Origin of the sequence: Pseudobutyrivibrio ruminis, assembly GCF_015057245.1 — a bacterium.
Taxonomy (GTDB): Bacteria; Bacillota; Clostridia; order Lachnospirales; family Lachnospiraceae; genus Pseudobutyrivibrio; species Pseudobutyrivibrio ruminis_E.
The window spans coordinates 57,672-115,342 of record NZ_SVET01000006.1 but is presented as its reverse complement, the minus strand read 5'-3'; the positions used below and the strand labels follow the sequence as shown (position 1 = coordinate 115,342).

59 protein-coding genes and 2 tRNA genes (1 of these 61 only partly in view) are annotated in these 57,671 nt (G+C 38.7%); 16 read left to right on the top strand and 45 right to left on the bottom strand.

Annotation, left to right across the window (positions count from 1 at the left end; genetic code table 11):
- A protein-coding gene (locus E7274_RS07195; RefSeq protein ID WP_304174868.1) for a ribonucleoside triphosphate reductase crosses the window boundary here: on the bottom strand, window positions 1–957 show its start. The gene continues 1,425 nt to the left of window position 1, outside the view; 957 of the gene's 2,382 nt are visible here — the first part of the coding sequence; it begins with the start codon at window positions 955–957; the stop codon falls past the left edge of the window.
- A gap of 283 nt (window positions 958–1,240) precedes the next feature.
- On the bottom strand, window positions 1,241–2,194 hold the full coding sequence (locus tag E7274_RS07190) for a tetratricopeptide repeat protein (protein ID WP_304174867.1): 954 nt from the start codon (window positions 2,192–2,194) through the stop codon (window positions 1,241–1,243).
- Window positions 2,195–2,318: 124 nt separating this feature from the next.
- On the opposite strand from E7274_RS07190, the gene E7274_RS07185 reads away from it, so the two are divergent.
- Window positions 2,319–3,593, top strand: a complete 1,275-nt coding sequence (locus E7274_RS07185; RefSeq protein WP_304174865.1) for an HlyC/CorC family transporter — start codon at window positions 2,319–2,321, stop codon at window positions 3,591–3,593.
- On the opposite strand, the gene E7274_RS07180 is transcribed toward E7274_RS07185, so the two are convergent.
- The 3 genes from E7274_RS07180 to E7274_RS07170 all read right to left on the bottom strand — a co-directional run bounded on the left by E7274_RS07180 (window position 3,556) and on the right by E7274_RS07170 (window position 5,967).
- Window positions 3,556–4,203, bottom strand: coding sequence for a hypothetical protein (locus E7274_RS07180; protein ID WP_304174864.1), 648 nt, complete (start codon window positions 4,201–4,203; stop codon window positions 3,556–3,558). The two genes, E7274_RS07185 and E7274_RS07180, sit on opposite strands and share 38 nt — an antisense overlap.
- 199 nt (window positions 4,204–4,402) lie before the next feature.
- A complete protein-coding gene (locus E7274_RS07175; RefSeq protein ID WP_304174862.1) occupies window positions 4,403–4,924 on the bottom strand; it encodes a peptidylprolyl isomerase in 522 nt (173 codons plus the stop codon).
- 182 nt (window positions 4,925–5,106) lie between these two features.
- Complete coding sequence (locus E7274_RS07170) at window positions 5,107–5,967, bottom strand: Mrp/NBP35 family ATP-binding protein (RefSeq protein ID WP_304174861.1); 861 nt, start codon at window positions 5,965–5,967, stop codon at window positions 5,107–5,109.
- A gap of 402 nt (window positions 5,968–6,369) precedes the next feature.
- On the opposite strand from E7274_RS07170, the gene E7274_RS07165 reads away from it, so the two are divergent.
- Window positions 6,370–7,146 carry a threonine/serine ThrE exporter family protein gene (locus E7274_RS07165; protein WP_033151598.1) on the top strand — a complete coding sequence of 259 codons (777 nt, stop codon included), beginning with the start codon at window positions 6,370–6,372 and terminating at the stop codon, window positions 7,144–7,146.
- Entirely contained in the window at window positions 7,146–7,613 is a 468-nt protein-coding gene (locus tag E7274_RS07160) for a threonine/serine exporter family protein (protein WP_304174859.1), read from the top strand. The genes E7274_RS07165 and E7274_RS07160 overlap by 1 nt, the downstream gene beginning before the upstream one ends.
- On the opposite strand, the gene E7274_RS07155 is transcribed toward E7274_RS07160, so the two are convergent.
- The 13 genes from E7274_RS07155 to thyA all read right to left on the bottom strand — a co-directional run bounded on the left by E7274_RS07155 (window position 7,567) and on the right by thyA (window position 22,580).
- Window positions 7,567–9,321 carry a glycoside hydrolase family 2 protein gene (locus tag E7274_RS07155; RefSeq protein WP_304174858.1) on the bottom strand — a complete coding sequence of 585 codons (1,755 nt, stop codon included), beginning with the start codon at window positions 9,319–9,321 and terminating at the stop codon, window positions 7,567–7,569. The genes E7274_RS07160 and E7274_RS07155 overlap by 47 nt on opposite strands.
- A gap of 149 nt (window positions 9,322–9,470) precedes the next feature.
- On the bottom strand, window positions 9,471–10,904 hold the full coding sequence (locus E7274_RS07150) for an MATE family efflux transporter (RefSeq protein WP_304174856.1): 1,434 nt from the start codon (window positions 10,902–10,904) through the stop codon (window positions 9,471–9,473).
- 68 nt (window positions 10,905–10,972) lie between these two features.
- On the bottom strand, window positions 10,973–12,016 hold the full coding sequence (locus E7274_RS07145; RefSeq protein WP_304174854.1) for an electron transfer flavoprotein subunit alpha/FixB family protein: 1,044 nt from the start codon (window positions 12,014–12,016) through the stop codon (window positions 10,973–10,975).
- Window positions 12,017–12,034: 18 nt separating this feature from the next.
- A complete protein-coding gene (locus E7274_RS07140; protein ID WP_304174852.1) occupies window positions 12,035–12,817 on the bottom strand; it encodes an electron transfer flavoprotein subunit beta/FixA family protein in 783 nt (260 codons plus the stop codon).
- A 39-nt stretch (window positions 12,818–12,856) separates the two neighbouring features.
- Window positions 12,857–14,026, bottom strand: a complete 1,170-nt coding sequence (locus E7274_RS07135) for an acyl-CoA dehydrogenase (RefSeq protein WP_304174850.1) — start codon at window positions 14,024–14,026, stop codon at window positions 12,857–12,859.
- 203 nt (window positions 14,027–14,229) lie between these two features.
- Complete coding sequence (locus E7274_RS07130) at window positions 14,230–15,102, bottom strand: 3-hydroxyacyl-CoA dehydrogenase NAD-binding domain-containing protein (RefSeq protein WP_304174848.1); 873 nt, start codon at window positions 15,100–15,102, stop codon at window positions 14,230–14,232.
- A 225-nt stretch (window positions 15,103–15,327) separates the two neighbouring features.
- Window positions 15,328–16,530, bottom strand: coding sequence for an acetyl-CoA C-acetyltransferase (locus E7274_RS07125; protein WP_033151605.1), 1,203 nt, complete (start codon window positions 16,528–16,530; stop codon window positions 15,328–15,330).
- 459 nt (window positions 16,531–16,989) lie between these two features.
- Window positions 16,990–17,706 (bottom strand): purine-nucleoside phosphorylase, encoded by a 717-nt coding sequence (deoD, locus tag E7274_RS07120; protein ID WP_304174846.1) that lies wholly within the window; start codon window positions 17,704–17,706, stop codon window positions 16,990–16,992.
- Window positions 17,707–17,723: 17 nt separating this feature from the next.
- Window positions 17,724–18,947 carry a cell wall hydrolase gene (locus E7274_RS07115; protein ID WP_304174844.1) on the bottom strand — a complete coding sequence of 408 codons (1,224 nt, stop codon included), beginning with the start codon at window positions 18,945–18,947 and terminating at the stop codon, window positions 17,724–17,726.
- Between the two features lie 21 nt (window positions 18,948–18,968).
- On the bottom strand, window positions 18,969–19,478 hold the full coding sequence (ilvN, locus tag E7274_RS07110) for an acetolactate synthase small subunit (RefSeq protein ID WP_033151614.1): 510 nt from the start codon (window positions 19,476–19,478) through the stop codon (window positions 18,969–18,971).
- Window positions 19,479–19,497: 19 nt separating this feature from the next.
- Window positions 19,498–21,189, bottom strand: coding sequence for a biosynthetic-type acetolactate synthase large subunit (gene ilvB / locus E7274_RS07105; RefSeq protein WP_304174841.1), 1,692 nt, complete (start codon window positions 21,187–21,189; stop codon window positions 19,498–19,500).
- Between the two features lie 26 nt (window positions 21,190–21,215).
- A complete protein-coding gene (locus E7274_RS07100) occupies window positions 21,216–21,701 on the bottom strand; it encodes a dihydrofolate reductase (protein ID WP_304174839.1) in 486 nt (161 codons plus the stop codon).
- A gap of 27 nt (window positions 21,702–21,728) precedes the next feature.
- Window positions 21,729–22,580, bottom strand: a complete 852-nt coding sequence (gene thyA, locus E7274_RS07095; RefSeq protein ID WP_304174837.1) for a thymidylate synthase — start codon at window positions 22,578–22,580, stop codon at window positions 21,729–21,731.
- A 239-nt stretch (window positions 22,581–22,819) separates the two neighbouring features.
- Here thyA and E7274_RS07090 point away from each other — a divergent pair, with 239 nt between their 5' ends.
- A complete protein-coding gene (locus E7274_RS07090; protein WP_074790065.1) occupies window positions 22,820–23,065 on the top strand; it encodes a hypothetical protein in 246 nt (81 codons plus the stop codon).
- An 80-nt stretch (window positions 23,066–23,145) separates the two neighbouring features.
- Here the strand turns inward: E7274_RS07090 and E7274_RS07085 are convergent, their stop codons facing one another.
- From E7274_RS07085 to glmS, 6 genes are all read right to left on the bottom strand, one after another.
- Entirely contained in the window at window positions 23,146–23,379 is a 234-nt protein-coding gene (locus tag E7274_RS07085) for an HPr family phosphocarrier protein (protein WP_304174835.1), read from the bottom strand.
- Window positions 23,380–23,388: 9 nt separating this feature from the next.
- The gene (locus E7274_RS07080) at window positions 23,389–24,651 is read right to left on the bottom strand and encodes a zinc-binding dehydrogenase (RefSeq protein ID WP_074790061.1); all 1,263 of its coding nucleotides are present in this window, start codon (window positions 24,649–24,651) and stop codon (window positions 23,389–23,391) included.
- Window positions 24,652–24,681: 30 nt separating this feature from the next.
- The gene (locus E7274_RS07075; RefSeq protein WP_304174833.1) at window positions 24,682–25,101 is read right to left on the bottom strand and encodes a PTS sugar transporter subunit IIA; all 420 of its coding nucleotides are present in this window, start codon (window positions 25,099–25,101) and stop codon (window positions 24,682–24,684) included.
- A gap of 14 nt (window positions 25,102–25,115) precedes the next feature.
- Window positions 25,116–27,152 carry a BglG family transcription antiterminator gene (locus E7274_RS07070; RefSeq protein ID WP_304174831.1) on the bottom strand — a complete coding sequence of 679 codons (2,037 nt, stop codon included), beginning with the start codon at window positions 27,150–27,152 and terminating at the stop codon, window positions 25,116–25,118.
- A gap of 15 nt (window positions 27,153–27,167) precedes the next feature.
- A complete protein-coding gene (locus E7274_RS07065; RefSeq protein WP_304174830.1) occupies window positions 27,168–28,568 on the bottom strand; it encodes a PTS mannitol transporter subunit IICB in 1,401 nt (466 codons plus the stop codon).
- A gap of 223 nt (window positions 28,569–28,791) precedes the next feature.
- Entirely contained in the window at window positions 28,792–30,609 is a 1,818-nt protein-coding gene (gene glmS, locus E7274_RS07060) for a glutamine--fructose-6-phosphate transaminase (isomerizing) (protein WP_304174828.1), read from the bottom strand.
- A gap of 370 nt (window positions 30,610–30,979) precedes the next feature.
- Between glmS and E7274_RS07055 the strand changes: the two genes are divergently transcribed.
- The 3 genes from E7274_RS07055 to E7274_RS07045 all read left to right on the top strand — a co-directional run bounded on the left by E7274_RS07055 (window position 30,980) and on the right by E7274_RS07045 (window position 33,337).
- Window positions 30,980–31,402: a DUF4430 domain-containing protein gene (locus E7274_RS07055; protein ID WP_304174826.1), complete on the top strand. Its 423-nt coding sequence runs from the start codon at window positions 30,980–30,982 to the stop codon at window positions 31,400–31,402.
- A 1-nt stretch (window position 31,403) separates the two neighbouring features.
- Complete coding sequence (locus E7274_RS07050) at window positions 31,404–31,919, top strand: hypothetical protein (RefSeq protein WP_044935842.1); 516 nt, start codon at window positions 31,404–31,406, stop codon at window positions 31,917–31,919.
- 461 nt (window positions 31,920–32,380) lie between these two features.
- Window positions 32,381–33,337 (top strand): YARHG domain-containing protein, encoded by a 957-nt coding sequence (locus E7274_RS07045; protein ID WP_304174825.1) that lies wholly within the window; start codon window positions 32,381–32,383, stop codon window positions 33,335–33,337.
- Window positions 33,338–33,462: 125 nt separating this feature from the next.
- Here the strand turns inward: E7274_RS07045 and E7274_RS07040 are convergent, their stop codons facing one another.
- From E7274_RS07040 to E7274_RS07030, 3 genes are all read right to left on the bottom strand, one after another.
- Complete coding sequence (locus E7274_RS07040) at window positions 33,463–34,272, bottom strand: DUF6033 family protein (RefSeq protein ID WP_304174822.1); 810 nt, start codon at window positions 34,270–34,272, stop codon at window positions 33,463–33,465.
- Between the two features lie 695 nt (window positions 34,273–34,967).
- Window positions 34,968–35,040: transfer RNA gene (locus E7274_RS07035), tRNA-Gly, on the bottom strand.
- Window positions 35,041–35,249: 209 nt separating this feature from the next.
- Window positions 35,250–35,798, bottom strand: coding sequence for a phenolic acid decarboxylase (locus E7274_RS07030; RefSeq protein WP_304174820.1), 549 nt, complete (start codon window positions 35,796–35,798; stop codon window positions 35,250–35,252).
- A 157-nt stretch (window positions 35,799–35,955) separates the two neighbouring features.
- On the opposite strand from E7274_RS07030, the gene E7274_RS07025 reads away from it, so the two are divergent.
- From E7274_RS07025 to E7274_RS07005, 5 genes are all read left to right on the top strand, one after another.
- Window positions 35,956–36,495 carry a PadR family transcriptional regulator gene (locus tag E7274_RS07025; protein WP_304174818.1) on the top strand — a complete coding sequence of 180 codons (540 nt, stop codon included), beginning with the start codon at window positions 35,956–35,958 and terminating at the stop codon, window positions 36,493–36,495.
- Window positions 36,496–36,511: 16 nt separating this feature from the next.
- A complete protein-coding gene (gene pgeF, locus E7274_RS07020) occupies window positions 36,512–37,333 on the top strand; it encodes a peptidoglycan editing factor PgeF (protein ID WP_304174816.1) in 822 nt (273 codons plus the stop codon).
- A 91-nt stretch (window positions 37,334–37,424) separates the two neighbouring features.
- The gene (locus E7274_RS07015) at window positions 37,425–37,988 is read left to right on the top strand and encodes an RNA polymerase sigma factor (RefSeq protein ID WP_074790048.1); all 564 of its coding nucleotides are present in this window, start codon (window positions 37,425–37,427) and stop codon (window positions 37,986–37,988) included.
- A complete protein-coding gene (locus E7274_RS07010) occupies window positions 37,985–38,989 on the top strand; it encodes a DUF4179 domain-containing protein (protein WP_304174815.1) in 1,005 nt (334 codons plus the stop codon). The genes E7274_RS07015 and E7274_RS07010 overlap by 4 nt, the downstream gene beginning before the upstream one ends.
- Window positions 38,990–39,082: 93 nt before the next feature.
- Entirely contained in the window at window positions 39,083–39,625 is a 543-nt protein-coding gene (locus E7274_RS07005) for a nitroreductase family protein (protein WP_304174813.1), read from the top strand.
- A gap of 56 nt (window positions 39,626–39,681) precedes the next feature.
- Here E7274_RS07005 and E7274_RS07000 read toward each other — a convergent pair whose 3' ends face one another.
- The 6 genes from E7274_RS07000 to E7274_RS06975 all read right to left on the bottom strand — a co-directional run bounded on the left by E7274_RS07000 (window position 39,682) and on the right by E7274_RS06975 (window position 45,269).
- Window positions 39,682–40,974 carry a hypothetical protein gene (locus tag E7274_RS07000; RefSeq protein ID WP_304174811.1) on the bottom strand — a complete coding sequence of 431 codons (1,293 nt, stop codon included), beginning with the start codon at window positions 40,972–40,974 and terminating at the stop codon, window positions 39,682–39,684.
- Window positions 40,975–40,995: 21 nt separating this feature from the next.
- Window positions 40,996–41,166 (bottom strand): hypothetical protein, encoded by a 171-nt coding sequence (locus E7274_RS06995; RefSeq protein WP_304174809.1) that lies wholly within the window; start codon window positions 41,164–41,166, stop codon window positions 40,996–40,998.
- 546 nt (window positions 41,167–41,712) lie between these two features.
- Complete coding sequence (locus tag E7274_RS06990; RefSeq protein ID WP_304174807.1) at window positions 41,713–42,075, bottom strand: hypothetical protein; 363 nt, start codon at window positions 42,073–42,075, stop codon at window positions 41,713–41,715.
- 670 nt (window positions 42,076–42,745) lie between these two features.
- The gene (gene lepB, locus E7274_RS06985) at window positions 42,746–43,783 is read right to left on the bottom strand and encodes a signal peptidase I (RefSeq protein ID WP_304174805.1); all 1,038 of its coding nucleotides are present in this window, start codon (window positions 43,781–43,783) and stop codon (window positions 42,746–42,748) included.
- A gap of 135 nt (window positions 43,784–43,918) precedes the next feature.
- Window positions 43,919–44,902 carry a virulence RhuM family protein gene (locus E7274_RS06980; protein WP_304174803.1) on the bottom strand — a complete coding sequence of 328 codons (984 nt, stop codon included), beginning with the start codon at window positions 44,900–44,902 and terminating at the stop codon, window positions 43,919–43,921.
- Between the two features lie 294 nt (window positions 44,903–45,196).
- Window positions 45,197–45,269, bottom strand: a tRNA-Gly gene (locus E7274_RS06975).
- Between the two features lie 112 nt (window positions 45,270–45,381).
- Between E7274_RS06975 and E7274_RS06970 the strand changes: the two genes are divergently transcribed.
- A complete protein-coding gene (locus E7274_RS06970; protein WP_304174801.1) occupies window positions 45,382–46,062 on the top strand; it encodes a hypothetical protein in 681 nt (226 codons plus the stop codon).
- Here the strand turns inward: E7274_RS06970 and E7274_RS06965 are convergent.
- The 9 genes from E7274_RS06965 to acgA form a co-directional block, all read right to left on the bottom strand.
- The gene (locus E7274_RS06965; protein ID WP_304174799.1) at window positions 46,059–46,439 is read right to left on the bottom strand and encodes a macro domain-containing protein; all 381 of its coding nucleotides are present in this window, start codon (window positions 46,437–46,439) and stop codon (window positions 46,059–46,061) included. The genes E7274_RS06970 and E7274_RS06965 overlap by 4 nt on opposite strands.
- 14 nt (window positions 46,440–46,453) lie before the next feature.
- On the bottom strand, window positions 46,454–47,464 hold the full coding sequence (locus tag E7274_RS06960) for an SIR2 family NAD-dependent protein deacylase (RefSeq protein WP_304174797.1): 1,011 nt from the start codon (window positions 47,462–47,464) through the stop codon (window positions 46,454–46,456).
- Between the two features lie 160 nt (window positions 47,465–47,624).
- Window positions 47,625–47,942, bottom strand: coding sequence for a type II toxin-antitoxin system RelE/ParE family toxin (locus E7274_RS06955; protein ID WP_304174795.1), 318 nt, complete (start codon window positions 47,940–47,942; stop codon window positions 47,625–47,627).
- Window positions 47,929–48,222 carry a prevent-host-death protein gene (locus E7274_RS06950; RefSeq protein ID WP_304174793.1) on the bottom strand — a complete coding sequence of 98 codons (294 nt, stop codon included), beginning with the start codon at window positions 48,220–48,222 and terminating at the stop codon, window positions 47,929–47,931. The genes E7274_RS06955 and E7274_RS06950 overlap by 14 nt, the downstream gene beginning before the upstream one ends.
- Window positions 48,223–48,293: 71 nt before the next feature.
- The gene (locus tag E7274_RS06945; RefSeq protein ID WP_304174791.1) at window positions 48,294–49,526 is read right to left on the bottom strand and encodes a DNA polymerase Y family protein; all 1,233 of its coding nucleotides are present in this window, start codon (window positions 49,524–49,526) and stop codon (window positions 48,294–48,296) included.
- Between the two features lie 68 nt (window positions 49,527–49,594).
- On the bottom strand, window positions 49,595–49,984 hold the full coding sequence (locus E7274_RS06940; RefSeq protein WP_097076662.1) for a C-GCAxxG-C-C family protein: 390 nt from the start codon (window positions 49,982–49,984) through the stop codon (window positions 49,595–49,597).
- A gap of 145 nt (window positions 49,985–50,129) precedes the next feature.
- Entirely contained in the window at window positions 50,130–51,074 is a 945-nt protein-coding gene (locus tag E7274_RS06935; RefSeq protein ID WP_304174790.1) for an alcohol dehydrogenase catalytic domain-containing protein, read from the bottom strand.
- An 8-nt stretch (window positions 51,075–51,082) separates the two neighbouring features.
- Window positions 51,083–52,132 (bottom strand): radical SAM/SPASM domain protein, ACGX system, encoded by a 1,050-nt coding sequence (gene acgM, locus E7274_RS06930; RefSeq protein WP_304174788.1) that lies wholly within the window; start codon window positions 52,130–52,132, stop codon window positions 51,083–51,085.
- A 32-nt stretch (window positions 52,133–52,164) separates the two neighbouring features.
- Window positions 52,165–52,311, bottom strand: a complete 147-nt coding sequence (gene acgA / locus E7274_RS06925; protein WP_304174786.1) for an ACGX-repeat peptide — start codon at window positions 52,309–52,311, stop codon at window positions 52,165–52,167.
- A 224-nt stretch (window positions 52,312–52,535) separates the two neighbouring features.
- Here acgA and E7274_RS06920 point away from each other — a divergent pair, with 224 nt between their 5' ends.
- Entirely contained in the window at window positions 52,536–52,859 is a 324-nt protein-coding gene (locus tag E7274_RS06920; protein WP_304174784.1) for a winged helix-turn-helix transcriptional regulator, read from the top strand.
- Window positions 52,860–52,921: 62 nt separating this feature from the next.
- On the opposite strand, the gene E7274_RS06915 is transcribed toward E7274_RS06920, so the two are convergent.
- The 3 genes from E7274_RS06915 to E7274_RS06905 form a co-directional block, all read right to left on the bottom strand.
- Complete coding sequence (locus E7274_RS06915) at window positions 52,922–53,581, bottom strand: methionine ABC transporter permease (RefSeq protein ID WP_074790022.1); 660 nt, start codon at window positions 53,579–53,581, stop codon at window positions 52,922–52,924.
- Window positions 53,574–54,593 carry a methionine ABC transporter ATP-binding protein gene (locus E7274_RS06910; RefSeq protein WP_304174782.1) on the bottom strand — a complete coding sequence of 340 codons (1,020 nt, stop codon included), beginning with the start codon at window positions 54,591–54,593 and terminating at the stop codon, window positions 53,574–53,576. The genes E7274_RS06915 and E7274_RS06910 overlap by 8 nt, the downstream gene beginning before the upstream one ends.
- Window positions 54,594–54,693: 100 nt before the next feature.
- Window positions 54,694–55,584, bottom strand: a complete 891-nt coding sequence (locus E7274_RS06905) for a MetQ/NlpA family ABC transporter substrate-binding protein (protein ID WP_304174781.1) — start codon at window positions 55,582–55,584, stop codon at window positions 54,694–54,696.
- Window positions 55,585–55,819: 235 nt separating this feature from the next.
- On the opposite strand from E7274_RS06905, the gene E7274_RS06900 reads away from it, so the two are divergent.
- On the top strand, window positions 55,820–57,055 hold the full coding sequence (locus E7274_RS06900) for an immunoglobulin-like domain-containing protein (protein WP_304174779.1): 1,236 nt from the start codon (window positions 55,820–55,822) through the stop codon (window positions 57,053–57,055).
- A 35-nt stretch (window positions 57,056–57,090) separates the two neighbouring features.
- Window positions 57,091–57,624 carry a hypothetical protein gene (locus tag E7274_RS06895; protein WP_304174777.1) on the top strand — a complete coding sequence of 178 codons (534 nt, stop codon included), beginning with the start codon at window positions 57,091–57,093 and terminating at the stop codon, window positions 57,622–57,624.
- Window positions 57,625–57,671 lie beyond the last annotated feature (47 nt).

Sequence of the window (57,671 nt, the reverse complement as noted above, 5' to 3'; positions counted from 1 at the left end):
GATCATGATTTCAAGGAATGCCTTGTTAACCATGTCCATTTCCTTCTTGCAGTCCTTATACTTGAAATCCTGCTCTTTACCACCAACGATAGCTGGAAGCTCTGCCAAGTCGTTTGGTACTGTCCAATCAAGAGTGATATTTGAGAATGGTGCCTGTGTACCCCAACGTGATGGAGTGTTTACACCGTATATAAATGCCTCAAGGCACTTTTTAACTTCCTGATATGAAAGGTTATCAGCCTTAACAAATGGTGCAAGATATGTATCAAATGATGAGAATGCCTGAGCACCAGCCCACTCATTCTGCATGATACCAAGGAAGTTTACCATCTGGTTGCAAAGTACTGAAAGGTGCTTTGCTGGTGCAGATGTAATCTTTCCTGTGATTCCACCTAAGCCCTCCTGAATAAGCTGCTTAAGTGACCAACCTGCACAATAACCTGTAAGCATTGAAAGATCATGAATGTGGATATCTGCATTGCGGTGTGCCTGTGCAATTTCCTCATCATAAATCTCTGAAAGCCAGTAATTAGCTGTGATTGCACCAGAGTTCGAAAGAATAAGACCACCGACAGAATATGTAACTGTGGAATTCTCCTTAACTCTCCAGTCCTCAACCTTAACATAGCTATCTACAACGTTCTTGTAATCGAGAACTGTAGACTTCATGTTGCGCATCTTTTCGCGCTGTTTTCTGTAAAGAATATATGCCTTAGCAACATCTGTATATCCAGTCTGCTCAAGTACGTTTTCTACTGAGTCCTGAATATCCTCCACCGAGATCTTGCCTTCTTTAATTTTGTTCTGGAAATCAGCCGATACTCTAAGCGACAATAATCCGATAATATCGTCGTTGTATTCCTTTCCAGTAGCTTCAAAAGCCTTTGAAATCGCATTGTTAATTTTGCCTAAATTGAATTCTGCGACTTGTCCATCTCTTTTTACAACATCAAACAATTCTACTCACCAAATATTCCTTTCTCTAGTATCCTTATAATGTCAAAAAAAGGACTCCCCCTTCACCTTCTTTAAAGGCACTTTCGACTTGTTTATATGTTATCAAAATATAGGGTGATATTCAATTTAAAAAGACTAGATATTGTGTTTTTCGTCATAATTACCTAAATTGTTTCCAAGAATTTGATTATTTTCTAAGTAGAATCACGTTTCAACACACACAATATTTGGTATTTTAACACAAAATGGACACACCATATATAGTGTGCCCATTTTACCTATTTTATCTTGTCTCCAAGAATATTAACTCTTTTGATGCCGCTTCATCATTTGGATAGCTCTCAAGATATTGTGTCAACACATCCTTAGCTTCTGAGTATCTTTCCAGCTTTTCAAGTGCTGCAACCTGTCCCTTCATAAGTTCAGACATATTATCTATTGAATCCAGACTCAACCCTGCCTGATAGTATCCCAAGGCATTTTCATAATTGCCATTTGTCATCTCTATATCGCCTAGTGCCGCAAGTGCGCTGCTGGTAACCTCATCAGATGCAGCATACTCTTCCAGTAGAGTCTGTGCTGAATCATAGTCCCCAGCATCCTGATATAACTTTGCCAGATAAAGTTTTGCTTCTATTATATCTTTATCAACTGCTGCCTGTAGGTATTCCTGTGCCTCTGTGGTTTGGCCAAGCATATAGTATATTCTGCCCTTGTAGTATTTGCCATTGGCAGATTTATCAGATACATCCAAAGCGTTGTTTAAATAAACTAATCCCTGATCTGTGTAGCCTAAAGAATTAAGGTTTTCATAAATCTGTATATATAATAGGTAGTTCTTTTCATCGATTGCTACAGCAGCATCATAATCTGTGATAGCTTCTCCGATTTCACCCTCTGTAGCATAAATGCTTCCTCTGAGGAAATATGCTTCGTAATTATCTTCATCATATTTGATAAGGTAGGTATAAGTCTTTACTGCATCATCAAATGAACCTGCAGAAAACTGAGCCGCCGCTTTGTAATAGTTTATATCTATTTCCAAATCAGTAACCTTACCAATAGATTTAGCAAGAGCCTGGTCAAAAAGGGTGATGGCTTCTTCGTAGTTGCCTGCATCCATCTGTTCAATTCCCTGGTCTCTCAGGTCGATTTCAGACTGGCTATATTTACTACATCCTGCAAAGGATGCTGTCATTATTAAAGTTAGTAATACACATAGAATTTTTTTTCTCATAGCATTCATTTTAGCAAAGATGAACCCCTTTGGGTAGGTTATCCTTGCAACAACTTTTTACCAAATGTATAATTCTAGTTATTAACTGACGAAATAATATTTTGGGTAAAAGGAGCATACATTATTGGATACACACCTGTTAATTAGACTGATAATTCTCATATTGTTATTAGTCCTTTCCGCGTTCTTTTCATCGGCAGAAACGGCACTGACAACAGTAAATAAAATCAAACTGAAAACCATGGCAGACGATGGCAACAAAAAGGCTGCTAGAGTTTTAAATGTTGTAACCCGTCCTAAAAAAATGCTATCGGCAATATTAATAGGAAATAACATTGTGAACCTGTCAGCCTCTTCGATTGCAACAACCCTTGCAATAGACATATTTGGCAGCGTTGGAGCAGGAATCGCTACTGGTATTCTTACATTATTAATATTGATATTTGGAGAAATCACTCCAAAATCTATAGCAACCATCAATTCCACATCTCTAAGTCTTCTATTTGCACCTCTAATTAGTGGACTGATGTGGCTGCTCACACCAGTTATTATAATCATAAACTTCTTGGCCGGCCTCTGTATAAAACTTTTTGGAATCGATCCAGATTTCAAAGATGATACTATCACCGAGGATGAGCTCAGGATAATGGTAGATGCCAGCCATCAAAGCGGTGAAATTGAAGGTGATGAACGAACCATGATTCACAAGGTGTTCGACTTCTCCGATGCTTGCGCAAAGGAAGTTATGATTCCACGTATCGATATGACCATGGTTGATGCTGATATTTCTTACAATGATTTAATATCAGTATTCAAGGAAGACATGTTTACACGACTTCCCGTTTGCGAGCCAGACAGTGAAAAGATTATCGGCATAGTAAATATGAAGGATTTCCTTGGACTTGTGCCTGGTGAAGACTTCTCGGTAAGAAACTACCTTCGTGATGTTTACTTTACTTATGAAATGAAAAACGTATCTGATCTTTTTGATGAGATGCGAGAAGAATCTACAACAGTTTCCATAGTGTTGGATGAATACGGTGATTTATCCGGCATGATTACTATGGAAGATCTGTTGGAAGAAATTGTTGGCGAGATTCGTGATGAGTATGATGAGGACGAGGAAGACCCAATCGTACGCCTAAACGATAGAGAATACCAGGTTCTCGGTTCAATGAATCTGGAAGATTTATGCAATATAATTCCGCTTGGCTTTACAAGCGAGGACTATGATACCATCGGTGGATACATAGTTGGAGCCTTTGATCATTTTCCAAACGCCGGTGAAACCTACGTATCAGAAAATGGCACCATAGTACGTGTGCTTGCAGTTGATAAGAAGCGTATCACTAAGCTTAGAATCAAATTACCTTATCAAGATACTGCTCCACAAGCATAGTTACATTGATTATTAGACCCAGACTAGCTACAGTTTGAAAGATTACTTTCATTCTAAGTGCTGGTTTTAGGGTCTTTTTTTCTACGGCATCATTTCTTGCAAGTTTTCTGTCACGGAATTCCTCATCTACAACAACACATTCATAATCCAGAACAATGAACAAAACTACGCCAATTGTATTAACAACAATAAATATAAACAGGGTAATATTTAGTCTACTTCTGAAATATAACGCCAAATTTGCAATCATAAAAATTGTCTTTTCAATTATGTAGATAAGCCTGTTAGTATTTAAATGTTCTTGCAGTTTTTTTCTAGAAGTTATCCACAATTCCAATTGATCTCGAAAATACTCAATGGTATCTTTGGTGACTTTTCTCTCCTTGCTATGCGCCAAATACCCATTTAGACGTCTGATGGGTTCGCAATACAATGCTTTAGTCATAAATCTTAATCCGCTATTAGGATTCTGAAGGCTCATAGCCTTAAACAAGAGCCTTTGCAATGGTTTGCAGGACGTTGTATTCATGTAGCATTCTTGTAGCAAGCTCTCCCATGGCACCTTTCTTTCCATTAAATAAAGCATTCTATTGAAATACAACTGTTTCATACGAAAAGCCTTGTTGCTACTATGTTTATGGCAAATGGCTGCAAGTATAGAAATAGCCTCTACACCTATCCATAAGGCAAAACAAAGCCTTAAATTATTAAGTTCCATAAATATTATTGGGATATGAATGAAATAAATGAAAAAGCGACACGCAAAACGCGTGTCGCTATAATATCACGATTCTTTGAACAAATCAAGATTAATGTGTTTCCGGTTCTGGATACTCAACTCCGAAAGTCTCAACTGTAACCTTCTTCATCTTCTGCTCGTTAACAGGTCTGTCTGACCAGTCTGTCTCTGTCTCAGCGATTTTGTTAACAACATCCATGCCCTCGATAACCTTACCAAATGCAGCATAGTCGCCATCAAGATGTGGACTATTCTTGTGCATAATAAAGAACTGGCTGCCTGCTGAGTTTGGCATCATTGTACGAGCCATTGAAAGTACACCTGGCTCATGCTTTAAATCATTCTTAAAGCCATTGCTTGTAAATTCGCCATCGATAGAGTATCCTGGGCCACCCATACCTGTTCCGTCTGGATCTCCACCCTGAAGCATAAAGCCCTTGATGACTCTGTGGAAGATAACTCCATCGTAGAAGTTGTGGTTAATCAAGCTAATAAAGTTATTAACTGTGTTTGGAGCGATTTCAGGATAAAGCTCAGCCTTCATGATATCGCCATTTTCCATTTCAATTGTAACTACTGGATTCTGTGCCATAATTAATTCTCCTTTAAATAATGTAACTTCTTGCTGACAGAAAAATGAAATTGTCAGCAAGAATCCTGCTTTGCAGGACAAGAAAATAGATGAATCTATTTTCTTGGTATTTACGATTTCTGTTTTTCTGATGAAAAACAAAAATCTGTACTCCGCTAGTAACAAACTAGCTCATCTAAAATCTAGAGCTTCTCTAATACCTCTTGCGCCTTAACAAGGTAGTTATTCTGCATATCATAGATGCGTCCTGCATCTGCAGCTGTTGCGAAGGCTCTATCCAATGGCATCTTGCCAAGTACTGGAATATTAAGGCCTGCTGCCACTTCATCGATGTGGCTCTCACCGAAGATTTCGATTTTCTTTCCACAATCTGGGCAGGCAATATATGAATAGTTTTCAACAAGGCCAAGCACTGGAATGTGCATCATATCTGCCATGTTGTATGCCTTCTTAACAATCATCTGTACTAATTCCTGTGGACTTGTTACGATAACAATTCCGTCTACAGGAAGTGACTGGAAGCATGTAAGAGGAACATCACCTGTTCCAGGTGGCATATCTACGAATAAATAATCGATATCGCCCCACTGTGTGTCTGTCCAGAACTGCTTTACAACGCCTGCAATAACTGGACCTCTCCAGATAACTGGAGCTTCCTCATCCTCGAGCATAAGGTTGATAGACATGATTTTTGTTCCATCCTCTGCAACCTCTGGGAATGTACCATCATCGTTGGCCATTGCTGGGCCGTGTACACCAAACATCTTTGGAATAGATGGGCCTGTAATATCCGCATCAAGAATACCAACTTTGTAGCCTGCACGTGCCATTACTCCTGCAAGAGATGAAGTAACTAATGACTTACCAACTCCTCCCTTACCAGATACAACTCCGATAACATGCTTTATATTAGAATTCTTATTTTGTTGTTCTAAAAATGCTGTATTTCTAACACCCTTTTTTGCTGCCTCTGCAGAAGGACAGCCCTCACAAGAGCCTCTGCTACAAGAACTAGCTGAAGCACATGTTTCTTTCTCTGCCATTATTAGACCTCCTAATTTCTGTAATCCGTGAAACATTATATCATAAATACCTTAAATACCCTACAACTCATAGGTTTATTTAAGAAAACATTAATAAATATTCTCTCGTTGGTACGTGTACCAACTACCATCTTGACTTATCCACAATTTCCACAATCGATTTTTTTCAGTTGAGGATAACTTCTATTTTCCATGTTATTAACATATTTATCCACAAATTGCACTCAACTAAAATACCAACAAACGTTGATTTTATCAGCGATAACGTTTTAGTGATACACATTTCAACGAACAAAGTTTTCCCCAAAAGTTATCCACAATTGTAAATAACTACACATTTGGTTGAAAAACTTCTGTTAATAATGGATAATCATTGTAGAATTATTATTTTAGGGAGCAACAATGTCAGATACAAAGAAAGTATTATCCTTTGCTGTAGAACTAGGAGATATTCTTCTTAGAAATGGAGCAGAGGTCTATAGGGTCGAGGACAGTGTCCTCGCCATTTTAAATTCATACGATATAACAGACTGTGATGTGTATGTATTGAGCAACGGAATATTTGCAAGTGCAGATGAAGTTACCGAACACGCCAGCTCAATGATCAGACATGTGCCTATGTATCCAACTCACCTAGGACGTATCGCCGGGCTGAATGCATTATGCCGTGAAGTCTGTTCAAAAGAGATTACACTAGATGAAGCATGGGTTAAGCTGGAAGAATGTAAACGAATTCCATCTTACAATTTTCCAATGTTAATAATTGCCACTGCCATTGGATGCGGTGGATTTTCCTATTTATATGGAGGAACCGTTTTAGATGCTTTAATCGCATGCATAGTTGGTGCAGTCCTTAGATTATTCCTTTACTTCGAGGCTCGCATGGGTAATTCCAAAACAATTACCAACGTACTAGCAAGTATGGTTATATCCCTCACTGCTATTCTCTTTTATGCAGTAGGGCTTCCTGTTCACTACGACAAAATAATCATCGGTGCAATTATGCCATTAGTACCAGGTATTCCTCTTACTAACAGCATTCGTGATTTTATCAACAGTGACTACTTGTCCGGCTCTATTCGATTAATAGATGCCCTTCTTACAGCATTTTGCATAGCTGTAGGTGTTGGTGTTGTTATCACCTTTGCTCATTTTATAGGAGGAGGTGCTTACATCTAATGATAGCTGATTACATTATTCAATTTATAGTAGCTATGGTGGCCACCTTAGCCTTTGCAATGATTTTTTCCGCACCAAAGTCAGAGCTTGTGTACTGTGGAATTTCCGGTGCAATCGGATGGATTTCCTATTCACTAATATCATCCTTCCTTGGAGCACCAACACTTGGCAATATGGTGGGTTCCTTATTCCTAACATTGTTTTCACGTTCACTTGCTGTAAAAAGAAAAAATCCCGTCACCGTATACCTTATAGCGGGAATTTTCCCACTGGTACCTGGTGCCGGAATCTACTATACTTCTTATTATTTAATTATGAACAACATGGAAACCTTCGGTTCTTACGGGTTATCCACTATCAAAACTGCAGGCGCAATCGTAATGGGAATCATCTTTGGTATGGCCTTCCCTCAAAGCTGGTTTAATACAGTTTTTGCACCTTCCTGTCATAAGTCATCAAGCCATTAACCTCATCTTCGATGTCAGTAGCTTGAGTAAATACAGCAGCACTCAGTCCCTCTTCCTGGAGGGACTTTATTTTTGTCATAAGTTCATCGTAAGCATTCTGTAACTCATGTTGCTGTTGATATTTTTTGTATCCATAAACAGCGTCTCTCTTCACGTGGGTCCCTACTTTAAGAGAATATCCACCATATTCAGAGATAACATAAGGTCTTCTGTTTCGCTTTACCTTTAATTCTTCAAAATAAACATGCTCAGAGAACACATCTCCACAACCTTCATGGAACCAGCCGGAAGCTGCATCAATTGGCCTTGTATCATCGATTTCTTTGGCAAAATCAAGGCAACCTGCAGCATCAAACTGCCCCCATCCCTCATTAAATAGGCACCACTGGCCTAATGAAGGCACATTATAAAGCTGATGCATCATTTCCTTGCATTCTTTGAACCATACTTCCTTGGATTTTTCAGTGTTTCTGCCGGTAAATCTAAGGAAAAGTCTGTTTTTATCTTTGGCATTACCAAATGGTCGTACCACTGTAGGAATATTGCAAATCATATTCATATCGTATTTAGTTCCACCATTTACAATATCCTGCCAAACTATCATTCCTAGCCTGTCACAATGAAAATACCAGCGCATTGGTTCAATCTTGCAATGTTTACGAATCATGTTGAAGCCCAAAGATTTGATAGTCTCAATATCGTTTATCATGGCAGCATCTGAAGGAGGTGTCATGAGACTCTCAGGATAGTACCCCTGATCTAATACTCCATTCATAAAATATGGCTTATGATTCAATGTAAGACGAGGTATCCCCTTCTCATCCCTATCTACACCAAAGTGCCTCATTGCAAAGTATGTAGAAAAGCTATCTTTGCCATAGTTTATATTTAAAAAATACAGAACAGGTTCTTCTGGCGACCACAGTTGATAATGATTAAGGTCCACGGTAACATAAAGCTTATCATCCTTGATTTTATCAACCTTATATTCTTTTATTAAATCCTGATTTGATGATGTGATATCTAGGTGTCCCTTCATTTCAGACACCTTTATTATCATTTTAAGCTTGTTCCCATCAATATCAGGATTAAGCTTTAAATCTGTTACAAAGGCATCTGGGACCCATTCCATCCATACAGTCTGCCAAATACCACTTTGAGCCGTATACCACATGCCTGATGGCTCAATACATTGTTTTCCTCTGGCATATCCAATTCTGTCTGTATAGTCCCTAACCTTTACCTTAAGCTCGTTATTTCCCTCTACAACATAATCTGTGATATCAAAGGTAAAAGAAGTAAAGCCACCTTCATGAGAGCCTAAATTAATACCATTTAAAGATACATGGGCCACCTGATCAACTGCTCCAAAGTGAAGCAACAAATGCTTTGACCTTTTTACCTTGTCTATTTCAAATACCTTTGTGTATTCTAGAGTTTCTTCAGGTAGAAGCATGTGCATATCTGTTCCTGAAAGCTTGGTCTCTGGTGAAAAAGGGACAAGTATACTGCCTGAACTGCATACCTGTCCCTTTCCATTTATTATTCGATAGTCCCACTGACCATTTAAGTTAATATAAGATTTTCGCTGAAGCTGAGGGCGTGGATATTCTAACAAGCCCTCAAACTTGTAATCCGTGCTCAACTCATATGTCTTTGAATCTTTACTAGGCTTAGCAATAGCTCCAAGCATTTCCTTCCAATACATAACTAACCCCCATAATCCGCAAGTTACGCCTACAAGCCTTAGAGTTTCTCCGCTCGACAACACGTCTTGCTTGAGAAACCTAAGAGCTTGCAGTCTACTTGCTCGCTTAGTATTTAGCTTTTACCGCTTAACGTTTATTAATCAATGATTTAAATTCGTACTTCAGACGATTTGCGCTTTACCCAGGCGCGATATACCATTACGAGGCAGATGCTGTGGACGCTAAGAGTCAGCAGCCAGCTTCCTGGGTATGAGAAAAACAGTACTGATTGTGTATGATGAACATGGAAATATGTGGCAATCCAGATTAATCTGGTTACACATGCCCCCAACAACGACACTATCATAGGAACTGTAGAACGACCCAATCCTCTCAGTCCGCCTGTTAGTGTATCCATGACTCCACAAAGGAAGTATGGACAACAAACCCAGAAAAGACGCAGTGTTCCGGCCGCTATAGCATCTGCACTGTCTGTGTAGATACCAAGCAATGGTGTTGCAAAATGGTATGCTAAATTGCCCAGAGCAAGACCAACAACTATTACAATTCCAAGTGTCTCAAATATTACCTTCTTAACACGATGCTCATCTCCAGCTCCGTAGTTTTGACCAACGAATGTAACTGTCGTCTGTGAAACTGAGTTCATAGAAACATACACGAAACCTTCGATGCTGGCAGCCGCTGATGAACCAGCTATTACTGCAGTACCAAATGAATTGATTGCTGACTGGATAACAACATTAGATAAGGAGAACACAGTTCCCTGAATTCCAGCAGGTAATCCAATTCTTATAATACGATTTAATATTCTTTTATCTATTCTAATCTTTGAAAACTCAAGTCGTAATGCATCTTCTTGCTTCATAAAGAAACCAACTAGTAAGAAGCAAGAAATGTAACTTGATGTAGCAGTGGCAATTGCAACTCCAGCAACCCCCATATCAAAGCAAATAACCAAGATAAGGTTTAAAATGACATTTACAACGCCTGCAATAGTAAGGAACACAAGAGGATGAGTAGTGTCTCCTGCTGCCCTAAGAATTGCTGCCAAAAAGTTGTAAAGCATTATAGCTGGCATTGCAATGAAATATATACGAACATACAAAGCGGCCAACCCAATAACGTCTTCAGGCGATCCCATTATTTCAAGTATTGGTCTAGCAAAAAACAGGCCTATAAAGACAAGCAATACGCCGCAAATCAATGAGAATGCAGTACTGGTATGAACTGTCTTTTTAACGTCTTCGTGTTGATTTGCGCCGTAAAACTGGGCTGCACATACATTGGCACCAACGGACATACCAATAAATAGATTTGTCATTAAATTTATAAGGGAACCTGTAGAACCAACTGCAGCAAGGCTTGCTTCGCCGGCAAAACGACCCACTACTATTACATCAGCTGCATTAAAAAGAAGTTGCAAAACACCTGACAAAATAATAGGTATTGTAAAGATAATTAATTTGCCCAAGAGGGGGCCATGGATCATATCGATTTTTTTTGAATTATTCATAGGATGATTGTAGCACTTTACCTTGCAAAATAAAAGCTTGAGGGCAAGCCCATGTGGACTTGCCCTCATAAAATTAAAGAAAGAAATTATAGGAAAAATCTATACTTCTAAAAGAATAGATATTGCCCTTAAAGGAATTATTTTGAAGCAATCTCAGCCTTGAGTGCTTCTGTAAGAGCTGGAACGATCTTGTTAAGATCTCCAACGATACCATAATCAGCTACGTCAAAGATAGGAGCTGTCTCATCTTTGTTGATAGCGATGATGATATCTGACTCTTCCATACCTGCTGTATGCTGAATAGCACCAGAGATACCGATTGCGAAATAAACGTTAGGACGAACAGTCTTACCTGTCTGACCAACCTGAAGATCCTTTGGCTTCCATCCAGCATCTACTACTGCACGTGAGCAAGATACTGTACCACCAAGAACCTCTGCAAGATCATCAAGGAGCTTGAAGTTCTCTGGAGAACCAACTCCACGACCGCCAGATACAAGGATCTTTGCATCCATGATATCTACTGTTGTTGCAACGTTCTTTACTACGTTAAGAATCTCAACGAATCTATTGTTTTCCTTAAGCTCTGGCTTGAAGTTGATAACTTCTGCCTTGCGGCCTGCCTGCTTCTCAAGCTTCTGCATAACACCTGGACGAACTGTAGCCATCTGTGGACGGTTGTCTGGGCAAGCGATTGTAGCGATTGTGTTACCACCGAATGCTGGACGAGTCATAAGAAGCTGATTGTGCTTCTGCTCCTGACCTTCTCTAGCCTGAAGTGGGAAATCACCAATCTCAAGTGATGTACAGTCAGCTGTAAGACCTGTCTTAACTCTAGCTGAAACTGTAGGACCAAGATCACGACCGATAGCTGTTGCGCCAACGAGCATAATCTCTGGCTTGTACTCATTAATATAAGCTGTAAGAGCCTGTGCATATGGCTCTGTACGATATGTTTCAAGTGCTGGATCATCAATAACAACAACCTTGTCTGCACCGTACTCACCAAGCTCATCTGCAAGGTTAGCGATGTTGCTACCAAGTACTACTGCTGTTACATCTGTTCCTAAATCTGCTGCAAGCTCATGTGCCTTGCCGATAAGTTCGAAGGCAATTGAGCTAAGTTTATTATCAACCTGCTGAGCGAATATAGCTACGCCCTTGTATTCTTCTAATGACATTCTATTTGCCTCCTCTTATTAAATTACATGCTTTTCTTTAAGCTTGTTTACGATGTACTCTACTGATTCCTTAGGATCAAGAGCAACCTTCTCGCCTGCACCCTTACGTACCTTATCAGATGCCTTTGCAATCTTTGTTGGAGAACCAGCAAGACCGATGTTTGCATCATCAAGATCTGTAAGATCATCACGGCCCCATACTGTTACTTCCTTATCGAAAGCATCGAAGATTCCGCCTGGAGTCATATAACGTGGCTCGTTAAGCTCTGAAAGAGCTGTGATAAGACATGGCATCTGAGCCTTAATCTCATGATATCTGTCTTCATACTGACGCTTAACGATTACGCTGTTTCCTTCAACCTTAATATCCTCTGCATAAGAAATAACTGGAAGACCAAGGTGCTCAGCGATCTGTGGACCAACCTGAGCTGTATCACCATCGATAGCCTGACGACCTGTGATGATAAGATCATAATCAAGTTTCTTTACTGCAGCTGCAACTGTTGAAGATGTAGCCCAAGTATCAGCGCCACCAAGGCGTCTATCTGTAACAAGTACTGCTTCATCAGCGCCCATAGCAAGAGCTTCACGAAGCATATCATCTGCCTTAGGAAGTCCCATTGTAAGAACTGTAACCTTTGCGCCTGTCTCATCCTTGATACGAAGAGCAGCCTCAAGGCCTGCCTTGTCATCAGGATTCATAATTGCGAGCATAGCTGCTCTATCAAGAGTTCCATCTGGGTTGAACTTAACGCCGCCCTTTGTATCAGGAACCTGTTTAATACATACTACGATATTCATGTATTTAATCTCCTTTAACTTAAATGCTACTAATCAAAATTATTTGAGCATTGAGCCAGAGATAACCATTCTCTGAACCTCAGATGTTCCCTCATAAATTTCTGTAATCTTTGCATCACGCATCATGCGCTCAACATCGTACTCTCTTGTATAACCGTAACCACCGTGGAGCTGAACAGCCTTTGTAGTAACAGCCATAGCAGCCTCAGCAGCGAAAAGCTTAGCCTCAGCAGCTTCTACAGAGTAGCTTGTCTTGTGATCAATGGCATACTGATCCTTTGTGCAAGCAGCCTTGTAAACAAGATACTTAGCAGCATCCATACGAGCCTTCATATCAGCAAGCTGGAATGATGTATTCTGGAATGCAGCGATTGGACGACCAAACTGCTTTCTCTCCTTTACGAAATCAATTGTCGCGTCGATTGAGCCTTCACCAATACCAAGAGCCTGTGCAGCGATACCAATACGTCCACCATCAAGTGTGTGCATAGCGATACCAAATCCCTTACCTCTCTGTCCAAGGAGGTTCTCCTTTGGAATACGGCAATCCTGGAAAATAAGCTCGTATGTAGAAGAAGCACGGATACCCATCTTCTTCTCCTTTGTACCGAATGTAAATCCTGGTGTGTCCTTCTCTACGATGAATGCAGAGAACTTCTTAGACTTACGTCCCTTAGCATCTTCAACGATATCTGTAACTGCGATAACGATGTAGATGTCAGCTTCCTTACCGTTTGTGATGAAGCACTTAGATCCGTTAAGTACCCAAGAATCTCCATCTTCAACAGCCTTTGTCTGAGCACCCTGAGCATCTGTACCAGCGCCTGGCTCTGTAAGTGCGAATGCACCAAGCTTCTTACCACTTGCAAGTGGAACTAAGTACTTCTGCTTCTGCTCTTCTGTACCATATGTAAGAATAGGATCGCAGCAAAGTGATGTATGTGCAGAAACGATAACACCTGTTGTACCACAAACCTTTGAAAGCTCCTCTACGCACATGATGTATGTAAGAACATCACATCCCTGTCCGCCGTACTCCTTTGGTACTGGAATACCCATGAAGCCATACTTCATCATCTTCTCAACGTTCTCACGTGGGAAGCACTCTGTCTCATCAATTTCCTGAGCAACTGGCTTTACTTCATTCTGAGCGAAATCTCTGAATAACTGTCTAGCCATCTCATGCTTTTTATCTAATGTAAAATCCATGATCTGAATCTCCTTAATTTATTGTTAGAATTCATTACTTTAGTTATTCTCTCGCCTGTTACACTTACAAGCCTGATGAATTCTCCGCTTGACTAAATGTCTCGCTTGAGAATTATCAGAGCTTGTCAGCTACAGGCTATTTTTACTCTGTAGTAATGAATTCAATTTAATTTACATAAAGCCTTATCTGGCTTAATTACGAATTACTGAGCGTCTACAGCTGTCTTTGTACGGTCTGCGTTGTATACGTAGAATCCCTTACCAGACTTGCAGCCAAGGTTACCACCACGAACCATCTTACGAAGAAGAGGGCAAGCACGATACTTGCTGTCACCTGTTTCGTTGTAAAGAACGTCCATGATTGCAAGGCAAATATCAAGACCGATGAAATCACCAAGCTCAAGTGGTCCCATTGGATGGTTAGCACCAAGCTTCATAGCTGCATCGATACCAGCGATATCAGAAACACCTTCCATCTTGATGAAAGCAGCTTCGTTGATCATTGGGATAAGGATACGGTTTACTACGAAACCAGCAGCCTCGTTAACCTGTACAGGAGTCTTTCCGATTTCCTCAGCAATCTTCTTGATTGCATCAACTGTCTCAGCAGGTGTGTTAACACCAGCGATAACTTCTACAAGCTTCATTCTATCTGCAGGATTGAAGAAGTGCATACCGATCATTGGACGGTTAAGACCATTTCCGATTTCTGTGATAGAAAGTGATGATGTGTTAGAAGCGAAGATGCACTCAGGCTTAGCGATTTCGTCAAGCTCCTTGAATGTTGTCTTCTTAACTTCCATATTCTCGAAAGCAGCCTCTACGATGAGGTCGCAATCCTTGCAAAGGTCTTCCTTAACACCTGGAGTAATCTTAGCTAAGATAGCATCTACAGCTGCCTGCTCCATTTTGCCTTTTTCAACAAGTCTTGCATAACCCTTTGCAATCTTGTCCTTTCCGCCTTCTGCCCACTCCTGCTTAATATCGCAAAGAGCTACTTCATAACCATCAACCATAGCAAATGCCTTAGCAATGCCCTGGCCCATTGTACCTGCGCCAATTACGCCTACCTTCATTTTTAGTTCCTCCTGAATAATATAGTCCGTGACATATTTTAGTTTTTCTCTCGCCTGTTACAGCTACAAGCCTGATGATTTCTTCGCTCGACAACACGTCTCGCTTAAGAAATATCAGAGCTTGATGCTTACAGGCTGTTTAAACTTACATTATATGTCACTCACTTAATATTTATATTGTTATGAATAATAGAATATTCAAATGTAGTCTTATCGTCTTAACGATTAGCCTTCGTACTTCTCAACGATTGTTGCGCAACCCATACCGCCACCGATGCAAAGAGTAGCAAGACCCTTCTTGTACTCTGGGTTGTGAATCATATCGTAAAGTAATGTTACAAGAATACGAGCACCTGAAGCTCCTACTGGATGTCCAAGAGCGATAGCACCACCGTTTGGATTGAGCTTGTTAAGATCGAAGCCAAGCTCCTTACCAACTGCTACTGACTGTGCAGCGAATGCTTCGTTTGCTTCGTAAACATCGAGATCATCAATTGTAAGACCTGCCTTAGCAAGAGCCTTCTTTGTTGCTGGAACTGGACCAACACCCATGATTTCTGGAGCACATCCGCCGAGTGCACCAGCTACCCATGTAGCAAGTGGCTTAACGCCAAGTTCCTTAGCCTTCTCCTCAGACATAACTACGAGTGCAGCTGCACCATCGTTGATACCTGAAGCGTTACCAGCTGTAACAACACCGTTTGGATAAAGAGCCTTAAGCTTAGCAAGACCTTCCATTGTTGTACCAGGTCTTGGGCCTTCATCTGTATCGAAGATAACTGTTTCTTTCTTCTTCTTGATTTCTACAGGAACGATTTCGTCCTTGAATGCACCAGTTTCGATAGCCTTGCAAGCCTTGTTCTGAGAGTTAACTGCGAACTCATCAAGCTCTTCTCTTGTAAGCTTCCACTGCTCAGCTACGTTATCAGCTGTCTTGATCATGTGGTAATCATTGTATGCATCCCAAAGAGCATCCTTTACCATTGTATCTACTAAAGCACCCTGGCTGTTTGATGGCCATGTCATTCTGTAACCGAAACGACCATTTGGAAGTGCGAATGGAGCAAGTGACATGTTCTCCATACCACCAGCTACAACAACATCAGCGTCACCAGCGATAATCATCTGAGCTGCCTGGTTTACGCAGTTAAGACCTGAACCACAAACTACGTTTGTAGTAACAGCTGTTGTCTCATTTGGAAGACCAGCCTTGATAGCTGCCTGACGAGCAACGTTCTGTCCTAAACCTGCCTGGATAACACATCCCATATATACGTGCTCTACGTCCTCTGGCTTGATTCCAGCTCTCTTAACTGCCTCTTTAATTACGATAGCACCTAAGTCTACTGCTGGAGTGTTGCTAAGTGATCCGCCCATTGTACCAATGGCTGTTCTACATGCGCTAGCAATAACTACTTTTTTTCCCATCTTTTCTTTCTCCTTTGTAGAAATAATTTGTTTTCGGTATTGATAAGTTCTTTCTTTTGTTAAAATTCAACAATTATCAGCTCTTAAAACTGTTAATTTTTTAACGAACCTTTTCAAAAAAAAAGCGCTCATCTCTCGCCGTCGTTGTGAAAATATTAACACAACTCCAATTTCATTTCAATGAGAATTTTTGTCATACTTCACTGTCTAAATGCTAACTTTCAGAATATTCACCATCAAGTTGCTCAATTCTCGCACTCCGCTCGTTAAATAATTATCAAGAAATGGCTTATTTTCGTTTCGAAGGAAACCATATTTTTTAATCGCAGTTTCCAAATTGTGTCTATGCATGTGAAAATTTATTATAAATTCGAACATGCTAGAATTACAAATTTCCCTATACTTTCCATAAAAAAAGAAGCCACTAGAAATAGTGGCTTCCAAAATATTCATATAAGATTAAAGCGCAATAGCTGTCTCAAGCGCAAGCTTCATCATCTCTGTGAATGACTTCTGACGATCCTCAGCTGGGATTTCCTCAGATGTAACGAAAGAATCAGAGATTGTAAGCATACATGTAGCGTTCTTTCCAAGCATGTTTGCATTGTTGAAAAGAGCAAAGCTTTCCATTTCTACGCAGTCGCACTGGCAACGCTCTTTAACTGCCTGCCATCCACCCATCTCTGGTGCTGTATAGAACTGATCTGCAGAGTGTACCTTTGCAACCTTTGCATCAATACCAAGCTCCTTAGCCTTTGCAATAGCGATATCGTTGATCTTCTTGCTTGGGTAAAGAGTCTTCTCCTCTACGCCATTTGTGTACTTAGCAAATGTGCTGTCTGAATATGCGCTCTCAGAAATAACTACATCAAGAACGTTAAGCTTGTCTGTGTAGCTTCCTGCAGAACCGATACGGATGATGTTTTCTACATCGTAGAAAGCATAAAGCTCGTATGAGTAGATACCGATTGAAGGCATACCCATACCACTTGCCATTACAGATACTGGTACTCCCTTGTATGTTCCTGTGAAACCAAGGCAGTTACGAACTGTATTAACACATTTTACATTCTCTAAGAAATTTTCTGCTACAAACTTTGCTCGTAATGGATCGCCTGGCATAAGTACTGTCTTGGCGAAATCCCCTTTTTTCGCTTCATTATGTGGTGTTGCCATAAAACAAACCTCCTTTATTAATTATAATTATAGAAATAATGGGCATTTATAACTGTACCCGAAGTTCTATCTAAAAATCCTGACTGCCCAGCAGCTACCTGTGATTCGTGCAAGCTCTGAGCATATGAATAAGTACAGAAGAATAAAGCATCTGTATTTGTATTTCCTGCAATCGCCTGTGATGCAGCATATTGGCAGGCACTGTTTGGCCCTTCTGCAAGAATCATGGCCACACGACCTGATGTTACTGGTGCAAACTGACCTGATGCATATATTACACCGGAAACTGTGTTAGGAAACTTTGAGCTGGCTACACGGTTCATAACAACAGAACCAACTGCCAGACGACCTGCATCCCCTTGATTAGCCGCCTCTGCCTGAATAAGTGCAGCAAGAAGAAGAGTTTCCTCATCTGTTGTGCTATAGCCACCGCTATAGCCACCTGTTTCACCAGCAAGCTTTTCAGCCAATGCAACTTGAGCTGCTTCATATTGCTGCTGAATTTTTTCCTCGTATGCCTTTGCTTCCTCTAACTGTTTTTCCAATTCTGCGATAGCAGCCTCTGTAACCTCTATCTGAGAATTTGTAGTATTTAATGCTGAAGTGGTACTGCTTACAAGTGTACCAAGCTCTGACCTCTTACTCTGAAGAGTGTCTTGATATGCTGTAAGCTCATCATTCTTTGTCTGTATAGCAGACTTTGTATCTTCCAATTCCTGCTGTGTCTCTTCGTATTTTTCTATGGCATCCTGATCATAAGCTGTAATCTGTGCCATATATTCAAGACGTTGTAAAAACTCCGAAATAGACCCGCTTTCCAAAAAGTTAACTAGCGTGTTTGTAGATTTGTTTTCATACATATATTGAATGCGCGCCTTCATCGCTTCCTTTTGTGTGTCCAAGGAAGCCTGTGTTGTTTCAAGCTGTTCATTCAATGTTTCGATATCTGCTTCTACAAGTGCTATGTTTTCTTCGGTCTCAGAAATTTCACCTGAAACGGTGGTAATCTGTGTGTTTAAATCACTGATTTGTCCACTAAGTGAATCTGCCTGGTCCTCAAGCTGCCCCTTTGCATCCTCTACCTGTTGCTTTGCATTGTTGATATCATCAACCGCCTGCGAGGCATTTTCCGATTCTTGCTTTAATCGGTCTACTTCTGATTGTGAAGCTCTGGCAGATGTACTACAAAGGCACAAACTAACCACTAAAAGCAGTGCTAAACTCCCTTTTAGCTTTTTCATTAATTTCTCCTACAAAATATATTATCTGCAAGAACTGCTGATTGACTCTACCGCTACCGCTCCACCACGAGTGACTTCAATTTTCTTAAATCGTGATTTGAGTAGTTCTATAATCTCATTGTTCTTGCGCTCTGTCAACATACACTCAAAGAGTACTGAATCAGCGCCAATATCGACGATTTTAACGCTTCCTCCCTGATTAAATACGTTGGCTATTTGAAATGCTTCGGTCTTAGACTCGCTATTGAGCCCATTTACCCTAGCATAAAGAATTTCTTTCATGTGAATTGACATGGTAGTCAAATCTATTACTTTTATGACCTCAACCATTGCATTAAGCTGTTTTTTAATCTGCTCAAATGTGGCATCGTCAGCTTTAACCGAAATAGTCATTCTAGAAACATCGTCTCTTTCTGTCGTACCAACAGTGAGAGTTTGAAGGTTGTAGGACTTTGCTGAAAACAATCCTGAAACCTTTGCCAAAACACCAACCTGATTTTCTACATATAATGCAATCCATCTGTTCTTCATATTGTTAGCCCCTCTACATCTACTTCAAAATCATTTCACTAAGTGGTGTACCACTTTTAACCATTGGTAATACTAAATCGTCTGGAGAGACAATAAATTCCAAAACTGTTGGGCCATCCGTATTTGCCCTTGCTGTCTCAAGCGCTGACAATACATCATCCTGATTAGTAACGCGGATAGCTTTGCAACTGTATCCCTCAGCCCATTTAATAAAGTCTGGATAATAGCTTCCATCTGATGCAGAAAGATCTGTAATCTCGTATCTCTTTCCATAGAATAACTGTTGCATCTGACGAACCATACCCAAGTTAGAATTATTAAATATACATATAATAACCGGAATCTTCTCAGTCATTGCAGTGGCCATCTCCTGCATGTTCATTTGGAAGCCACCATCGCCAGTAATTAATACAACTGGCTTTTTAGGATTGCCAATAGCGGCACCAATTGCTGCCGGGAAACCAAATCCCATAGTACCAAGGCCACCTGATGTAATGAACTCCTGGCCTTCGCTTAATCTAATAAACTGTGTTGCCCACATCTGATGCTGGCCAACATCTGTTACGATATTGGCATCAAAAAATACTTGATTGATTTTCTCACATATAATCTGTGGATTAATGCCAACCTTTGTATCAGGCATTGAAAGAGGATGTTCACTCTCCCATTCGTTTATCTTAGCAAGCCATTTGGCTGTGTTCATTGGCTCAGCATATTCTACTAAGCGTTCCAGTGCGATTTTAGCATCTGCGGTAACAGGTACATCTACCACTACATTTCTTGAAATAGACGCAGAAGCAATATCTACGTGAACAATCTTTGCCTTTGGAGCAAATTCATCAAGCTCACCTGTTATTCTATCATTAAATCGTGTGCCAATTGAGAACAACACATCACACTCTGTAACTGCTTTGTTGGCAGCAAAACGGCCATGCATACCACAGTTACCAATAAAAAGACTGTGGTTCTCAGGCATAACACCCTTTCCCATTACAGTAGTAGTAACTGGGACATTCATCTTAGTAGCAAAATCAAGAAGCTCCTGTTCTGCTCCAGAGATTCTAACTCCACCACCAGCAAGGATTAAAGGCTTTTTAGCTGATTTAAGTAATCGATAAGCTTTTTTTAACTGGCCAATATGAACTGTTTCATTAGGATGATATCCCCTAATATCAACATGCTCTGGGTACTCAGGGTCACCAGTCTGAACCTGAATATCCTTTGGAATATCTATAAGCACAGGGCCAGGCTTGCCAGTCGAAGCAACCTGAAATCCCATTTTAATGAGACGGCCCATGTCTTCTCTATCTCTGATTGTCACGCCGTACTTGGTGATTGAACGGGTCATTCCAACAATATCTACCTCTTGGAACGCATCGTTTCCTATAAGGTGAAGAGGAACCTGTCCTGTAAAAATCACCATAGGTATACTGTCATAATATGCATCTGCAATACCGGTGATTGTATTTGTTGCACCGGGACCTGAAGTAACTAGGACGACCGCAGTTTTCCCAGTCGCCCGGGCATAGCCTTCCGCCTCATGAACAAGCGCTTGCTCATGACGGCCCAAAATAACACGAATTCCTTCGGTTTTGTATAGCTCATCCACGATGTCAGTAATCATACCTCCTGGATAAGCGAAAATGGTATCTACGCCTTCTTCTTTAAGTGCCTTAACAAATAACTTCCTTCCAGTAATATTTAATGCCATGTCAGTACCCTCTTAAGTTGTGCCAATTAACGTGTATAAGTTCTAAAATAAAATTCTATATCGTAATAAGTTTGCTCCTCTGATTCTTCCGCAAGCTTCCAATCTGAAAGCTCGTCCAAATTTGGAAAATATGTATCTGCATCGTAAGCATAGTCAACATATGTAACAAATGCTCTCTTGCAGTCATCTAGCATCATGCGATAAATACTTTCGCCACCTATGACAAAAATATCATCCTGATTATATTTTTTAAGTTCTTCATCAAGCTCTTCCTTTGAATGAACGATGATTGCATCCTTCACTTCGTAATTAGGATCTCTTGTAAGAACGATGTTTACTCTGTTTTTGAGAGGCTTACCATTTGGAAAGCTCTCAAGAGTCTTTCGGCCCATAACAACAACCTTGCCTGAAGTAGTCTCCCTGAAAAACTTCATATCATCTGGGATGCTCACAAGTAGCTTGTTGTCTTTACCTATTGCCCAATTTTTATCTACTGCAACAATTAAATTCATTATCTCCTCCAAATCCGCAAGTTACGCTTACACCGCTATAGGAATATTACGAATCTGTTCTCCAGCTTCGTAGCCCTCTACAATGAGGTCATCAGTTGTGAAATCGTAGAAGTTCTTAACATCCGGGTTCAAACGAACCTTTGGAGCTGGAAGCTCAGGACGGCTAAGTAATTCCTTTATAGCATCCACGTGTCTATCGTAAATATGTGCATCAGCAATAACATGTATAAGCTGACCTGGAATCATGTCGTTGACCTGTGCAACCATCATAAGTAGGATTGCATACTGGCAAACATTCCAGTTGTTAGCAGCAAGAACATCCTGTGAACGCTGATTGAGTACCATATTAAGAACTAGCTTATCTGAATTCTTATCCTTTGTAACATTGTAAGTAGCTGAGTAGCAGCATGGATCTAAGTGACCTGTTGCTAAATCATGGAACTGATAAAGGTTTGTCATGATTCTACGGGAATATGGTGTCTCCTTGAGCTGCTTGAGAACATAATCCATCTGATCAATCATCTCGCCCTTAAACTTAAACTTTTCTCCTACAACATAGCCATATGCTGTACCAATTGAGCCATCTTCATCTGCCCATTGATCCCAAATATGACCTTTTAAATCCTTGATGTTATTTGATTTACGCTGGTAAATCCAAAGGATTTCGTCCATAGCTGTTTTAAGTGCAGTCTTTCTAAGAGTAAGGGCAGGGAACTCCTCTCTTAAATCATATCTGTTGACCACACCAAATTGCTTAATTGTATATGCCTTTTCGCCAGTATCCTCCCAGATAGGGCGCACAATTTCATCTTTTGTATCTGTGCCATTCTCTAAGATATCACGGCACATTTCTTTAAAAATCACATCAGCTTTACTCATAACTTATATCTCCTTCGTAAAACTACCTAGACTATGTCTATAATATATTCAGTATAAATTCTACCACAATATCTTGCGGTTTGAACAGTTCTTTTCCTGTTTTTAGTTAATATTTAGTTGCGTACCCATTCTGCCCAAATTTCCTTGAAAATCAAAGCTAATTGCGTTACTATATCTTGTAGTTGTAAAATATCAAGCTGTTCCTATTGGAAATATCACAGTTTGGTTTAGGAGAAGAAATGAGTCAAGAAAAGGTAGATAAAAAAAGATACGAGCGCGAGCATCGTAGATCAATTATCAGAAAGAAAAAAATAGAGGAAGCTCTCAGCATCCTTTGCGTAGCCGTTATCGGATTGGCTATTGTTGTTTGGATTGGTTTTTCAATTTATACAAAGGCTACAACAGCAGCTGAAGAAAATGCTACATACGAGTATTACGATATCACAACTGAAGCTATTCAGGATTATCTTGGTACTTTAAATTAATTTCATATGCATGTTAAATGGCCATATCACAAATGTGATATGGCCATTTTTATTTTAAAACTATTTACATTAAGAGGCTATTATAGAATATCCGAAAGCATTTCTTCGTCTATACCTTCAGCAATAAAATTGATTGTGTCACCGTACTTTGCTCCCAAAGCAATCAGTCCAAATGGGGATTTAGCATTTACTAAACTCCCATTAAAGGATGCTGTTATCTCACAATCCAATTTATTCAATTTCTCTATTAAGGCTGTAGCCGGAAGAGCATGTAGCCCTTCTAGCTCCTTAACCCTATACTCTACAATATTCATATTTTTACCTTAGATTTCTACATTGAAATGTGCAAATAAAATCTTTTCTGCTTCTGGATTCCAAAGACCATTGTGTGCCTTACAGCTTTCATCCAGCTTTGCAAACAGCTCATCTTTCTTACCCAGCTCCTCGAAATCATCGATAGCTGTAAGAGGCATATCAAACTGAGTGTAGCAAAGCTTTTTACCACCTGGAATTCCAGGAAGATTGCAAGTTGTATCAGCAACAGCATCAAGTCCACCTACATGTGTCACCATTACCGATGGATTAATTTCACCCTTTGCAGCAAGCTGAAGAGCTTCTAACAAATCATCATTGTTGCCACCTGTAGTTCCAAGTATATGAGTGCTTGTATAGTGAGCATTATAAAGATTTATTTCCGATTTAAACTGATTGTCAGTTGGGCCTGCAAAGAAATTCATGCATCCATCAAATGCAAGAAGTCTATCCCCCATTTCAGCAACAGGCTTGAATGGAACATATACAAACACATCATCGTATCCATGTCCATCTGTTAAAGCCAAAAGCTCTTCCTCTGCATTTTCCTTTGATGAGTTGAAATAGATTAATTCGACTCCCTTTGATGCTGCAAATTCTGGGCTGATTACAGATGCTGCTCTTTCGAGTTTTGCATCGTCTACATCTGTAACAACAATTCTCTTTGGCTTATTTTCAAATCTGATACCATAGCTAACTGCGCCAAGCCCCATTGGTCCGCAGCCACCCATGATAAGAATATTTCCATCTTTCTTCGTACCCATTGCATGGTTATAATTCTGCTTGTTAGTATGGTAATTAGCGTGATATCCACCTATAACACAACTCATTGGTTCTCCAAGTGATGCCTGGTAAAATGCCTCTCCATCATAAGGAAGTAGCGCATCCAATTCCATAACCTCATGCGGCATAATGCAGTATGTTGCATCTCCACCGCAAAATCTGTAAGAATATCCTGGTGAATCAAGTTTTCCCTGATAATTGAGAGCTGGCTGAAGTGCCCACTTATCTCCTACCTTATACTTATCCTTCCATTTTTCACCAACCTGTACAATCACACCTGAGCATTCATGTCCTGTGATGATTGGATTTACATCGATATCCTGTGGTGCTCTTTTATGCTTCTTTCCTTGCTTTGCTAATTTATATGTCGACATGCAAATGCTGTCGCTAATTACCTTAACCAATATTTCATCGTCTTTGATTTCTGGAAGTTCGAATTCTTCCAATCTCAAATCCATTTCGCCATACATTCTAACTGCTCTTGTTTTCATTGAAGATGTACCTCCATAAAGGATTGTGCATCATCCTTCAAATATGGCGCTTATATCATCCTCCGACATTCCTAATAATCTATCTATACCATATGCATCCGAAAATGACAGCGCTATTTTTGAAAGTATTTCCAGATGTTCATCGCCAACAGCAGCAACGCCAATAATCACCTTAGGCTTTTCAGCCGCGTCCCACTCCTGACCTTCTGGAACAGTCATCAACACAATTCCTGTCTTCTTAATATCTTTCTTAGCTGCTTCAATACCGTGTGGCAAAGCTACGAAATTGCCCATATAGGTATTAAAGACTGTCTCCTTCTCAAGCATAGCCTGAGTGTAATTATCATCTGTGTATCCTTCTGCTGAAAAAATAGCGCCAATCCTTTTGATGACATTTTCTTTTGTATCTGGCTTTTGATTTAAAAGTATATTTCTCTTTTCTAGTACCACAATGAAACCTCCATTTATATCTCGTTTAGCTGACTACTAAAATATTCCTTCAATATTTTCTGCAGCTTGTTTCGTATAGCATCCTCTCGGCCATTTTGTATTGCTGAAAGAAAACTTTCATCATCTATAATTGCACTACTAATTCTTCCTAGCATCTCGGAATTTTCTTTTCTATGTTCATCTAGTGGCATAACCATGCAAAGCACAGCTTTTACCCCATTCAAACCTTCACCTGCTAGCTCCTGCCCGTTTTCACAACTAGCAGTGACTACCATGCACTCTTTTACAGCTCTACTTCTGGCATGTAAAAGTGCGATTCCAACCTCAGGAAATACCTGGCTCATGATCTGTTCACGAGCCATTATTTCCGAAGCAAGTATTACAGCTGCCTTAGGCGACTCAGTAATATCCGAACTCAGAGAATTCACCAGTTCTTCAAAAGATGTAAGAGGGAATATCTTTAGATGGTGATATTTACGAATAATCCCTTTTAACCTAATGATGATGTTGTTAATCTCATCCAGCTGTCTTGTAAAGTCAGTATCCGCCTGCCTTGTTGGCAATGTGGAATACTCATCTATCTTCATACTGATTTGCAAGATATCTTTTTTGGTAATCATAGGATTAACCATAATGTAATCGGTACCAAAATCATCCATTTCAATGATTGATATAAAGAAATCAGTACGGGATATGATATGTTCAGTTATCTCATCAAAGCCGTAAGCCTTGATGACAATGTCGTAATTTGCAAAATTATTTTTAAGTTTGGCAATCATAAGCTGTGCAACGCCAAACCCGCTTGCGCAAATTACTCCAATGCTAACAGTTCTTCTTTTTCTTTTCCTACTTTCGATTTTCTCCTTGGCAGCACCAAAATGCATACAAAGGTATCCAATCTCTGAATCATTTGGCATTAAGCCTGTATGATTGTATATAACTTCTGCCGCTTTTCTACAGTCTTCGTAAACTGAAGGATATTCAGCCTTTATCTGCTCTAGCAAAGGGTTAGATATTGGCATGTCATTCTTCATTCTATAGATTGCCGTTTCAAGATGGACAATCAATCCTGTTATGAAATCGTCCTCATATTTGATTTCGCTGGCATATCCAGAATCAATGGCATCTATCATTTCATCCACGATATTTAGAAGCTCCTCAGCCCCCATGACTTGCTCCAAGCCAGTATCGTTAGAATATTTAAATTTTGCACCTCTAATATGAAGAAGAATATTGTTAATCTCTGCTTCAGGAATAGTTATGTTAAAAACTCCTTCAAGGGTTGTTGCAATTTTTTTTGCAATATCGTATCCCTTGTCCAAAGAAGCATCATAACTTTCCTCAGTAACAAACTTACCCTGTCCTATTCTTTCAACTGCAACTGCCAAATGTACTAATAACCCCACATAAGCATCATTTGTAATGTTTTTCAGGAAAGGCTCGTCTATATCCTCAAGTACAGATCCTACTTCTGCTAGAATGCCCTCATTCATCAATGAATAAATGTTATCGCCCAATGTAGGCTCACTGTCTATTCTCATGTTTTCGGTAACGAAGCGTTGTAAGGCTATTCGATAATTCTTTTCTGAGGCAGACACCATGATGCCGAATCCAGGCTTTTTAATCATCTCAAGATGATATTCCTTTGCCCAGTCTTCAATAGCATCTAAATCGTGGCTAATGGTGGCTTCGCTAACTCCAAACATGTTGCTGAAATAAAACAGCTTTTGTGGTTCACGATTTCTGAGAAGCTCTAGCTTTAATAGATTTCTCCTTCTTTCTTTATCAGCGACAACCATTTCTCTTTGAGCGCTAATCTCTTCGAGAATGGCATTCTTATTTTCATCAGTTCCTTCAATGAAACTGCCTTCACCTTTTCTGCGAACAAATGTTAAATCAAATGCTTTTAAAACATCTGTAATCTCATCTATATCTCGCAGAACGGTACGCTTGCTCACCCCTAAAAAGTCCGCAATTTCCCCATCGGTAAGCGGATGCTTAACGCTCAACAAATGTGTAATAATCTGCTTCACTCGAGGTGTAATATTCATAGTAAAAATCCCTATCTATGCTTTTAATTCATTTACAAGCGCATCATATTCTGGTGCAGCCATGAAGTTTGTGATGGTTATTAATCTTGCCTGCGGAGCATTTCTTCTAGCTCTATCTGCAAGTTCATTATGTGTAACTACAATCTGAGCATCTGATGGAATCTCTGAAACTGAAGCATGCTTAACTTCGATATCAGATCTTCCTGCATCTGTCAGTTTTTTCTTAAGCACTGAAGCGCCCATTGCTGAAGATCCCATTCCAGCATCGCACGCAAATACGATGTGCTTAATATTTTTAATATCTGCTGTTATTGAGTCAGCAACTGTAGAAACCTGATCTACAGAAACGCCCTTTGACTGAGCTTTCATTTCCTTCATCTGATTTGTTGAATCAGAAAGTGATGTCTTAGAATTTGAAAGTCTAACAATTGGAGCAGCGATAACAAATGATACGCCTGCTGCAATTACAGCTGATAAAATTACAAGTAATGTCGATCCCTTTGGTGCCATTCCTGCATAAGCGATGATTGAACCTGGTGAAGCAGGACCTGCAAGTCCAAGACCAAGTGTTGTGTTGAAAATCATTGCTGCAACAGAACCACCAATTGTTGCAAGTAAAAGAAGTGGATTCATAAGAACGTATGGGAAATAAATCTCGTGAATACCACCAAGTAGGTGAATGATAAGTGCTCCAGGAGCTGAGTCCTTTGTTGTCTTATCCTTTGCAAACAACATGTATGCTAAAAGTACACCTGTACCTGCACCTGGGTTTGTTTCAATCATGTAGAAAATTGACTTACCAGCAACTGCCACATCCTCTGCTCCAAGTGGAGTAAAGATACCATGGTTGATAGCGTTGTTAAGGAACAATACCTTTGCTGGCTCAACAAAAACAGAAACAAGTGGAAGCAAGCCATTGTTTACAAGCACCTGAACGCCTGCATTTAATATAGCAAGTACGGCGCCCATAAATGGTCCAATCAAGTAGTAGCCTATGATTGCAAGCAATAAACCAAAAATTCCAACTGAGAAGTTGTTAACAAGCATCTCAAATCCTGATGGAATCTTTCCTTCAACTGCCTTATCAAACTTTTTGATAACCCAGCCGCCAAGTGGTCCTGCAACCATTGCACCCATAAACATTGTGTATTCTGTACCACAGATAACACCGATAGCAACAATTGCGCCCATTACTGCCCCGCGGTTTCCACCGACCATCTTACCACCTTGATAAGCTATCAATACTGGTAACACGTAAGTAAGCATCGGACCTACAATCGAACTAAGTTGTGCGTTAGGCAACCAGCCGGTATCAATAAATAGTGCTGTTAGCAAACCCCATGCTATAAAAGCACCAATGTTTGGCATTACCATTCCACTAAGGAATCGGCCAAAGCTTTGTATTCTCTCTTTCATTAGGATTCTCCTCCAAACTGTAAAAGGCTTGGCACGTCTACCTGCACCTAGTTTAAAATCCGAATGCATTCGTCTTGATTGTATTATAAAGGGGAAATGTGAAGAAATTCAATTGTTAGTTATTTGATTTTGTCACACTGAAAAGTGACAAGAGTTTAATGATTATTTTTACTGTACTTTGGGCCGAAATCCAGGCATTTATTCCTCAAAAAAATATTATCTATTACTCAACTGTTACTACCTTTGCAAGGTTTCTTGGTTTATCAACATCAAGTCCCTTATCTGCAGAAACGTAGTATGAATAAATCTGAAGAGCAACGATTTCTGGGAATGACATATACTCGTCATCTAAATCTGGAAGACCAATTACATGATACTCATCAGAGAAATCAGCCTTTAATTCATTCTTTGCAATAAGCACAACATTTGCTCCACGAGCTCTGATTTCCTTAACATTTGACAATGCCTTTGAAATCAAATGTGTCTGAGTTACCGCAGCGATAACTGGTGTTCCCTCTGAAATGAGAGCGATTGGACCATGCTTTAATTCGCCAGCTGCGTATGCCTCAGAATGAATGTAAGAAATCTCCTTAAGCTTTAAGGCACCTTCCATAAGTACTGTGTAATCCAAACCTCTACCAATCATGAAAAGGTCAGAAGCTGTGATTACTTCTTTTGCTAATTTGTGAATTGCATCCTTCTGGCCGATAACCTCTGCCATAGCATCAGGGATTTTTCTAAGGTTGCTAGTAGCTTCCTCAAAATACTCCTCTGTGATTGTTCCTCTTACAAGGCCTGACTTAAGGGCAAGCATGTAGAACATCAACATCTGTGTTGTGTATGCCTTTGTGCTGGCAACTGCAATTTCTGGGCCTGCATCTGTGTAAAGAGTATAATCTGCAACACGTGAAATTGATGAACCTCTTACATTTAAGATTGCAAGACATAGTGCACCTGCTTCTTTTGCCTTTCTAAGGGCCTCTAAAGTATCGATTGTCTCACCTGACTGAGAAACTGCAATGAAAAGTGTATCAGGGCCAACTGTAGTATCAGAATAAATAAACTCTGAAGCCATCTCTGTATCAACATTTATTCCTGTCCACTTCTTGAACAACTGAGCTCCCATAATACCTGCATGCAAAGCTGTACCACAGGCAACAATGCAAATACGATTGAAGTTCTTTAAAGCATCGTCTAATGTGCCGCCGAAACCAAACTCAATATCATTATTAACAAGATAATTGCTTAAGATTCTGCGAATGCAAGTTGGCTGCTCATCAATTTCCTTTGCCATAAAATATGGATAGCCCTGCTTTCCTGGAGCAGAAACATCCCAATCAACCTTTGTGTAATTTGGCTCAACTGGATTACCATCGAAATCTTCTAAAGAAATGCCATCACGATTTGCTGTAAGAATAATTCTCTCATCAAGTACAAAGTACTCCTTTGAATACTTGAAAAGTGCTGCTGGGTCAGAAGACAACACAGTCGCATTGTCAGTAGTTGTAGCTACGATTGGGCTAACATTTCTAACTGCGTAGATAGTATCTGGCTTATCGTCAAACATGATTACAAACGCAAATGTACCCTTAATCTTTTTGATTACTCTTTTGATTGTCTTCTTTGGATCACCATCGTAGAGCTTATCAATAAGAGCTGCAACAACCTCAGTATCTGTCTCAGTAACAAGCTTATCCTCAAGCTCGTATTCTTCACGTAAATCAGCATAGTTTTCAATGATGCCGTTATGAACTAATGTAACCTTTCCCGAACGATGTGGATGAGCATTCTTATCGCAAACTCCACCATGAGTAGCCCATCTAGTATGACCAATACCGCAGCTAAAATCAGCACCTTCAGCTGGAACAATTCCTCTAAGGTCGCTAACTCTGCCCTGGCACTTGTACACCTCTGACTCGCCTTCATTATTACGTCTGATAGCAAGTCCTGCACTGTCATAACCTCTATACTCAAGAAGCTCTAATCCATCTAATATATTAGCTAACGCATCATTTCCTAAAAAACCTATAATTCCACACATGTTTTATTCCTCATTCTTTCTATGTATTACAGCAATGCTGTGAAAGTTCAAAACTACCTATCGCATTATTTTTGTTTTGCAGTTACCTGCATATTTGCTAATGCGTTCGCGTTAGGCTACACGGGAGGGCACCCGCCGAATTTTCGATAATCCCTCCTCCTCGTTAACCAGTCGTCCTGGTGCATGGCGCTAAAACGAGGAATAAATACATGGATTTCTTGACCTCTATTCAATTATCAAAGTACAACGGAGTGAATTCTAGCATAGTGTGTAGTATGTGTCAAATAACGGCATACAGCTTTTTCTTTCCTGTATATAAATCGCCTGCAATCTGTTAAACTATAGCCAATAATAAGCAAAGGAGATTCTTATGGAAAAGAAAAGTTTAAAGAAAATAATAATCGGAGCTGTTGCTCTTGTTGCTTTAATCGCAGTATTTGTACTTTGCTATAACAAATTCAGCGCAAAGCCTACTGAAGGTGCAAAGTCAATTGTAATTGAAGTTGTGGATAATAACGGAGAATCAACAACATACGATGTACACACTGACGCTGAGTATTTAAAGGATGCTATGGATGAGTTGGCAGAATCTGATGATAGTTTTTCCTTCAGCGGTCAAGAAGGAGACTACGGACTTATGGTAGAAGTGATTAACGGAACTCAGGCTATCTACGCAGAAGACAATGCATACTGGGCATTATATGTTAACGGAGAATACGGTCAGTATAGTGCTAACCAGCAGCCAGTAGCTGATGGCGACACATATACATGGACTTATGAATTAGCACAGTAATATGGACAGCAGATTTACAACAAAAGATATCGCTCTCATCGGAATGATGATAGCTTTAATAGAAGTTTGCAAAGCAGTTCTTAGTTTTGCCCCAAATGTGGAACTTACAACGTTTTGGCTAATAATGTTCACACTCTTTTTCGGGCGAAAAATAGTTGCAGTAGTACCTGCATTTATCCTAGTGGAAGGTGCCATCTATGGCATGAATACCTGGTGGATAATGTATATGTATATATGGCCACTGCTTGTGTTATTGGCTTGGCTCTTTAGAAAAGAAGAATCACCTGTATTTTGGGCAATCTTTTCAGGGTTATTCGGACTATGTTTTGGAGCACTTTGTTCGCTAACATATTTTGCGATTGGGCTCTTCTCCGGAGGATTAACGGCAGCCATAAACACAGCATTCCCTTGGTGGATTGCAGGCATCCCTTGGGACTTAGTCCATTGCGTCTCCAACTTTGTATTGATGCTTGTTTTATTCGTTCCTGTGAGGAGACTATTTTTACATTTTAGTTGATTTATCGTTGAGAGTATCTGCTTGGGAACAGCGGGAATTTTCATAATACAGTTAAATCGACAAATACTTTTAAAATCACTGTATTTTAAAAAGGAGTGTGGCGTAACTACGCCACACTCTTTCTCATATACCCCATTTTTCTTTATTATATGAAAGTAAACCTTTTTCAAACTATATAACAAATCAATATTATCCTATAATCCTACAGTAAAAATTATACTTTTACTCAAAAAAACTGTACTCCTTAAAATTCTAATCCACAGTAACTATTAAATCTTGGTCTTGTATAGATATTCAAAATCTATTAGCCACACTATAGGCAGGATAAAAGTTTAATCTCTATACAAAAAGCTTATTCAGCATAAAAAACCACAGAACTAGATATATTGACTATAATCCAAGCCCAGTGCTAGTATAAGGTTTGCACTATAAAAACATCGCATCATCGGAGGACCTAAATAATGAAAAGAAGACTTATTCTAATATTAGTTTCTGCTACAATGCTTCTTTCAGCATGTAATCAAGCCAGCGGAGAAACCAACTCTCAAGAATTAAAAGAAAACACATTGGATAGCGCTGCTAGCTCGCCAGCCAATGATGAGTCATCTAGTATGGAATCTAGCACTGAAGACTACTCGGATTATGTAGGCTTATGGTCTACTGATGGTTCTCGCATAACAGATAGTGGAGCTGAGTTTAATATTGAAATAGAAGGCGATAAAATAACAAATGCTTCTCTTTATACACAAACAAGCTCATATGATAGATTTGCCGAAGTAGACAATATCACTGGAACCATTATAGATGGAACTTGTACGTATAAATTTTCAGATGATGGTTGGGATAATAGCGGAACACTATTAATTCAATTAAAAGACAATACCATCACTATTGATGTGGAAGATTTTGTCCTGTCAGAAGACAACGTAATCGGTTATGGAATTAATGGGCATTATGAGCTTATTAAAGTGCAGGACGATGACTCTCAAACTACCACCAGCGATACTACTTTAAATAAATATAATGACGATTGGACCGAGGAACAGATTCTAGCTGAGCTTGATAAACGAAGTCACTATAAAGACGAAACTTCATACTATCCTGATTTCTTAAGATATAAGGAAGTAGTTTGCGAATGCACTGATATCTCTGTAGATTGCTATCCTCTATTTAATACAGATACCCAATACTATCAAGCATCGGATTTCGAAAATGTTCCACCTATAATCATTCATTTAGCCAAAAATGAAATCTATGCCAGACATGGTTATATTTTTACAGATGAGGATTTAAACAATTTTTACCTCACACAACTCTGGTATCTTCCAGAAGTACAGGCAGCAGACTTCGATGATAGCGTTTTTAATGAATACGAAAAAAATAATCTGGAACTGCTTTCAAAGTTAGATACTTACTAAATAATAAAAAAATGAGGTCACCCATTTGGATGACCTCATTTTTTATATTAAAAGAGCGCGAGACGGGAATTAATCCGCACTCTAAAGGTAATTCTCGAGAGTATCATTTACAGGATTAAGCATTGCTAATAAATCCCCTTACGGTCATTTGACACATCAGCAATATCAACACTCTCAATTTTTTCATGTTTCGAAATAGCATACTCATATTCATCCTCTACCTGTTGAGTTGCTTTTGTTATATTTTCAATTCGCTGTTCCTCTTTACTCTGTTCTGAAGACGCAAGCTCATCTTTTTTAAGGATACAACTCTCAGTCATTTTTAGGTAGATTTCAATAAGTTCAGCTTTCTGTTCCTCAAAAAACTGACCCATTTTCCTTTGGTATTCTTCTGCATCCCACATTTTTCGAAGTTCTTCCTCAGTAGAATACCTTGAAGAAAAGTAGCCTTGAGATTCTTGGAGTCTAGTTCCATCTAATGTAAGATGATGATCCGTATATGGCATGCCATTTCGAATTGCCTCTTGTTGATATTGTCCATAATTTTTTTCGCAATTTTCTATAGCAGCTAAAACTTCCTCCTCAAAATCAGGATTATTCTGCATCTTGCGAATGACAGCAGCATCGATATCAATACTAACTTGACCCATTTCGCTATAATTATCGCCCACTTGATTTAGACTATCATTGTAACCAAAATAGGGTCGTCTATCGTTCATATGTTTTAGTGATTCATCCATATCAGATAATCTAAAAGAGATATCTGGAAACTTTGAGCATAGATTATGATAATAATCAAGCACCGCATCGCCTGAGGATGAAGATTGGCTTGTAATTTCAAATTGTGCTTCAGTTTTGCTGATAAGACCAGATGCATTATTAAATTGCATACTAGTGTTTACTGCATAACTAGATAAAACATTTCCTACTGACATAATGCTCCTTTCTGCAGCTCATCTGTCAATCAAAGCTGCTCCGCTCTCCAGAAAGGTCCGAGCGGTGGTGATAGTGACTAAAAAAAGCGCCTATTTCAACTTCATTCCGTTGAAACAAGCGCAATCCTTAGCCTTATAAAAATACTTACACTTTGATATCGATATTTATTTATATAAGAATAATTGACATTTCTAATAAATATGTGGCAGCACTTTTGTGCATTTAAACTTAAGTAACAATAAAACTATTTCTTTCATTTCTGAACACAATTATATCATGCGTCACTCTAAATGACACTGTAAATATCACTGTAAAAGCCCTAAAACAATGAATGCACCCCAGTTGTACCCCCTTGTTGTAGTCCGCGCGAGACGGGGTGCGGGTGTCCAGTGGACACCTCTGCGAAGCAGAAGCACCGACCGAGCCGGCAGGCGAGACCTCGAACCTTCGAGGCCCGTATGGGCCTACGCGCTCGACGGGAATAAGGAAACATCACGATTTCTCATCGCAAGCTCGATAAAATCAAGCGGGAAGACGCAGCATTGTATGTGCTTCGCACGGCTGCGTCGTGGCAAACAGGTTCCTCCCACTAAAGTGGGTCCCTCCTATATGCATTTCGTCCCGTCTCGATTTAAATGCTCGATAACTAAAATAAGCAGTACCGCAAATGCGATACTGCTTATTTTAATTATCGAGCGCGAGACGGGACTCGAACCCGCGACCCCCACCTTGGCAAGGTGGTGCTCCACCAACTGAGCCACTCGCGCATTATCAGGATTTTCCGAACTTGTGATGGAAAATCGTGATGTTGAGAAAATGCGAAGCATTTTTGAAACAAATCTCAGCCAACTAGGCTTTGTTGTTTCCTCAACAACAAGATGTATTCTATAGGATAAAAACCTATAAGTCAATACATTTTCATAAAGTTGCAAAGCTTGTGTTATCTCAGTCGATTTTCAGAAAATTCTAATTTCTGCTATTCTGCTTTACGAGAAACATGGTGATAGTTCTCATCATAGAATTTACCATTTCTAATATCATCGCACATGCCTTCATATGGTGTCTCATTAATTACATCATCATTATCAGCTCCGGCCTCTCCAATGTATGTGATAGTAGCAAATTCAGGTACAACATACTTTGGATATGTATCGTACTTCTCACGAGCTTCTATCATTCTATCAATGTGCTTGTCCTGGTAGCATACAGTAATTTCTGGATGCTCATGAACCCACTTAGGGAAGAAAATAACTCCATTAATCTTTCCTTCATTTGGCATAAAATCAAGAGCAACATCAGTACCAGTAGGCTCTGTCCAAGTTACTTTATAAATGCCATCAGCAATCTTAAAAAGATTAATCTCCTGATCAGTAACCCAACGTCCTTTGACCATTCCGCCGTGAATTCTGTAGCAACATGTGTGGTCATTTTTACAATACCACTCATATTCCCATCCATTGTCATAAGTATAGATGAAATGAGTGCCTATGAAATCTGATAGTTCTTTAAATACTTTCTTTGCCATTATAATTCCTCTTCTTTCTTTAATTTCGCAGCAAATACATGTAGTCGAAAATGAGGGAGAACCATCTAATTACATACATGTAATTATTAACATGTATTTGTTGCAGTGATTATGTTATACTCATGTTTATAATTTGTCAACAGTTAAGAGGTTAGATATGGCTCAGAAAAATTTATTACCATACATATTACTTGGTCTTATCGAAGATAAACCAAAGACAGGCTATGACCTTATGAAAGAATTTGAGACAGAAATCGGTGAATTCTGGTCAGTTAAACATAGTCAGATTTATCTGGAATTAAAACGATTAGTATCCAATGAAGATATCAAATCGGAGACTGGATATTTTGGGAACAAAATAGAAAAAACTTATTATTCAATTACAGAAAAAGGCCAAAATAAACTACATAAATGGCAATATTCATATGAAGATCATCTTTCTGTAAACAAAGACGAATTTGTTCTGAAGCTTTACTTCATTAAGAACAAAAACGAGCCTAGGCTTGCAGAATTACTAAACGAACAGTTGCATCTTCATAAAGCTAAATTGGCGCATCTAAATGAACGATACGAATTACTCTTCTCTGATAAAAAATCAAAGGAGTCCCAGTATGGCCATTATCTAATTTTGGAACATGCAATTTCTCGTGAAACAGAATACGTTAATTGGCTCACCAATGCTCTATCAGAAATATAATTAAGGCGGTTTAAATATGAACTTAGAAAATAAAAATGGTGTTTCCTTTCTTACATTCGACTCTTTCAAAAAAGCCGGTGTTAAGCACGGTTTTTCCACTCGCATCGGCGGTGTAAGCGAAGGTGTATTTGACTCATTAAATTTAGGATTTAATCGTGGCGATTCCGATGAAAACGTACGTGAAAACTATCATCGTATCGCAAATGCGTTAGATATGAACTATGACCGTATGTGCCTGTCAAAGCAGACTCATACAACTAATGTAGTTGTAGTTGATGAAAAGGATGCAGGAAATGGACTTACAAAACCACTCCCTTACGATGATGTAGACGGACTCATTACAAACGTAAAGGATATGCCACTTGTGACATTCTACGCTGACTGCGTTCCTTTGTTTTTCTACGATCCTGTAAAAGAAGTGGTCGCACTTTCTCACTCTGGATGGCGCGGAACAGTTGGTAAAATTGGCAAGGTCACCATCGAAAAAATGTGTGCCGAATTTGGCTGTAATAAAAACGATATCCTATGTGGAATCGCACCAAGCATTTGCAAAGATTGCTATGAAGTAAGCGCAGATGTTGCCAATGAATTTATAAAAGCTTTTGGTGAGGAGCATAAGTCCGAATTACTCCGCCCATCAACTTTTAATCCAGATGATAAAGATAAATACATGCTAGATTTGTGGGCTGCATGCCGCCTCGTTTTCCTTGAGGCAGGCATTCCTGAAGACCACATCGAAACCACAAATTACTGCACACGCTGCAATCCTAAGCTTTTTTATTCCCATCGAATAATGGGCGCAAATAGAGGTAGCCTAGCTGCTTTTATTTCTCTTTAGTCTTTCTTTTTTATTAAACTGTAATAATCTCATCTTTTTTACGGCTATATAAGTGTAAGGCGCTTACAAATGAATAAAAAGGGGGACACACATGAAAGACGAGGAAATAATCGAGCTTTATTTCAAACGTAACGAACGAGCCATTGAAGAGACAGACGTCAAATATGGCAATTACCTTGAATCAATCGCAAACAATATTCTTAATGATGATTTAGATGTTGAAGAATGTTTAAATGATACCTATTTAAAAACTTGGGATAAAATCCCACCTACAAGGCCAAAAGTCTTCAAAGCTTTTTTAGCTAAAATTGCAAGAGAACTTGCTTTTGATAAATACAGAGCAAGTCGAAGCAAAAAGCGTGGAAATGGTACCATGCATGAGATTCTTGATGAACTAGAAGAATGTATTCCAGCTTCAAATGGCGTAGAGCAATCCATTTTAGGACAGGAACTTGAAAATATAATAGCAGATTATGTCAGATCCCTTCCTGAAAGGGAAGCGTTTATCTTTCTTAGTAGATACTTTTATGCCGATGATATTACTGCCATATCAAAAAAATATGGTATATCAAAGAACAATGTATCTGTAACACTTAGCAGATTGAGAGCAAAGCTCAGAACACGTTTGGTAAAGGAGGGATATTTGGCATCATGAAAAAAGAAAATTTATTTTTAGCATTTAACGGCGTAGATGATATTTTAATTACTCAGTGTGCAAGATATCAGTCCGGTAAAAAGATTGTAAAATTTAATAAACGGTTGTCAGTGGCAGCTTGCATATGCTTAATTCTCATAACTACCATCACTGCTACGGCAGCAATACGTCATTTCTGGGGTCATGGACTCAGCAGCTATTTTAATGCTACCGACGAACAGCAACAAACTCTTACAGAACAAGGACAGGCAATAGTATTTTCTGAAGAAGACGATTATTCAAAATATGCCATCACTGACAATGGTATCACGCTTACTCCAGTAGCAATTGTTGCCGATGATAATAAGATTAATCTTACATTGCAATACTCAGGCGTTGAGATAAACGAAGGCTGTGAGCCAGACATCAACGTTGATGATATTTATATACAAGGCTATGAAGGGGACAGCTTTGGATACGGCATGGGAATCAGAGATGATGAGTTTATCTTTAATATCGATGGAACAGATTCAATTGATTCTGAATTGTCCCTAACCGGCAAAACCTTGCACTTAGAATTAAGCGATTTTTCTATTGTGAATAGCGATTTCTCAGAGAATAGTTTGGGTGGTACCTGGGTATTTGATTTGCCTATTCCAGAAGTAAGTAATGCTCTTGTAATTGATTTAAACAAATATATCCCCGAGTTTAATTGTGAGGCTACTTCATTTAAAATCAGTCCTATTTCTGCGGAGATTCGCTACACTATAACTGACGATGTAAAAGATAGCTGGTTTGCTACTCCAATGGATAAACCTCGCGTACCTTATATTACAAGTTTAACCTTAGATGACGGTACAGTAATTGATTGCAGGGAATGCGATAATCTAAATAGCATTGATGGAGATAATAACACCGCTATTTTTTCTTTGGAATTCAATAACATAATAGAGCCTAGCACTGTAAAATCAATTGAATTAGAAGATATTAACGGAAATACTGCTAGTATTTCTCTTCATTAGCACCAAATACATTGATTTCCAGAGTGATTGTGATACAATTCAATTGATTGCAACCTGATATTAATTATAGACACTTTCACTAGGAGGATTATTATGGAATTCCAGCAGGTTATTGACGCTAGACAGAGCGTTAGATCATTCAACGGTAAGCAGGTTTCTGAGGAAATCCTACGCGAGATGGTATCAGCTGCATCAGCTGCACCTTCTTGGAAGAACACTCAGACATCTCGATACTACTGTATTTCTACTCCAGAGCAGGTAAGCAAATTCAGAGAAACTGTTTTACCTGATTTTAATCAGAACAGCACAAAAGATGCAACAGCGTACGTTGTTACTACATTCAAAAAGAATGTTTCTGGATTTAACAAAGCTACAGGAGAGGCCGACAACGAAGTTGGAAACGGCTGGGGTGCTTATGATCTTGGTTTGCACGACATGTTGCTCTGTGCAAAGGCTGTTGAGCTCGGTGTAGATACACTTATCATGGGCTTAAGAGATGCAAAGGTTGTTGCTGATTTCTGTGGCATTCCAGAGGATGAGCAGGTTATGAGTATTATTGCTGTTGGTTACAGATCTGAATCTGTTACTAAAAAGCCACCTCGCAAGAATGTTGAAGATATTGCAAAGTTCATATAGTTTTAAAAAGAGATATCCGCTGTGGATATCTCTTTTTTTATTGCCTGGTTAAAATCCTAATATATAGAATAGTACTCTTGTGATAACGCCTCCGGGATATCTTCTTCTTTCATAATTTCATAACATGAATCATAATCTACACTTTCTGATAAAGATGCTTCATAGCTTTCTATAATCGATTCATATTCTTCTCCAGTTATCTCTTGTCCATCCAAATAATACTTGTTTTCGTTTAATTCTCCGTCTTCTGTAAACGTTATATCTGCCTGCAATCCTTTGTCTAATGTCATTTTTCCATTAGCTAGAGATAGGTAAAATCGATATTCACCAGCCCCACCATTTCTATCATAGCTATATGAAATCATTCCCAAATTTTGTAATAATTCAAAGGAACCATATGAACCATATTCCGGAAAACCATCTATAGCCAATGAAACCACTTCATTATCTCGATAAGAGTAAAGCAGCGCCCCGTCAATATGTGCATTTCCCTGAAAAACTGCAAGTTCATAAGTGTTATCATTATCAATCGTTATTAATGCTACACGAAGAGGTTCATCTACATCCTGAAGCATTCCCTTGAGCAATTCGCTGTATGCTTCTACTTCAGGATGATTTGATTCCTTCGATGGATCATCAATTTCAACCTCGCCTGAACGTAAGAGTTCTAATGACTCTTCATTTAGTATGTATGTAGTGTTTGAACTATTATTTCCCGACCAACCAGTAAACTCTCCATCAATAACAGCATCATAATAGTTGTTATACTCATCTTCACTAACTTCTTCACCCTTTACATAATAAGTAAAACCTAAAGATTCTCCTTCCGGACATTCTTCATAAGATTCGCAATGTGTTGATAATTCACCTTCATCATTAAGATATCCATACCAATTAGAACAAATACCTAAATTATAGTTACTCTCATTTAATACATTTTTTCTTGGTATATAACTGATACTATTATAGTGACCAATCGGACCACTACTTATAATATCTCCATCCACATATTTCAAAATACAAATATCAGAGGTATTAGCTAATAACTTAGTCCAACCAATAATAAGCTCTGGAATATCATCCTCGTCTATATATACTAGTGAGAATGCTAACTTAGTTTCGTATGTCTCGTACTCACCAACTTCAAAACCTTCATATAAAGGATTATTCTCAAGATAATCCGCATAGGCATTATAGACATTCTGTAGATTATTATCATCAATTCCTTCTACAATAGTATTAGTTTCGCTTTTACTATCTTCCTTTACCGAAACTGCATTTCCACAGCTAGTTAATACCAAGCTAGCCATACATACTAGTAATAGTTCTTTAGCCTTTTTAAAGTACATTTCAATAAGCCTCTTAATTTTTTATTTTAAACTCAAGTCTATATCCTCAATATTATACATTACTAGAGGCTCGTTGTTGTAAACTACGGCGACCTTAGTAGTATTAGGGTATAGGTATGGGTTAGTTATAAACACTTCTTGGCTCATATTCAATTCTGTACGTCTTTGCTTGATTCGACTTCCAATACTCATCATTCCCACCTCCTACGATTACATTAAAGGTTTTGTATCGAAAGTACAATATAAGCTGACTTATTTTGTACGTCACAATTTGTGACATGCTTTAATATACCCCAGTTGTACCCCTTATTCTAATCCGCGCTAGATTATTTATGCAGTTTAACCGTACTGAAAGTACCCATGACAGGTTGGTAGTCTCCCGAGCCTATATGGTGTCTAAGCAATTGGATACTAACGGAAGGGGCGAAAGAGGTCCTGTGGACCTCTGTTCTGAGCCGACCGAAGCGGCAGCGGAGACGTGGCGCCAGTGAGCGATTACGAAATCATAATGATAATGCTAGGTATCCTGATATTGCCTTTCACGGCTTGTAGTTTTCTCCTCACGTTGCTAAACTTTCTCGACAAGAGAATTTGTAAGTGCAAATAAAAATGCCTCTCCTGTCGGCAAACAGAGAGGCTGTGCTCTTAATGAGCATTTAAATAGTTTCAACTCGTGGAGCATCCACTTTGGAGTGGGTGCTTTCTTTAATCTAATATATCATGTAGGTTAAAATGAAACTAAGACTTCTTACTTTGCTGGACATTTTTCGCTTGTCTTTTATGCAAAAGGATAAATCCAGAAGCACCTACAGTTACGATTATTATTCCACAGATAATTAATAATACAACTGAATTTGCAATTTTTGCTGACAACGTATGTGTCGCACCACTCTTTTCACCACAGATAGAGCATACTTCTTCTTCTAAACCATCAGTAAATAAACCCGCTTCCTTGGTAGTTACCCATTCATATGAATGGCCTGTCGCAGAAATTGTTTCATCGTATGTATTTCCACAAACTGAACATGTGTAAGTAACTGAACCATCTTCAGTACATGTTGGTTCTATACGCTCTGCTTCTACATATTGGTGTTTTGCCAATTCCAATTCTTCAATTTTTGTTTCATTAGTTAACGAGTTAGTGTATTCTATATATCCTGCTTCTGTACATGTAGATTCTACTCTATTCGTTTCTTCCCAAGCAGCTTCAACTTCCTCATTAGTGTAAGTTGACGTGGTTGTATTTTGTTCAGTTGCAGAAGTATCGCTCTCGTTACGGTAGATGTATTATTACTACTGCTTTGAGCATCTGAGCTAAAAGATGAGTCATTTTCAGTTGTTTGAGATGATGCCCCTACTCCATTGGCGGCACCTATCGCTTCCCATTCTGCAATATCAGCGTCAGTAAAACCAACTTCATATACTACAGTACGTCCAAAATCAGTTATTTTACCATCAGCTGCCGCTAATTTCCCATCTATATATGTCTCCCCCCCCCTGTTGTTATCGCTGACTTTATGGCTATACCCTGGCTCAAGTAATATCCATTGATATTAATACTAAATATTGATGTTCCTAACAAACTCAATACAATTATCAAAAACATTAGATTTCTTTTTATGTTAATTATCATCTCTACGCCTCCTATTACTTATTGTGGATAGCCTATATTTTTTAGTCTCTTATATCTCTTATTTATTATAATATAGCTTAATATCACTTTTATAAATTTCACATGCCCTCTTCGAACTTGCGCATTCTTGCTCAATTTTTAGTTTGAAAATTCGCCATCTTCAATTAAATAATTAGCCGTAATATTACCACCATCTATAAATTCTTCTGCCGAGGCAGTACCAAATTTCAAAATATAATTGTCGATAGTGTTAGGAAGTTCATAATAAACATATATATTTGAATATACACCATCCTTATAGCTCATATTTGAATACATGTCATAGCATTTTGATGAATATAGTTTGCCATTAAATTTCAGATTATTACCGTCTTCTCCAAGTAACTTACAATCTATATAATGTTCAGTAGGGTTTATACTTGTACTATATTCCACCACAACAAAATCAGTATTCGCTGATGAAGTAGTTTTATTTCCTCCATAAGTCAAAATCAGCCTTTCAGCTTCACTACCACCATATATTGCATCTATGCAAATTGTAGCTTTTTCCGTGAAATAATCCTCCATTATAATCATTTCACCTGTTTCACTGAGATTTAGTGGTTGGTTCGCCCCAGTAGGTAAAAATCCACTAAAGGATTCTTCATTTTTATAAAATGCTTTTAATATGGGTGGAGACGAAAACATATATTTTGCTATTATGTCATCATTATTAATATATGGTTCTTCCCAATATCTAGAATCGTAAGAGTTTTCTCTGTTATCCCCTAAAACAAAGACTTTGTCCTTTGGGACAATAAAGGTTTTACTGCAATTAGTATCTGTATCAAATGCCAGATAGTCTTCATCTATTTTATCTCCATTAATATATACATCTCCATCATGAAACTCAATTTTATCCCCTGAAATACCTATAACTCTTTTACCAACAATATCATTATCCCTATGAAAGTAGATTATATCTCCACGCTCAATATTTCCAAAGATATAGGCAAGTCGATTTCCCACCTGCAAAGAACCGGTCATTAACGTTGGCTCCATACTGCCACTAACGACAACGCCATTTAGGAGAACGAAGTTCAGGATAATGTATACTATACATAACGGAATAACCCAATCTATAATGAAATTTTTAATATATAGTTTTTTATAGCTATGCCCACAGATGTTTTTCATCGCCTTATTATTGATTAACTTATACGTTTGAATGAATACTCAATTATTATAGCAATAACATTTGAATTATTCATGATGATTCCGTATGCCACTTTATTCAAATTTGTTAATTCATAATGAATTCTATAATTACAATTATTTATTTTTGCTAGTTTTCTCAAGCAGTTTGACGCTATTTAAATAATCATTCTCAACATCACTTAGGGTTCTTGCTTTATATTTTTTATATTCACTTTCGGCTTTTTCCATAGCCTGATCATGTGTGATTGTGCCATTACCCTTTAAAAGTTGTTCACCACTCATAGTCAAAATGTTATCTAAGTGTTTAGCCCAATCAGCCATTGTCATAACTTGTTCACGCTCGGCTTGTCTTTCAGCAAAATCCAGATATCCTGATACAATTTGTCCCATAGCTCGTAATTCTTTTTCATTTAAGTAATTCTTTGCTATCTTAGCTTCTTTTAATGTTGGTTGATTTCCTTTAAACGTAGTTAAGCCCATGAAATCTTTTTCTGCATCGGCTCTACTATAAACAACTTCAGCTGCTGTTTCACCATGAACTGCATAATGAATTTTATTCTGCACTTTTTTAAAAAACTCAATAGAAATATCCGCATGAGGATCATAGTCAATGCTAGTTGCATATATCTCTAATACTTGTCGATAAAATACTTTTTCTGAGGCGCGGATGTCTCTAATGCGTTCTAATAGTTCTTTGAAATATCCCCCACCACCTAATTCTTTTAATCTATTATCATCGAGGGCAAATCCCTTTTTCATATATTCCTTTATAATGCCTGCAGCCCATATTCTAAACTGAACTCCTCGTTGAGATTTAACTCTATAGCCTACAGAAATAATCATATCCAAGTTATAAAAATCCACTTTATAATCTTTTCCATCTGAGGCAGTGTAGGCAAATTTTGCCCACACTGATTCTTTTACCAATTCGCCTTCCTTAAAAATGTTACGCACATGTTTTCCTATGACGCTTCGATCACGCTGAAACAATTTTGCCATTTGATCTATAGAAAGCCAGACAGTATTATCTTCGAAGGTTACATCAACCTTTGTTAATCCATCTTCAGTTGTATAGATAATCATATTAGAATTATCCATATTATATATCCTCCTTAGGAATTAGATTCTTTACTATATCTATTTCTATTTAAATATTTTTTCTTTGCCCATACAGAAGCATTCAAATACGATTATACATCTTCTGAAGCATCACATGAAGTACCCCAGTTGTACCCCATATGGGCCTACGCGCTCGACGGGATTTAGGAATCATCACGATTTCTCATCGCAAGCTTGATAAATCGTGATAGGTCGTCCCGTCTCGATTGAAGTGCTCTTTAATACAAAAAATGAGGTCACCCATTTGGATGACCTCATTTTTTATATTAAAAGAGCGCGAGACGGGACTCGAACCCGCGACCCCCACCTTGGCAAGGTGGTGCTCCACCAACTGAGCCACTCGCGCAATATCTGTTGATTGCCTCAACAACAATGGTTATTCTATAGGAATTCCAAGGATAAGTCAAGCACTTTTTACACAATTGTTTATATTTTTTTATAATGCTAAAATCATAGATATGAAAGCACAAGAATTGGCCCGGGAATACATTCAAATCAAAGATGATAATGGCAAAGTAATCGGCTGTGGTTTTAATCAATCATGGCTTAATAATACTGACCTTAAAGGCCTTAGCAATCAAGGTTGCGGTATGATTTCAGCAATTGATTGTGGCCTTTATCTGGCAAATAACACTTCTATTTCTATGCACGATTATCTCCAGCTGTGTCATCATTTTTCAACTGCTATCGTATTTACGAAGTTGTTTACCAGGGAATTCTTCGGCAAAATTTCCATTGGCATTCTACCATTTCAAATATGCAGATATATTAATTCCATGAGATCCATTCAAATGAAAGCAAAATGGAATGGTATTCATGGCCATAAAAATATGCTTTCCACCATGGAAGAAATGCTTGGCAACAACATCCCTGTCATCTGGGGATTGTATCGATATAATCGCAGAATCACACTCTATTCCTATGATTCTACAAATGATACATATAAAGCTACCGCATCTACTAATAGTCACTACGTAAATGCGATAGCTATTATTCATAATGACACCCAAATCCACAATACAATGATAAAGGTTTCATCCTGGGGACAAATCTTCTATATTGACTATGATGAATATCTTGCATATGTAGGCAATTCAATCATAAGCAAGTTTTGCTCAAATATAGTGGTTATTGATTAGCCTAAGAGGCTACTATATATATCCAGGTCCATATCTTTAAATACATTAAATACAACTTTCATCTCACTGCCTGTGGCGCTAAGCCAATCCTTCACTGTTTCCACTGCAATCTCCGTAGCTCTCTGATTTGGGAACATAAATACTCCAGTAGAAATGCAACAAAATGCTATGGATTTTACTCCATTTTCAACACTTAAATATTCATCCTGAATCTGCAAAAACTCATCGCTTATAGCCTTTGGCTCTCGCACATTCATAAGAGCACGAAGGAAATCCTTCTGGCCCTTTTCATCTGAGGGTATATCGTAATTACGATAATAATCATCCTCTGCCATAAGTTCTTTTATGAGCCATATTCTTCTTTCAGCCTGATTCATTAAACCCCCTCCAGTTATTTCAGCATATCAAGTATTTCATCTATATCACCATCAATGCAAATACTTTGATTTTCTATATCAATCGGACAATATGCCTCTCCATAATTTAAGCAAGCATACACAGCCTTTGGATTTGATGCAGTCATTTGCCAGAATGGATATTTGATTATTACAGGAGTGTTGCTGCCTACTCCTAATTCTAAGTATAAAACATGTAAAGACTCGTGTCTTCGTAAGAAATCTGAGTATGCCTCTGATGCTTTGTGCCAGCCATCGTCCTCCACAAATTTATCATCCGCCCGTAAGTTTGTAGTTACTGGACTGCCATCCACTGGGCACTTAGGAATCAAATCTGTAGGAATTTCCATTTTGATGGCTTTATCTCCAGGAACTTCAAAAATTCCATCTACATTCTTCACAAATCCCTGGGCTTCCAAAGCTTTCATTACCCACTCTTCATTGTCAAATGTCTGCCTAATATCAGGATTAACGCTTTGAAACAGACCATAATCGCCCTGGGTGTAAAACAATCTCTTTTTATCAAAACCCGCCTTTTGGAAGCAATGATCTACATTTGTAGTAATCACAAAATAATCTTTATCTTTTACCATTTCATAAAGCTTTTGATAAGTATCTTTTGGTGTATTCATATATCTATTAATGTAAATATATCTGGCCCAATATGCCCAGAAAATTTCCTGCTTAGGATAAGGATAAAATCCGCCAGAATACATATCATCAAACCCATACTTCTCAGAAAAGTCTAAGAAATACTTTTCAAATCTAGGTCCAGTATAAATAAAACCTGCAGCTGTAGACATTCCAGCTCCTGCACCAATTACTATTGCATCTGCATTATTTATCTCAGCCTTAAGCTTATTTATATTTTCTTCAACTGTGCCTTTTCCATATGACACTCCCGCACTAAAATATCTCACTGCTGCAATTCCCCTTTCTATTGAATCTCTATACCCATTAGGTTGTTCAATCTGTTTTCCTTTATACTGTAAAATCTTCCCTGCCATAATTTTGCACTCCTTATTATAGTCTCATTATAGTAAGCAACCTAGAAAATAATAAGTACGCACTTTTTTATAACTGGGTTACCATGAAGTAACCAATATACATTGAGTAACAAAAAAGGACTTCACAAAATAAAGCCCTTTTTATTATTCATATCATTGGTTATCCAAAATGTATTATCTTCTTAATATAATCGCTCCTATTAAACAGTATTCGACCTACTTCAATATATCCATCTCTTATCCTATAAAATGCACTATATTTCTTATAGTTAACATAATAAATTCCAGTGAAAACATTTTCATAATATAAGCACTCACCCGCCTTTGGATGATTAGCAATACTATTTATGACACTTCTGATTCCTTCAGTATAATTATCAGCAACTTCAAAATCTCTTGACGCTTCCCATACTTCATCCCAAACTTGTTCCAAATCATTAAGTGCTATAGGCGAATATCTAATTCTATAACTCTTCATGTAACTGCTGTATTTTCCTCTCTCTCTTTGATGAAATACGCTTAGCAACTTCTTCATCACTTACCCAACCTTGTTCATCTCCTGAAGTAAATCCAGCATGTAATTCACTAAGAAGTCTAACCATAGCATTTGCTTTTTCGAAAATATCTTCATCTTCAATCTTATGAATACTATATTCACCATGGCCATTTTTAGTAAGATATACAGGCTTTCCTTCTTCCACCTTATCTAACACCTGACCATAATTTCTTAATTCTGATATTGGCGTAATTGTTGGCATAATAGACACCTCCTTCTTCAAATCTATTGTAATATCCTTCGAAAAATATTTCAACAGATTTTAAGACATCTTTACTCATTTTCCTGTTCGGCCTTATGCCGTCTGTTGATATTTTTACTAGTATCAATGGTGCTGGCGCGCTGCACTGCACTATTTCCAAATTTTCCTCTTATAGAATCCAGAGTGGAATCCAATGCCTTTCTCTTCTCTTTATTCTCATCCTGAAATAACGACATCTGCTCAAATCCATCTCTTTCTATATCTGATAGAGACAGTCCCAGCAACCTGAGCGGCTCTCCATGCCAGCTTTCTCTTATTAGCTGCTTAGCAGTTTCAAAAATAATATCTGTTACATCTGTAGCTTCCGGAAGCTTTTTTTGATGGGATTTGTTTACAAAATCTAGATTCCTAAATGTGACACCTATGCATCTACATTTTCCCTCATCGGCTCTCATACGTGCTGCGACTACATCCGTCTGAGCCAAAAGCAGACGGTTGATGGCTTCTATATCTACTAAATCTTCTTCAACCGTTGTTTCTGCAGAATATCCCTTTGCATCCTCTGCCTCCTGAAGCACTGGAGAATCGTCTATACCATTTGCATAATTATGAAAATGTATGGCCCCACGTTCTCCAAGAAGCATTGTCAATTGCTCCACTGGATATTTCGCCAATTCACCAATTGTAAATATTCCTAGGCTCCTAAGCCTTGCTGATGTTGATTTGCCACATGTGAATAAATCCTCCACTGGTAAAGGCCACATTTTGCTTTCTATTTCATTTGAAAATAGAGTGTGCACCTTATTTGGCTTTTCAAAATCGCTAGCCATTTTTGCACATAATTTATTAGAAGCCACACCCACATTAACAGTGAATCCAAGTTCTTTATAGACTCGATCCTTTATTTCATAAGCTGTTGCAATTGGATCTGGATAAATAAGATTCATGCCAGACATATCCAAAAATACTTCATCGATTGAAAAAGATTGCATCGTAGGGGTATATTCCTGGCATATTGCTTTGAAAGCTCTGGAACATTTTACATACCAATCAAAATTAGAGCCTGCAATTACAAGATTAGGACATTTTCTAAGAGCACTGGAAACAGGCTCCCCAGTAACAATCCCATATTTCTTTGCAGGAATTGATTTTGCCGCTACAATGCTTCTTCTAGAATCTGGATCGCCACCAACTATGGATGGAACTTCACGCAAATCAGGCCCGCCATTTTTTAGCATCTCCACCGCAGACCAAGAAACAAAAGCACTATTAACATCAATATGAAATATTAATCTATCACTCATATAAAAAACCTCTAGCTTTATATTACACCATTATAAGCTAGAGGCAAACACATGTTTTATATTATTTTTTATATCTCCACAGTCTCTCCCAGAGAAAGCACTGCGTTTCTAACACAATCAGGACAATCGCAAAGTACCTGACCTGTTGTAATTCCCTTTAAATCCTTGCAGATTGTAGCGCCACATTTTTCGTTAAATTTGCTTACAATCTCCTTAGAGTATCTAGGTGTTCCTTTTCCATCAGTAGCCATGCCCGCTACCATGACAGCTCCAATAAGAGCACCACATGTGCTCTCCATACAGCCCATACCTGCTGCAAAACCAGCAGCAAGCTTTGTAAGCTCCTCTGGAGAAATATCCATTTTATCTTCAAATACCTTAAGTACAGACTGTGTGCAATTGCACTGTCCTGTTGCCTTTAAATTAGCAGCTATATCAGCTCTTTCCTCTATTGTCATTACTTTGCTCCTTTTACTTTTATCTTTTCTAATAGATATGCCTATTATAGTTGGTATAAAAAACTTATCAAGTACACAATTATATAAACCTAGTAAGAAAAAGCTGACCATGATAAAGTAACCATCATATAATGAAATCATAATTTCATTCCACTATAACTACAATTTTCCCCACAGATTTACCAGAATCCTGCATAGCTATTGCATCATTGATATCATTGAATCTAAATACTGGGCCATAGATAGGCTCCAGATTATGCTTATTAAAAAATACAAACATATCATCCACAATCTCCTGTGTTGGATAGTTAGAGAAAAAGCCGGTCAAATACACACCGTTTGGCACATCCTTTATTGGATCAAATCCATTCAAAGCATAAACTCCACCTAATATGCCAGTTTGGCAAACAATTGCCCCTTTTTCTACAGCTGTGAGAGTATCCAAAAGATACTTTGGACCTACCAAGTCTAGTGCCTTGGTAACTCCTTGTATTCTTCCTGTAAGCTTCCCGTCATCCAAAATCACCTCATCTGCCGCAGAAATCTGCGAAATATATTTTTCTCTGTGTGTTGTTGCAATCACTTTACAGCCCAACGCTTTTGCGATTTGTAAAGATGCATATCCTAAAGCGCAACTTGCTCCTCTAATTAGAAGCGTGTCTTCAGGCTTTAGATGTAGACATTCGAATAAAGAGCCCCATGCAGTGAAGTAAGTTTCTGGAATTGCCGCAAGCTGCTCCCAATTCAAATCGCTTTCAATTGGAAACACATGATGTGCTGGAAGCAGGGCATATTCGGCGTAACTTCCATTAAATGAACGTCCCATGCCGCCCATCAAAGCAACTACTTTTTGGCCTACTTTAAGGGAAGAATCTGAGCCATCTGCTATCTCACCTACACACTCAATGCCAGGTATAATAGGCTTTTTTATATAGTCATACTTTATCTCTTCTTTCCTCAGAATTTGTTCAGAATGATTCATCCCAAAAGCTTTTACCTTCACTAGCACCCAGCCTGGCTTTACTTTAGGAATAGCCACATCACTTAATTCATATTCATCTATTTTTTCATCTAATACCAAAGCTTTCATATTTTCTCTCACCTAAATAATTCGCTATTCTCATCAGCCCAGCACTGTGGGTCGTCAGCATAAAAGCTGCCATTTGTCCCCTTTGAAACTGCAGGACAGCCTCTGCACCAAGGCTTCAGCTTACATCTATTACATTTTTCAAATTTATCGTATTCACGATAATCCTCAAATCCAGTCTCCCATAAGTCAGCTATTCTATCCGTAAATACGTTACCAACTTTACTGTCAGCCACACGCCTGCACGCATAGATATCCCCAGTTGGAAGTATTGTCATATGACAGTTTCCACAATTGCATCCACCATAAATCATACCTGGAGCAGCATCCTCTGGAATATGAAACTCACCAATCTCATATTCATACAATGTCCAAAGATGGTCCTTTTTATTGAAATAAGTTTCACATCCTTCAGTCTTATATTCCTTAAACTTCTTGTCACAAGTTGCTAGTAAATCTCTATATTCTGCCGCTGTCATGGTTGCATCCAAATCACCACCGCTTGGTACATATCTAGCAAAGGCAAACACATTAGCTCCAGCCTTTACTACTTCATCTATAATCCCAGGTACTTCCATTCGATTAGTTTTTGATACTGTGGTCATAATCACACTTCGAATTCCTGCCTTATTAAGACAACCTATTTTTTCAAGAGTACAATCAAAAGAACCTGGTTTTCTAAACCAATCATGAGTTTCTCTTAGACCATCCAATGAGAGCTGATATTTTTCGCAGCCATACCATTTCAATTCTCTACACACCTGATCATTTAAATGAAATGGATTTCCCAAAATAGTAAATTTAATATCATGTTCATGCAGCAACTCCAATAATCTCCAAAAATCAGGATGAAGAATAGGATCACCACCAGTTATATAAAAATATGGAGTACGCCCATATACTTCACAAAAATCCAAGCAATTATAAAAGGTATCCTCCATCTGTTTCCAATTCATAGAATCCAGGCAGGTATGTTTACCACTTGAATATATATAGCAATGTTTACATCTTTGATCACATTCATCTGTAATATGCCATTGAAAAGAAAAATAAGATTTCATACCTGCCTCCTGTTACTTCTATAGATTCTTAATTACTTACCTTCGCCATCGCCAGCGCCACACGCTGTACCGCATGCTGCCTTCTTGTCTGTTCCATCACCAGCTCCACATGCTGTGCCACAAGCTGCAGCTGTCTGAGCGTTTCCATTTACCCATCCGTAAAGATTTGAAAGTGCCATTGTAAATTCCTCCTTTGAAATAATTATTTTTGAAAGCCCTATTGCTTTCGTTGTCTTCAATATATCAGCGCTATATAAAAAGAAAAAGTACGCACTTTTTTATTACTCAGTTACCTTTTTGTAACTTATCGACTTAATAAAAAAAAGGTGTTATATTGAATTCATAAATGATGTTACATTCAAATTGATACTTATGAATCTCGCTTATACGAAAGGAGTTTACAATGAAAACAAAAGAAGAATTACCTGAATGCCCAGTAGCTACAACTGTTAGCTTAATCGGTAGCAAATGGAAATTACTTATAATGAGAAATCTCCTGGTTCGACCTTGGAGATTCAATGAATTGAAGAATAGTCTAGAAGGAATCAGCCAAAAAGTTCTTACTGATTCTCTTCGTTCTATGGAAGAAGATGGAATAATTACTAGAACTGTTTATCCAGAGGTACCTCCTCATGTGGAATATGCTCTTTCAGAGCTCGGTGAATCTATGCGTCCAATAATCAAATCAATGGAAGCATGGGGTACAAATTATAAAGAGAATATGTAAAAAAGAGCACTCCAATCTTTTGGAGTGCTCCTTCTGTTTATTCATAATTATTGAAAATCTAACTACTTTCTCTTATCTAAATTACTAGCAACTTTCATTCCAACATTTTGAATAATCTGGAATAAGATAATCAAAAGAATAACAGTGACAATCATAATATCTGTCTGCCATCTGTAATATCCGTAACGAACGGCAATATCGCCAAGTCCGCCACCACCGACTGTACCAGACATTGCAGAATATCCAAGGATATTTCCAGTTGTGATAGTAGCGCCTACGATAAGTGATGTACGAGCTTCAACAAGCATTACCTTGAACACAATATCCCAGTTGCTAGCGCCCATTGACTTTGCAGCCTCAATAACACCTGGGTCCACTTCATTAAGAGAAGACTCTACCATACGTGCAATATAAGGTGCAGCGCAAACTACAAGAGGAACAATTGTAGCTGTTGAGCCGTAGCTCTTTCCAACAACAAATCTTGTAAATGGAATTAATAAAATAAGAAGAATAAGGAATGGTATTGAACGAACTACGTTGCATATAACATCCAAAATTCTATAAACTACTCCGTTAGGTTTAAGTCCATCCTTGCTTGTGACCTTGAGAAGAATTCCAAGTGGTAATCCTAAAACATATGCAATTAAAGTAGAAACAATTGTCATGTAAAGAGTATCGCGAATACCCTCTAAAATCATATTAATAACCTGTGAATCAAACATCTCCAGTCACCTCCTCAATTTCAAGGCCTCTTTCCTTAAGATAAATAATGATATCCTCCTGAAGCTGTTCATCCTCTGGAAGTCCAAGAATCATTTCGCCCTTTGCAAAACCGCCAACATTCTTTGTATCTGCACGAAGAATGTTCACTGCCGTCTGGAATTTCAATACCATGTTTGCAATAACAGGCTCGAAAGAAGAGTTCTCCGTAAATACGATTCTGATCTTTCGTTCGCCATTGAGTGTCTCTACTGTGCCACCAGACTTTTCGCTATCACCACGAAGGATAAGCTCTCTAGCCGCACTAGACTTTGGATGATTAAATACATCCTCAACTAAACCGTTTTCAACAACCTGGCCCTTTTCAATAATTGCAACCTTGTTACAGATTTCGGATACAACTGACATCTGGTGAGTGATTACAACGATTGTAATGCCATACTTTTTATTGATATCTCTTAACAACTCTAAAATAGATGCTGTAGTCTGTGGGTCCAGAGCTGATGTTGCCTCATCACAGAGAAGAATTCTAGGGTTGTTTGCAAGAGCTCTAGCGATAGCCACACGCTGACGCTGACCGCCTGAAAGCTGGGCTGGATATGCTTTTGCCTTGTCGGTAAGGCCTACTACTTCAAGTAATTCCTTTGCTCTTTTTCTGGCATCTGCTTTTGAAACTTTCTGCAGACGAAGTGGGAAACAGATGTTATCCAAAACATTTTTCTGCATAAGAAGATTGAAGCTTTGGAAAATCATAGCAATCTGGCTACGCTCAGCTCTAAGCTCAGCCTCTGAAAGCGCACCAAGATTCTTGTCTCCAATCCAAACCTCTCCGCTTGTCGGTCTCTCTAAAAAGTTAAAGCATCTTACAAGGGTACTTTTACCAGCACCTGACATACCGATGATTCCATAAATATCGCCTGTTTCAATTGTAAGATTAATGTCTTTTAACGCATCGACCTTTGTCTCTGACTGATTGAAGGTTTTCGATAAGTTTTTTACAACAATTTCGTTCATATTTTTTCCTTTATTATTAGTCATCAAAAGTAAAAACAAGTGTAGTAACACTACACTTGTTTAGATTAACCTTTGTCTTTATATTGGTCAAGTATATGACTTATTTTTCGTAGAATACTACTGCTCCATCATATGTATCCTCGATGAATTTCTTGATTTCATCAGACTTAAGCACTGATACAAGGGCCTGAATCTTTTCATCATTTTCATGTCCTTCGTATACAGCGATGATGTTTACATATGTCTCTGCTGCAACTGAATCTGAAGCCTCATATGCGATTGAATCCTTAGCAACTGAGTAGCCTGCCTCAAGTGCATAGTTACCATTAAGAACTACATAAGCAACCTCACCAACTACACGTGCTACCTGAGCAGCCTCAAGCTCCTGGAATTCAAGGTTGTATGGGTTCTCTGTGATATCGTTAACTGTTGCCTCAAGACCAACGCCATCCTTTAATGTAAGAAGACCATTGTCCTGAAGAAGTAAAAGTGCTCTAGCTTCGTTTGTTGTGTCGTTTGGAATTGCAATAACATCACCATCTTCTACATCATCAAGTGATGACTTTGTGCCAGGGTAAATTCCGAATGGCTCATAGTGAATATCACCAGCATCTACAAGATGTGTTCCGTGCTCCTCGTTGAAGCTATCAAGATAAGGTACATGCTGGAAGTAGTTTGCATCAAAATCCCCTGACTCTACAACCTCGTTTGGCTGTACATAATCTTCGAATACTGTAACCTGTAAATCATATCCCTGCTCAGCAAGTAATGGCTTTGCAGCTTCAAGAATCTCTGCATGTGGTGTAGCTGATGCTGCAACTGTGATTGGCTCAAGCTCGTCTGTTGCCTCAGTAGCTTCTGCGCTCTCTGTTGTCTCCTCTGATGATGTGTCTGCAGCTGCATCTGAGCTTCCGCAACCTACAAGTGCCCCAGCCAATACAACACCTGCTAATGACACGCTAGTAATCTTCTTTAATAAGTTGTTTTTCATATTTGTCTCCTCCTTCAAGCCCATTATTTATATTGGGGTTTTCTTTCGTATTTGTTTATGAATGAGACTTTAACACACCACAAACTTCACTTCAATACGGTTCATTATACCTAGATTTAATAGCTGGTTATCAATTTTATTTATAACCAGCATTTTCTTTTACGAATGCTTTGTTTTTAAAGGAAAATGAACTATAATTTTTTTAATTAAATATATATTTATAGGTAGAATGATTATGAAAAAGAAGATATTTATTATTTTTATTCTAACACCTGCAATTCTATTTGTTACTACCGCTATCATTCTTGGAATATACGTTACAAACCACTCGGACCTTGTATATTCCGAAGTTTTTGTTGAAGCCGGTACCTCAGATTGCGATGTAACAGAATTTCTAAAGGATTCAACCACTTCCGCAAGGTTTTCAGATGATTCTGTTTTTGATCCAAATGTACCAGGTGATTATGAGCTTACTATCATATGTACGAATTCAAGAGGAAGGGAACGCTCCTTTACCTCCACCTTGCATGTGCAGGATACCACAGCGCCTACTGTTACTCTTTCAGCAGACTCTATTGATATGTACACCACAGCAGATGTTCCAACAGCCGCTGATTTAGTTGAATCTGTAAATGATGTAAGCAACTGCACCATTGATTTTGCCGAATCATATGACTTCACTGCTGAAGGTTCTTTCGATGCCACAATAGTTGTCACAGATGCATCTGGCAATCAAACCACTGCAACTATCCCTTGTACTGTTAGAAAGGATTCCACACCACCTGTTATTACAGGCGTAGAACCAATTGAAATCACCCAGGGCGATACAGTTTCTTATAAAAAGAACGTAGAAGTGACAGATGATTTGGACCCAAATCCTACCCTTGAAGTTGACAGCTCAGAAGTCAATGTAGACAAACGTGGCACTTACAATTTGACATACACAGCCACAGATTCTGCAGGTAACACAACCACAGAAACTACAACTGTAAAAATAGTCTCAGCAAAAATTGCCGAAGCCACAGAAGAAAATGTTAATGCAATGGCCGATGCCATTCTTGCTGAAATCATCACCGACGATATGTCACAATATGATCAAGCCAAGGCAGTTTTCGACTGGGTAGTAGACAACATCCAATATTCTGAAACAGCAGGAATTGATGACCTCTACTCAGCGGCCTACAAAGGCATGCACAACCGCATAGGGGATTGTACCGTCAAGCAAAAAACTGCAGAAGTCATGCTCAACAGACTTGGCATAAAAAACATGGAAATTGAAAAGATTCGTGATACACGAGGACACTACTGGTTATTAATTGACATAGGCGAAGGCTGGTATCACTACGATCCAAACCTCCAGCTAGACGGCACAAAGATATTCTACTGGCACGACGCCGACCTATGGGAATACTCAAACGCACATCATAACACACACAATTATGACCCTAGCAAGTATCCAACTATCCAATAGCAAACAATGAATTTACATAAAGGAGACCTAACAAAATGAAAAACAAAATTATCGCATTTGCGTTAATCGCAACTACTGCACTTTCACTTGTTGCATGTGGCGGCTCAAACGACACAAAAGTCATTGACTCAAGCGACACTACTACATCCACTACAGCAGCATCAACAAACAGCGGCTACGTATTTTCATACAACGGCACTACAATCCCAGTAGACGCTGATGCAGCACCAATCATCGAAGCACTTGGCGAGCCAAACTCATACTTTGAATCACCAAGCTGCGCTGCCGAAGGCATCGGAAAGCTCTACACATACAACGACTTCGAAATCCAGACATACCCTGACGGAGACACAGACTTAATCCTCTACGTACTCCTTCGTACAGACAACGTAGCAACAGCCGAAGGCATCGACCTTTCAAGCTCTCGTGACGACATCATCGCAGCCTACGGCGATCCAACCGAAGAAGCTACCGGCTCCATGAAATACACAACCGACACAATGACTCTCGTCTTCGTATTCGACGGCGACAGCCTCGTATCGATAGAATATGACAGTTTGAAAAACTAGTATTAAAGCAGGTCAGTAAGACCTGCTTTTTTTGTACCAAAATCCGC

Excerpts from the sequence above, each read along its gene's own strand:
- E7274_RS07190 (WP_304174867.1), bottom strand. The coding sequence starts at position 2,194 with ATGAGAAAAAAAATTCTATGTGTATTACTAACTTTAATAATGACAGCA.
- E7274_RS07180 (WP_304174864.1), bottom strand. The coding sequence starts at position 4,203 with ATGAAACAGTTGTATTTCAATAGAATGCTTTATTTAATGGAAAGAAAG.
- E7274_RS07175 (WP_304174862.1), bottom strand. The coding sequence starts at position 4,924 with ATGGCACAGAATCCAGTAGTTACAATTGAAATGGAAAATGGCGATATC.
- E7274_RS07170 (WP_304174861.1), bottom strand. The coding sequence starts at position 5,967 with ATGGCAGAGAAAGAAACATGTGCTTCAGCTAGTTCTTGTAGCAGAGGC.
- E7274_RS07165 (WP_033151598.1), top strand. The coding sequence starts at position 6,370 with ATGTCAGATACAAAGAAAGTATTATCCTTTGCTGTAGAACTAGGAGAT.
- E7274_RS07160 (WP_304174859.1), top strand. The coding sequence starts at position 7,146 with ATGATAGCTGATTACATTATTCAATTTATAGTAGCTATGGTGGCCACC.
- E7274_RS07155 (WP_304174858.1), bottom strand. The coding sequence starts at position 9,321 with ATGTATTGGAAGGAAATGCTTGGAGCTATTGCTAAGCCTAGTAAAGAT.
- E7274_RS07150 (WP_304174856.1), bottom strand. The coding sequence starts at position 10,904 with ATGAGGGCAAGTCCACATGGGCTTGCCCTCAAGCTTTTATTTTGCAAG.
- E7274_RS07145 (WP_304174854.1), bottom strand. The coding sequence starts at position 12,016 with ATGTCATTAGAAGAATACAAGGGCGTAGCTATATTCGCTCAGCAGGTT.
- E7274_RS07140 (WP_304174852.1), bottom strand. The coding sequence starts at position 12,817 with ATGAATATCGTAGTATGTATTAAACAGGTTCCTGATACAAAGGGCGGC.
- E7274_RS07135 (WP_304174850.1), bottom strand. The coding sequence starts at position 14,026 with ATGGATTTTACATTAGATAAAAAGCATGAGATGGCTAGACAGTTATTC.
- E7274_RS07130 (WP_304174848.1), bottom strand. The coding sequence starts at position 15,102 with ATGAAGGTAGGCGTAATTGGCGCAGGTACAATGGGCCAGGGCATTGCT.
- E7274_RS07125 (WP_033151605.1), bottom strand. The coding sequence starts at position 16,530 with ATGGGAAAAAAAGTAGTTATTGCTAGCGCATGTAGAACAGCCATTGGT.
- deoD (WP_304174846.1), bottom strand. The coding sequence starts at position 17,706 with ATGGCAACACCACATAATGAAGCGAAAAAAGGGGATTTCGCCAAGACA.
- E7274_RS07115 (WP_304174844.1), bottom strand. The coding sequence starts at position 18,947 with ATGAAAAAGCTAAAAGGGAGTTTAGCACTGCTTTTAGTGGTTAGTTTG.
- ilvN (WP_033151614.1), bottom strand. The coding sequence starts at position 19,478 with ATGAAGAACAGATGGATTGCATTATATGTAGAAAATCAGGTTGGTGTT.
- ilvB (WP_304174841.1), bottom strand. The coding sequence starts at position 21,189 with ATGGCATTAAATATTACTGGAAGGAAGTTATTTGTTAAGGCACTTAAA.
- E7274_RS07100 (WP_304174839.1), bottom strand. The coding sequence starts at position 21,701 with ATGAATTTAATTGTTGCAGTAGATAAAAATTGGGCAATAGGTAAAGAC.
- thyA (WP_304174837.1), bottom strand. The coding sequence starts at position 22,580 with ATGAGTAAAGCTGATGTGATTTTTAAAGAAATGTGCCGTGATATCTTA.
- E7274_RS07090 (WP_074790065.1), top strand. The coding sequence starts at position 22,820 with ATGAGTCAAGAAAAGGTAGATAAAAAAAGATACGAGCGCGAGCATCGT.
- E7274_RS07085 (WP_304174835.1), bottom strand. The coding sequence starts at position 23,379 with ATGAATATTGTAGAGTATAGGGTTAAGGAGCTAGAAGGGCTACATGCT.
- E7274_RS07080 (WP_074790061.1), bottom strand. The coding sequence starts at position 24,651 with ATGAAAACAAGAGCAGTTAGAATGTATGGCGAAATGGATTTGAGATTG.
- E7274_RS07070 (WP_304174831.1), bottom strand. The coding sequence starts at position 27,152 with ATGAATATTACACCTCGAGTGAAGCAGATTATTACACATTTGTTGAGC.
- E7274_RS07065 (WP_304174830.1), bottom strand. The coding sequence starts at position 28,568 with ATGAAAGAGAGAATACAAAGCTTTGGCCGATTCCTTAGTGGAATGGTA.
- glmS (WP_304174828.1), bottom strand. The coding sequence starts at position 30,609 with ATGTGTGGAATTATAGGTTTTTTAGGAAATGATGCGTTAGCTAATATA.
- E7274_RS07055 (WP_304174826.1), top strand. The coding sequence starts at position 30,980 with ATGGAAAAGAAAAGTTTAAAGAAAATAATAATCGGAGCTGTTGCTCTT.
- E7274_RS07050 (WP_044935842.1), top strand. The coding sequence starts at position 31,404 with ATGGACAGCAGATTTACAACAAAAGATATCGCTCTCATCGGAATGATG.
- E7274_RS07045 (WP_304174825.1), top strand. The coding sequence starts at position 32,381 with ATGAAAAGAAGACTTATTCTAATATTAGTTTCTGCTACAATGCTTCTT.
- E7274_RS07040 (WP_304174822.1), bottom strand. The coding sequence starts at position 34,272 with ATGTCAGTAGGAAATGTTTTATCTAGTTATGCAGTAAACACTAGTATG.
- E7274_RS07030 (WP_304174820.1), bottom strand. The coding sequence starts at position 35,798 with ATGGCAAAGAAAGTATTTAAAGAACTATCAGATTTCATAGGCACTCAT.
- E7274_RS07025 (WP_304174818.1), top strand. The coding sequence starts at position 35,956 with ATGGCTCAGAAAAATTTATTACCATACATATTACTTGGTCTTATCGAA.
- pgeF (WP_304174816.1), top strand. The coding sequence starts at position 36,512 with ATGAACTTAGAAAATAAAAATGGTGTTTCCTTTCTTACATTCGACTCT.
- E7274_RS07015 (WP_074790048.1), top strand. The coding sequence starts at position 37,425 with ATGAAAGACGAGGAAATAATCGAGCTTTATTTCAAACGTAACGAACGA.
- E7274_RS07010 (WP_304174815.1), top strand. The coding sequence starts at position 37,985 with ATGAAAAAAGAAAATTTATTTTTAGCATTTAACGGCGTAGATGATATT.
- E7274_RS07005 (WP_304174813.1), top strand. The coding sequence starts at position 39,083 with ATGGAATTCCAGCAGGTTATTGACGCTAGACAGAGCGTTAGATCATTC.
- E7274_RS07000 (WP_304174811.1), bottom strand. The coding sequence starts at position 40,974 with ATGTACTTTAAAAAGGCTAAAGAACTATTACTAGTATGTATGGCTAGC.
- E7274_RS06995 (WP_304174809.1), bottom strand. The coding sequence starts at position 41,166 with ATGAGTATTGGAAGTCGAATCAAGCAAAGACGTACAGAATTGAATATG.
- lepB (WP_304174805.1), bottom strand. The coding sequence starts at position 43,783 with ATGAAAAACATCTGTGGGCATAGCTATAAAAAACTATATATTAAAAAT.
- E7274_RS06980 (WP_304174803.1), bottom strand. The coding sequence starts at position 44,902 with ATGGATAATTCTAATATGATTATCTATACAACTGAAGATGGATTAACA.
- E7274_RS06970 (WP_304174801.1), top strand. The coding sequence starts at position 45,382 with ATGAAAGCACAAGAATTGGCCCGGGAATACATTCAAATCAAAGATGAT.
- E7274_RS06965 (WP_304174799.1), bottom strand. The coding sequence starts at position 46,439 with ATGAATCAGGCTGAAAGAAGAATATGGCTCATAAAAGAACTTATGGCA.
- E7274_RS06960 (WP_304174797.1), bottom strand. The coding sequence starts at position 47,464 with ATGGCAGGGAAGATTTTACAGTATAAAGGAAAACAGATTGAACAACCT.
- E7274_RS06955 (WP_304174795.1), bottom strand. The coding sequence starts at position 47,942 with ATGAAGAGTTATAGAATTAGATATTCGCCTATAGCACTTAATGATTTG.
- E7274_RS06950 (WP_304174793.1), bottom strand. The coding sequence starts at position 48,222 with ATGCCAACAATTACGCCAATATCAGAATTAAGAAATTATGGTCAGGTG.
- E7274_RS06945 (WP_304174791.1), bottom strand. The coding sequence starts at position 49,526 with ATGAGTGATAGATTAATATTTCATATTGATGTTAATAGTGCTTTTGTT.
- E7274_RS06940 (WP_097076662.1), bottom strand. The coding sequence starts at position 49,984 with ATGACAATAGAGGAAAGAGCTGATATAGCTGCTAATTTAAAGGCAACA.
- E7274_RS06935 (WP_304174790.1), bottom strand. The coding sequence starts at position 51,074 with ATGAAAGCTTTGGTATTAGATGAAAAAATAGATGAATATGAATTAAGT.
- acgM (WP_304174788.1), bottom strand. The coding sequence starts at position 52,132 with ATGAAATCTTATTTTTCTTTTCAATGGCATATTACAGATGAATGTGAT.
- acgA (WP_304174786.1), bottom strand. The coding sequence starts at position 52,311 with ATGGCACTTTCAAATCTTTACGGATGGGTAAATGGAAACGCTCAGACA.
- E7274_RS06920 (WP_304174784.1), top strand. The coding sequence starts at position 52,536 with ATGAAAACAAAAGAAGAATTACCTGAATGCCCAGTAGCTACAACTGTT.
- E7274_RS06915 (WP_074790022.1), bottom strand. The coding sequence starts at position 53,581 with ATGTTTGATTCACAGGTTATTAATATGATTTTAGAGGGTATTCGCGAT.
- E7274_RS06910 (WP_304174782.1), bottom strand. The coding sequence starts at position 54,593 with ATGAACGAAATTGTTGTAAAAAACTTATCGAAAACCTTCAATCAGTCA.
- E7274_RS06905 (WP_304174781.1), bottom strand. The coding sequence starts at position 55,584 with ATGAAAAACAACTTATTAAAGAAGATTACTAGCGTGTCATTAGCAGGT.
- E7274_RS06900 (WP_304174779.1), top strand. The coding sequence starts at position 55,820 with ATGAAAAAGAAGATATTTATTATTTTTATTCTAACACCTGCAATTCTA.
- E7274_RS06895 (WP_304174777.1), top strand. The coding sequence starts at position 57,091 with ATGAAAAACAAAATTATCGCATTTGCGTTAATCGCAACTACTGCACTT.